The sequence below is a fragment of the Acrocarpospora sp. B8E8 genome, assembly GCF_039871605.1.
In the GTDB taxonomy this organism is placed as follows: Bacteria; Actinomycetota; Actinomycetes; order Streptosporangiales; family Streptosporangiaceae; genus Acrocarpospora; species Acrocarpospora macrocephala.
In genome coordinates this window covers 57,672-112,775 of the sequence record NZ_JBDPLV010000009.1, presented here as the reverse complement: position 1 = coordinate 112,775, position 55,104 = coordinate 57,672, and the positions used below count along the sequence as shown (strand labels likewise).

Below are 55,104 nucleotides of genomic sequence, written 5' to 3'. Positions count from 1 at the left end.
GGAGGAGCACAGCGCTCACGGCGTCCTGCGGGGGCTGCTGATGCTGGCGCTGCTGTGGGGGACCTGGTCGGGCTACACATGGCTGGGAAACCATTCGCGAGCCGACGAGGGTTTCGTGCGGGCGGGGATGGTCGTCGCGATGGCGGCGATATTCGTGGTCGCCTTGACCATTCCCGAGGCGTGGCGCGACGGACCCGGGGGCCTGGACGGCCCCCTCGTGCTGGTGTGCGCCTACCTGCTGGTCCGCTGCGTGCACCTCGCGGTGTACGCCGTGGCCGCCACCGGTGACACCGGGCTGCGGCACCAGATCGTGATCACCTGGCTGCCGATGACGGCGGGCGCGGCTCTGCTCGTGTCCGGGGCGCTGCTGGGTGGCTGGACCCAGACGCTGCTGTTCACCGTGGCCCTCCTGGTGGACTGGCTCGGCATCTACCTCACCGCCAGACGCGGCGGCTGGCGGCTGCACAGCCCGGCACACCTGACCGAACGGCACGGCCTGTTCATCATCCTGGCCATCGGCGAATCGGTCGTCGCCATCGGCGTCGGCGCCGCCGACCGTCCCATCAGCACGCCGCTGTTGTTCGCGGCCATTCTCGGCGTCGCCGTCGCCGTTTGCCTGTGGTGGCTGTACTTCGACGTGGTATCACTCGCGGCCGAGCACCGGCTCGTCGAGGCACGAGGCCGAGCCAGAGTCGACCTGGCAGTCGAGGCGTACACGTACGGGCATTTCCCCGTCGTCGCCGGCATCGTCCTGGCCGCCCTCGGCGTCGAGGGCGTGCTGGCCCACGCCAGCGAGGGCAAGCCGTTAGGCGCCTTCTACGCACTTCCGCTCTTCGGCGGCCTCGCACTGTACCTGGCCGGGCACCTGCTGTTCGAGCGCCGCATGCACGGCGCGCTGAGCCTTCCGCGGCTGGTAGCGACCGGCGTGCTGCTCGCCGCCATGCCGGCCGCCGTCGTCCTCCCGCCACTTGCCGGGCTGACCGGCTCGGTGGCCGTCCTGACCGCCCTCATCGTCGTCGAAACCACGCGCAATGCGCAGGCCCGACGTACCCTCCGCGGCACGCTGCGGCATGACGAACAGCAGTGACCGCCTGATCCACTCCGCCTTGGCCTGCCACCGGCCCTCCTATGATCTGGAACCCCTGAACGGCCGGAGGCGTGTGGGCCGTAACTCGCTGGGATCAGAAGAAAATCGCAGTCCTTTGTTGGGGAAGAACTTCCCGAGCGCACTGCACACGGGGGGCGCCTAGCCGGCGACGTAGCGTCCGCCCCGCCATGATCGCCGCCGCCTGGTCGTACTGGTTCTCGGTCAGTCGCGCATGCCGAACAGGAACCGGGTCGGCCGGGTGCGGCGGACCAGCAGGTCGTACGCGGCGACGGTCAGGGTGAGCGAGGCCGCGACGATCGCGAGGTACTTGAGCACCATCGGGGCGTCCCAGCGGATCACGCCGTACGCGACGCTGACGACGATCGGCTGGTGCAGGATGTACAGCGGCAGTACGGCGGGGGCGAGGTAGCCGTACAGCCGCTTTCTCAGACCTAGCGGATGCGGTTCAACGTCCGGCGTGGAATTCCGTGCCGATCGGCGGCGGTCGAGCAGGCCCAGGATCGCGACCACGCAGCACCAGCCTGCCGCGCCGAACAGGACGCGGCTGCCGATCGCGAGCGCGGTCATGTCGGCGAGGGGATCCGCGCCCGGCGTCCCGCTCATGGCGAGGAAGCCTGGCGTGCCGATGGAGAAGAAGACCAGGCCGGCCACGAGGGCGAGGGTCGCGTCGCGGCGCATCGCCGTCCGGAATCGGTCGTCGGCGGCGAGCACGAATCCGTACAGGAAGAAGAGCAGGTACGCCCAGCGGCTCCAGCCCGCGAAGGCCTCCTCCATGCCGTGCAGGGCGGTGATCAGCGCGATCGGGATGGCCGGGAGCAGCAGCACCGCGCCGCGCCGCCGCATGCTGACGGCCAGCCCGTCGCGGATCCGGTGGCCGAGGTCGCGGGGGAGCCAGCGGAGCGCCAGGGCGAGCAGCAGCGCGTACGCGAGCAGCATCTCCACGAACCACAGGTGCCCGGTCTCGAAGTGCTCGCCCGCCACGATGAACGGGAAGTCGGATAAATCCAGATGAATGTCGAAGAATCGCGGCAGGAACTGCAGGTACGACTCGTGGTACGCGGGGTCGGCCCGCAGCCGGAGCCACTGCGGCACCGGGATGATCGTGAGTGTCGCGAAGATCAGCGGGACGCCGAGCCGCAGCAGCCGTTCCGTCGCGAACCCGGCGGCGCCGCGCCGGCGCAGCGAGTGCCACGAGCCGAGCCCGGCGACGAGGAAGAGCGTCGGCATCGCCCACACCATGCCAAGACCCGCCACGATCATGGTCGCGTCGGTGGTCTCGGCGTTCTTCACGTAGTAGTCGTCGCGTGTGTCGAACACCAGCGCCGAATGGAAGAACACCAGCCCGACCACGACGAGCGCGCGAATCGCGTCCAGTTCGGTCCGCCGCTCGGGCTGCGGCACGTGAGCCACCTCGATGTGCGCCTCCGCCATCCTGCCTCCCCCGTCGTGCCTGACAAGCTCAGTCTGGGGTTTCCCGGCGCCCTGGGCCAGATCCAGGACGCCGTTGCATTCCCTCCGTGATCTTAGGCGGGCGGATTCGCACGCGATCAGGTGGCGATCTCCGCCAGGGCCCGGTCGCGGGTGCGTACGCCGAGGCGGATGATTGCGGCTGCGATCAGCAGCAGGGCCACCATCACGAACGACGCCGGGCGGGCGCCGTAGGTGGTCAGGATCGGCAGGACCACGAACGGGGTCACGGCGCCGCCGAGGTGGCCGACGCCGTCGGCGATGGCGGAGGCGGTGCCGCGAGCGCGGGTGGGGAAGATCTCGGCGGTGTAGGTGTACGCCGGAGTCGCCATGAACGCGATGCCGAAGGAGCTGAACAGCGCGCCGATCGTCGCCACGGTCTCGCCGAGGTCGAGGCTGATCAGCAGGAGCGCGGCGGCGAACACCAGGGTGCCGATGACGACCATGGTCCGGCGTTCCATGCGCTCCACCAGGAGCACGGCCGCGACCCCCGAGATGAGCGGCATCGCCCGGGTCAGCACGCTGACCAGGACCGCGTCGGAGGTGGAGATGCCGATGCCTTCCAGAATCAGCGGGAGGTAGCTGGCATAGCCGTACATGGCGAGATAGAAGATGAACCAGAAGCCCAGCACGATGAGCATGCGCGACAGGTACGGCGCCTTGAACAGCGCGCGGGCCGGGACGCGTTCCTCGTCCGCCGTGGTCGCCTGCTCGACGGGAGCCTCGGCCGGCACGGCGGCTCCGCCCGGCGGCAGGCCGACGCGGGACTCCATGTCGCGCACGATCTGATCGGCCTCCCCGGCTCGGCCCACCGTGACCAGCCAGCGCGGCGACTCGACCAGGGCCCGGCGATTGACCAGCGGCAGCACCAGCAGCACCAGCGCGCCGAAGGCCAGCAGCCAGCGCCAGCCGCCGGCGAAGGCCGACAGCACCGGCAGGGAGGCGAAGCCGACCAGCAGGAGCAGGACGGTGCCGACGGTGTAGAGGCGGGACAGGTAGCCGCCGCGCTGGTGCTTCGGCGCCATCTCGCCGATGTACGCCGAGCACAGCGCCAGCACCGCCCCCATCCCGCAGCCGGTGAGGAACCGGAAGAACGTCAGCGACCACACGTCCCACGAGAACGCGGTGAGCAGGCCGCCGGCGCCGAGCGCGGCGATGGTCAGCAGGAGCCCCCGCTGGCGGCCGTGCCGGTCGGCGATGTGGCCGAACAGGTAGGCCCCGACGCAGTAGCCGACGAGGTTCCAGGTGATGGGGTAGCCCAGCTCGGCGCCGGCCAGGCCGAACTCGTCCCGCATCGCGGGCAGGGTGATGGTGAGGACGGAGATGTCGTAGTTGGCGAAGAAGAAGCAGAGCATGAGCGCGAACCAGGCGGCGCGGCTGAGGCCGACCTTCGGCATGGCGTCGATGCGGGCGTTGATGGAAGCGGCCGAGACGGACGAGTCAAGGGGGGTGTGAGACATCATCGGCTCCTTGCACAGGATGAGCCGGCTCGCGGGACCTCACGAGGCTCAGGCTGAGGTGGTGCGCTGAACGTAGGCGGCCCGCGCCGATGTTGACCATCGCGCATCGGCACATGTGCACGTGCGCGGAAACGCAACGTGTCAGAGCGTGAGCGGGTGCCCGGCCCACTCCTGCCGTACGGTCCCCACCAGCTCGCCGACGACGTCGTCATGGCCGGCCCGGTGGCGCGACCAGGCCACGCCTAGCAGGAACTCCAGGTCGTCGCGCAGCGGCACGACCGCGAAGGCCGGGTCGTCGAAGACGCGGGAGGAGCCGCCCTGGCGGGGGTGCAAGGTCAGGGTGAGGCCGTGGCTGCGGCGGATGTGGGCGGCCAGCAGGGCCGAGTCGTGGTCGGGCATGCGGTGGATCGAGGTGATCCCGGCGTTCTTCAGCCGTTCTATGTGGCGGTTCATCGCGGTCGGCTGCACGCCGGACGGGCCGATCGTCATGGTGCGGTCGGTGAGGTCGCGCAGGCTCAGCTCGTCCCGGCCGGCCAGCGGGTCGTCGGCGCGGGTGACCACGCAGAACGTGTAGCGGGCCACGACCAGGCTGTCCAGGTCGGGGCGGTCGAGCGGCAGGTGCACGAGGGCCAGGTCGAGCTCGCCGCGTTCGAGGCCGGGCAGCAGCTCGGCGGACGGCGCCGTGGTCACCTCGATGTCATGGCCGGGGAAACGCTGCTCGGTGACCGCCAGGAGGCGGTCCATCACCGCGGGCGGAGACAGGTGGGTGCCGCCCACGTGGACGACGCGGCGGGCCGTCGGCGGGGCGGTGACCAGGGCTTTGAGGCCGTCGACGCGGAGCAGGACGTCGCGGACGGGGTCGAGCAGAGCCCGGCCGTCGGTGGTCAGCTCGACCTGGTGGTAGCGGCGCACGAACAGGGCGACGCCGAATTCGCGTTCGAGGTCGCGGACGGCGCGGCTGACCGGTGAGGGCGTGAGGTGCAGCCGTTCGGCGGCGCGGCCGAAATGCAGTTCCTCGGCGACGGCGACGAAACACCGGAGTTGCTGCACGTCCATAGCGGGGAGTCTGGGACGGGCGTCGCCGCACGTCAAGGCGGACGTTGCCGATCCGGCAACGACTACGTTGCGGATTCGGACGTGTTCAGAGCGAAATCAGCGTGACATTCTCTCGTCATCCACCTGGAAATCTCCCGCATTGGGGTGATCAACCATGCTTCCCCTCACCGGTGTCCGGGTCGTCGACCTGGCCGACGGCAAGGCCGAGATGTGCGGCCGGTTCCTCGCCGACCTGGGGGCCGACGTGATCAGGGTCGAGCCGCCCGGAGGGGCGCCGACCCGGAAGCGGGCGCCTCTGCACGGCGGAGTGAGCCTGTATTTCGCGACCCACAACGCCGGCAAGCGCGGCGTCACCCTGGCGCTGGACGATCCCCGGCTGCTCGATTTGGCGGCCGGGGCGGACATCCTGATCGAGACCGAACGGCCGGGCGTCCTCGACGTGCCGGCGCTGCTCGACCGCAACCCGGCCCTGGTCGTGGTGTCGATCACTGATTTCGGCCAGACCGGGCCGTACCGGGATTGGGCCGGCACCGACGGGGTCCATCTGGCCCTGGGCGGGGTGCTGTCCCGATCGGGCATCCCGGGGCGGGCGCCGGTCCTGCCGCCGGGGCCGCTGGCGTACGAGTCGGCGGCCGTGCAGGCCGCGTGGGCGGCGCTGGTGGCGTACTACAACCGGCTCGATACGGGGGCGGGCGACCACGTCGACTGCTCGGTGTACGAGATGACCGCGCAGGTCATCGACCCCGGCTTCGGCATCGGCGGCTCGGCCACCGGCGGAGTGCCGGCCACCGCCCTGCCGCGCGGCCGCCCCGCGGCGGGCAACCTGTACCCGATCTTCCCCTGCGCCGATGGGTACGTCCGGATCTGCGTGCTGGCCAGACGCCAATGGCGCGGCATGTTCGGCTGGCTCGGCGAGCCCGCGGAGTTCGCCGACCCGAAATACGACAACCTGGCCGCCAGGTTCGGCGCCTCCGAACGGCTGCACGTGCTGATCGGCGAGCTGTTCCGGGACCAGGCGCGCGAGGAGCTCATCGCCCAGGGCCAGGAGCGCGGGGTGCCGATCGCGGCCCTGCTCGACCCGGGCGAGGTGCTGACCAGCCCGCATTTCCTGGCGCGCGGCGGTTTCGTCGACATGGCGGTCGCCCCGGGGCTGGCCGGGCGGCTGCCGTCCGGGTACGTCGAGGTCAACGGGGTACGCGCCGGGCCCAGGCGCCCGGCCCCGGAGGTGGGGGAACACAACGCGGAGGTGTTCGCGGAGACCCGCCCCGCCCCGCCCGCCAAGCGGCCGGCCCCGTCTAAGCGGCGGCCCCTCGACGGGCTGCGGGTGCTCGACCTGGGCGTGATCGTGGTCGGCGCCGAACTCGGGCGGCTCCTGGCCGACCAGGGCGCCGAGGTCATAAAGATCGAGAGCCGGGCCTACCCCGACGGCAGCCGCCAGTCGCTCACCGGGGAGACCATCAGCGTCAGCTTCACCTGGGGGCACCGCAACAAGCTCAGCGCCGGGATCAACCTGCGATCCCCCGAAGGGCTGGCCCTCTTCAAACGGCTGGCCGCCGAGTCCGACGTCGTCCTGTCCAACTTCAAGCCGGGCACGCTGGAGTCCCTCGGCATCGGCTACGACGTCCTCAGCGCGCTGAACCCGCGCATCGTCATGGCCGACAGCAGCGCCCTCGGCTCGACCGGGCCGTGGAGCAGGAGAATGGGGTACGGCCCGCTCGTCCGCGCGTCGACCGGGCTGACCATGTTGTGGCGGGACCACGAGGTCGAGGCGGGGTTCTGCGACGCCATCACGATCTACCCCGACCATGTCGCCGCCCGGGTGGGCGCGGTGGGCGTGCTGGCGGCGCTGATCGAGCGGCGCCGTACCGGGAAGGGCGGCACGGTCAGCGTCGCGCAGGCCGAGACGATCCTCACCCAGTTCTCCACGAACTTCCTGCACGAGTCCCTGGCGCCCGGCTCGTTCACCGACCCGGGGGACCTGTTCCAGGGGATCTTCCCGTGCGCCGGTGACGACGAGTGGATCGTCGTCGCGGCCGAGACCGACGAGCAGCGGCGCCGGTTGCGCGAGGTCGTCGGGTCCGCGGACGTCGCCGCGTGGACGGCGGCCCGGCCGCCGCGCGAGTGCATGGCGGTCCTGCAGGCCGCCGGGGTGCCCGCCGGGATGATGCAGCGGGTCATCGAGTACCTGGACGATCCCCAACTCGTCGCGCGCGGGTTCTTGCGGGAGATGCGCCAGCCGTACGTCGACCACGTGGTGCGCACCGAGAACGGGCCCGCCACATTCCGCGGGGTGGCCGACCCCGAACTACGCCCGGCTCCCCTGGCGGGGGAGCACACCCGGGCGGTGGCCGCCAGGCTGCTCGGCCTGGCGGAACCGGAGATCCAGGCCTTGATCGAGGCCGGTGTACTGGAAGGAGCCGACCATGACTGAGCCCGCCGCGCTCGCCGAGCGCCGTGACCACGTCATGCTGATCACGTTGAATCGCCCTGAGGTCCGCAACGCCGTCAACGCGGCGTTGACCCGGACCGTCGGAACGGCCCTCGACGAGGCCGACGCGGATCCCTCGATCCGGGCGGTCGTGCTGACCGGGGCGGGGGACAAGGCCTTCTGCGCCGGAGCGGATCTGAAGGCGGTGGCCCGGGGCGAGTTCACGACCGAAGGGATGAAACCCCACTGGGGATTCGCCGGATGTGTCACGCATCCGATCAGCAAGCCCGTCGTCGCCGCCGTCAACGGGTTCGCCCTCGGCGGCGGCACCGAGATCGCCCTGTGGGCCGACCTGGTGGTGGCCGCCGAGACGGCCAGCTTCGGGTTGCCGGAGGTGAAACGCGGCATCATCGCCGGCGCGGGCGGCGCGTTCCGGCTGGTACGGCAGCTGCCGGCCAAGGTCGCCATGGAGATCCTGCTCACCGGCGATCCCGTCCCCGCCGCCGAGGCGCTCCGGCTCGGCCTGATCAACCGCGTCGTGCCGCCGGCTCAGGTGGTGCCGGCGGCGCTTGAGCTGGCCGCGCGCATCTGCGCCAACGCGCCGCTGTCGGTGCAGGCCAGCAAGCGGATCGCGCGCGGCTTCTCCGAGGAGGCCGCCTGGGCCCGCTCGACCGCCGAGGCGGAGCTGATCATGAAGTCGGCCGACGCGAAGGAGGGGCCGCGCGCGTTCGCCGAGAAACGCGCCCCCGTGTGGGAGGGCCGATGAGCGCGGTCATCGCCGGTCTCGGCATCACCGAGATGGGCAAGGTCTACGGCCGTACCGCGGCGGAGTTCGCCGCTGACGCGGTCCGGCTGGCCGCCGCCGACGCGGGCCTGGCCGTGCCCGACATCGACGGGATGCTGACCAACACCGGCATCAGCGGCGACGTCGGCCTGGGCCTCCAGCGTGACCTGGGCCTGCGCGACCTGCGGCTGCTGTCGGAGATCCAGGCGTACGGCTCCTCCGCCGGCGCCATGGTCCAGTACGCCGCCATGGCCGTCGGCTCCGGCATGGCCGATGTGGTGGCCTGCGTCTTCGCCGACGCACCCCTGAAGGATCCGTCGTCCGGAGCGGGGGCCGCCTACGCGGGCGCCGGCAGTAGGCCCACCGGCTGGCGGGGCCTGGCCGCCGCCTCCGGCATCTACAGCGCGAACACGATGTACGCCCTCGCCGCCCGCCGCCACATGCGGACATACGGCACCACCAGCGAGCAGTTCGGCCACATCGCGGTCGCCCAGCGGGCCTGGGCGGCGAGGAACCCGCTGGCGCAGATGCGTGACCCGATCACGCTGGCCGACCACCAGAACTCCCGGTGGATCGCCGAGCCCTTCCACCTGCTGGACTGCTGCCTGGTCAGCAACGGCGGCGTCGCGGTCATCGTCACCTCCGCCGACCGCGCCGCCGACCTGCCCCAGCCGGCCGTGCACATTCTCGGCTGGGGTCAGGCCCACCCCGGTTACGTCATGGGTCCCGGCAGCGAGCTCGGCCTGGTCAGCGGCGCGGCGATCTCCGGCCCGACGGCGCTGAAGATGGCCGGCGTGACCATCGCCGACATCGACGTCGCCGAGCTGTACGACTGCTACACCTTCACCGCGCTCCTCTCCCTGGAGGATTACGGCTTCTGCGCCAAGGGCGAAGGCGGGCCCTTCGCGGCCAGCGGGGCGCTCGGCCCGGAGGGACGGCTGGCGGTCAACACCGGCGGCGGCCAGCTGTCCTCCTACTACATGTGGGGGATGACGCCGCTGTCCGAGGCCGTCATCCAGGCCCGCGGCCAGGGTGGCGAGCGCCAGGCCCCGCGCCACGATCTGGTGCTGGTCAGCGGCAACGGCGGCCTGCTGGATCACCACTCGACCCTCGTCCTCAGCCCGAATCCGCGATAGGAGCCCGCCGATGCCCGTGGGAATCGTTCAGCGCGACGCGGCCACCGCCGAGTTCTTCGACGGCGCCGCGCGTGGTGATCTGCTGATCCGCCGTTGCGACGGCTGTGGCGGCTGGGCCGCGCCGCAGGCTCGTACCTGCCCGCACTGTGCCTCGCCCGAGTTGTCGTGGGCTCCGGCCGCCGGGACGGGGACGGTGGTGACCTGGGCCGTCGTGCACACCAAGGGCCTGCCGACCGTCACGGTCGGGATCGTCGAGCTCGACGAGGGCCCCTGGATGCAGCTCCAGCTCACCGGGGACCTGCCGGAGGATCTGTCCGACCTGCGCGTGCGCGTCGCCTTCGAACAGCCAGAGGGAGGCGAGGCCGTCCCCGTCTTCACCCCCGCAAGTACTCAGTAGGGGCTCGGCGGTGTCTGCTGCGGGTACTGCTCGCCGGGGTACTGCTGGCCAGGGTACTGCTGGGCGGGGTACTGCGATCCGGGATACTGCTGGCCGGGATACTGCGGACCGGGGTACTGCGGGTTGGGGTACACCGGGGCGGGGCGCGGCTGGGCCTGCAGGGCGGTGATCTTGTTGACCACCACGATGGCCAGCACGCCCGCCACCAGCGTCAGCGGGAACAGCACGACCTCCAGCTGGGCGGCGGTCCGCAGCTCTTCCAGCTCCTCACCCCTGAGCAGCAGCCGGCCCACCAGGTTCGACCCGAAGACCGACAGCAGCCAGACGATCCACCACGACATCGCCAGGCCGCCGGGCCGGCGCTGCTGCGGGTCGGAGGCCGTCCAGATGTCGTCGATGATCTGCTTGGGGAACCAGAACGACACGATCGGCACGAACCATCCGAAGATCAGCCAGGGCCGGGCGCGCCGTTGCGGCACCATCGGGGCCAGCACCTCGGCGTTGGCGCGGACCCGGAACAGCCAGATCCAGTAGCAGACTCCGGCGATCAGGAAGGTGGCCGTCTGGAGCAGGCCGGTGGTGCCGTACAGGGTGTCGTTGTCCTCAACGGCCTGCAGGTCGATGCTCAGCGGGTTCTCGATCACGTCAGTGATGATCGAGACGCGCTGCAGGCTGACCAGGGTGGCGATCGCCTCGACGATCAGGTTGATCACGATCACGACGGTCACGGTCACCGCGAGGCCGCGTGCGGGCCTGATCGGTGCCGGGGGAGGGGGAAACATGTGAAACCTCGGGATTCCGGAGATAAAGAGCGCATAAAACTACCATCGGAATCCCCGGCCGCCGGAACATTTATTTAGAAAGCCAACCAAGTGGGATGGAACCCGGCACGGGCGGCCGGTGTAAGTGGAGCATGAGCACCAAGAAGATCCAGGCCGTGATCGCAGCCGTCGTCCTGTCCGCGACCGGGTGTACGAGCTCCGCCGCGCAAGAGCCGACCACCGCCACCGCCGCCGCCGCGCAGGTGCGCCCCGGCCCGGAGAACTGCCCGGTGACGCTCCCCGCCAAGGGACCCGCGTCGATCCCCGAGGAGGCACTTTTCGGCTGGCACAGCTCGCACGGCGACGGCACGCTCGCGGTGGGCGGTCTCTGGCCGAAGGGCGTGATCGAGGCCGGTCCGGACTTCGTCGAGCAGGACGGCTCGATCCGGATGAAGTTCGGCTGGTGGCGCGGCATCCCCGGCAAGTTGGACATCACCGGCCGCCGTCTCGACGGCCCGGCCCCGAACCTGCGCGCGGACGTACCCGTCGGCTACGAGCCGACCGGTTTCCAGGCCAGCGGCCTCTACTTCCCGACGGAAGGCTGCTGGGAGGTCACCGGCCGGCTCGGCACAACCAGCCTGATCTTCGTCACTTATGTGACCAAGACCGCCGCTTCCACCGGCTGAGCACCGCGTCACTCGATCGGATCGGTGACGTTCACCTCGTACGTGGCCGAAGCCGTCTGCCCCGGCGCGGTCGCGATGATGGTGATCGTGAACCAGCCGGTGAACGCTTGCGGGCCGGCCGTCAGGGTAAGCGTGGACGCGCCCCCGCTCATCAGCACGCTCGGGTTGAACGTCGCGGTCACCCCGTACGGCAGGCCGGTGACGGACATCTGGATCTTGGTGGAACTGTTGATCGCCGTCGTTCCCACGTTGACGGTCAGCGAGCCGCCGACGGGCAGACTCCCGCCTTCCGCGTCGAGGTCGATCTGGACCTGGGGCGGGGCCGGCGGCGGCACGGCCCGGATGGCGAGCGCATGGCTGGACGCGGCACTGGCGGCGATGTCCAGGGCGCTGTCCAGCCCGAACACCCGGACAGGTCCGGCACGGTCGATCTGGGTGCCGTCGCCCAGCTGGCCGAGCCCGTTGGCACCCCAGGCCCACACTCTGCCAGGTTCCTGCCGGGCGAGGCTGAAGGCTCCACCGGCGTCAATCCGGCTGACACCGCCGATGTGCGCCCGGTCCAGGTAGGGGCGGTCGATCAGGTCGCCGGTCCCCAGCTGCCCGGCCCAGTTGGCCCCCCAGGACCACACCGAGCTGTCCCAGCGCAGCGCGAGGCTGTGATCCGCACCCGCGGCCACCTGGGTGAACCCGCTGGATCCCGGCACGAGCACCGGCCGCAGGCGCCTGGTCGTGGTGTGATCGCCCAGCTGCCCGGCCACATTGTCCCCCCAGGCCCAGATCGTGCCGTCAGAGCGCAGCGCCAGGCTGTGCCCCTCGCCGCCGGCGGCGCCGATGATCCCCTTCAATCCGGGCACCGGCCGCGGAGCCGGCATGAAATCTCCGTACGAGCCGTTGCCGAGCTGGCCGAGGTCGTTCTCACCCCAGACCCAGAGCGTGCCGTCGGACTTGACCGCCAGGTTGTGCGCCATACCGGCCTCGATGTCCACGATGTTCGACAGCCCGGGCACCATCGCCGGTGTCAGCTGGTCGTTCCCGGTGTTGAGCTGACCCACCTGCCCCCTGTCGTTGTCGCCCCAGGCCCACACCGAGCCGTCGGCGCGCAGCGCCAGGCTGTAGCCCGCGCCCGCCTCGACCTCGCGGATGTCCGACAGCCCCGGCACCTGTCCCGGGGTCAGCCGCGGGGACGTCGAGCCGTCGCCGAGCTGGCCGGAGCTGTTGCGCCCCCAGGCCCAGACGGTACGGTCGGCCGCGATGGCCAGGCTGTGCGTCTGCCCCGCGGCGGCCCTGGTGAACCGCTGGGGAAGCGCCCCCACCTCCACGAACGTGGTCTGCGCGATCGTGGTCGTGCCGTCGCCGAGCCGGCCGTGCTTGTTCCAGCCCCAGGCCACCGCATGCGATGACGTGACCGCGGAGCCGCTCGCCTCCGCCGTCGCCGCCACCGGCACGAACGCCGACATCGCCACTATGGCGAATCCAAAACGCCGTATTGATCCCATCTCAACTATTCCCCTATGCAGGTACGAAGGACCTCCATAAGGCGTGACATCCCGTTCCATGCAGTGTCACAGTCCGCTGGCACCGACAATTCACATTCGGCCGGTCACATAGCGGGCGGGGCTGACACCGAGGATTCGTTTGAAATGCCGGGTCAGATGCGGCTGGTCGTAGAAACCGGCCTCCACCGCCACGGTGCTCGCCGGCAGGCCCTGAAGCAGCAGGTGACGGGCCCGATCCACGCGGCGTGAGATCAGGTACTGATGGGGGGCCATCGCGAATTCCCGGCTGAACGCACGAATGAGGTGCGTCGGGTGGCGGCCCAGCAGCAGGGCGGCCTCGTCGAGGGAAATGCCGTCGCGCACCCGCGAATCCAGTAGTTCGCGTAGCTGACGCGCGAGCCGGGGATCAGGCGGATCATCGCACCGCACGCGCGAGAGGTGATGGAGCAATCGTTCGCGAATGAGGACCAGCCTGCTTTCGGCCTCCATTTCGTCACCGGGAGAGATCAGCGCGCCGTGCAGCCGATCGATGGAGCTGCGCAGCTCCGGATCCACGACAGCCGGATGGTCGACCGCGGGACCGATCAGCTCCTCGCCGAGTTCGGCTCGGTCGAGGTAGAGCACCCGCTTCCGGAAGCCGTGCGCATCGGCGGCCCGCCCGTTGTGCGGCACGTACGGCGGAAGCAGCGTCACCAGCTTGCTCAGCGCGGCATGCTCATGCCGGTCCAGGTCGTAGCGGACCGCGCCGTCGTCGATGATCAGCACCGTCCAGGAGTCATGGACGTGCATGGGATAGGCGTGCTCGGTGAATCGTGCGTGGAGGACTTCCGCGATCCCGCTGACCGCCGGCCGCCACGCTTTGACGAGCTCGCGTTCGGCCGCCATGCCAGGATCGTACAAGACCGGTCGCGGGCGAGTCCGGCAGCGTCCACCCATGGAACAACGACCTGAGACCGTCCGCTTCGACACCAAGATCGCCGTCCTGCTCCGGGACGACCTTCTGGTGTGGCAGCGGCTGAACGTGGCGACCTTCCTGGTCAGCGGGCTGGGCTCCGCCGTACCCGAGGTGATCGGCGAGCCCTATCGCGATGCCGACGACAGCACCTACCTGCCGATGTTCCGGCAGCCGGTGCTCGTGTTCGAGGCATCCAAGGAACAGCTGTCCATAGCCCACGGCAGGGCCCTCACCCGCGAACTCCCGCTGGCCGTCTTCACCTCCGACCTGTTCGCCACCGGCCATGACCGCGACAACCGCGCAGCGGTCCGCGCGGTCAGGACAAGCGCCCTCGATCTGGTCGGGATCGCCGTGTACGGCCCTCGCAACGCGGTGGACCGCGTGAGCAAAGGCGCGCAGATGCATCCTTGATCTCTCCCCCTCAGCTGGGGCGGCCGAGCCAGAACCACATGCGGAAGTCGCCGCATCGGCTTCACGGTAATCGCGTGACCGCAGGTCAGAAAGGTCACGCTCCGGCTACCTGTCAGGCGCCGGCGTGGAGGTAGGCGGCCCACAGGGATGGGCTGAGCGGCAGTCGGCGGCGCAGGTCCTGGACAGCGTGATGCAGGGCGTAGGCGGCCCGGCCGGTGTCCAGGGCCGCTGCCCCGTCGGCGAGGTTGGTGTAGAAGGCGTCGGCCAGGGCGGGGGCGCACTCGTCGGAGATCGTCCAGAGCGTGGCGACGACGTGCGGGAATCCGGCCATCTGGAAGGCCGCGGCCAGGTGGATGGCCTCATCCAGCAACTGGAACTGCTGGTTGAGGGCGGTGGAGCAGGCCGACAGGTAGGCCAGGCGGGCATGTTCCAGGTTGAGGGCGGTCAGGCTGGCCACAGTCAACGGGTTGTGCCGGTGGTCTTGGAGCAGCAGGCGGCTGCGGGACGGGTCGGTTGGATCGCTGGCGCCGTGGCAGGCGAAATGCGCGGTCGCGCAGCCGGCCAGGTGTGCCAGGACGCTGGCCTTGGTCGGTGCCGCCTGGGCCGTGCCATCGGCGGCACGAGGCCCGGTGGCCGCCGAGACAGTGGTGTCGCCTGGCCGCCGGATGAGCTGGATCGCGCCGGGCAGGTGGGCGGCCACCAGGGTGGCTTCGGCGCGTGCTTGCGGCAGATAGCCCACTCCCGGCATGACGGGCATGGCCACGATCAGCGCCCGCTCATCTCCGGCAGGAGGCTGCCCCCGGTCGCTGTGCTGGCGGGTGTGGCGCAGGGTGGTGATCGTGGGGGTGTAGGAGGACACCACCCGGTCCATGACGGCGCGATGGAGCGAATCGGGCGAATCGGCGTGGTGGCCCGAGGTGTGAATGGGCAACATGCTCAGCGGCCCAGCTGCCGCGGGCTGACCTGCGGCAACAGCAGGACCGCCGCCTCCAGCAACCTGGCCGCCCCGATCGGATCCGAGTCGGCCGACAACCCCGCGGCCCGCCATGCCGCGCGCACCCGCGATGTCGGTGGCGCGGCCGCGATGCCTGCACATCACTTCAGGGATCGGGGTGAGGTCGCGTCGTTGCTCAGAAGGGCTGCGGTTATGTCGAGGAAAGTTTCGCAGTGTGGCCGGATGATGTTCGATACCCGTATGTGCGGAAGAACCCCAGCTTGAAGTGGGTTTTCTGGCTTGAATGGCGATCGGGGGACGGGGACGACGATGTCATCTTGGTCAGGTGCGGAGTGGAAAGTTGCGAAACTGTTGACGACCTGTGTTCGTAACACCTACCGTTGCAGCGATTGAGTTCGGAGCCCATGTAAAGGCCCTCGACGAGCGTGGAAGTGGCTTGTCCGGGGCTGGTGGGCGGTAGCGGGAGAACGGGGTCGGATGAGGGCTGCGCTGCTGGAACGGTTCGGGGCGCCCCTCGTGGTGCGGGGGCTGGATCTCGATGCGCCGGGGCCGGAAGAGGTGCTGGTCAGGGTCGAGGCGGCTGGGGTTTGTCACAGTGACCAGCACTATCTCGTGGGGGATCTGCGGTGCCCGCTGCCGGTAGTGCCGGGGCACGAAGGGGCCGGCGTGGTGGAGGCCGTGGGGCCGGGGGTGACGCGGTTCGCGGTGGGCGATCGGGTCTGCTTGATGTGGCGGCCGCGGTGCGGGCACTGCCGGAACTGCCTCGTGGGGCGGCCCGCGCTGTGCGAGGCCGCGGGGATCATGGTCGGGTCCGGCGGGTTGCTGGACGGGACCACGCGGCTGCACGCGGACGGGGCGCGGGTGCATCACCTGCTCGGCGTGTCCTGCTTCGCGGAGTATTGCGTGGTGTCGGAGCGGGCGGTGGTGCCGGTGCCGGAGGGGGTGCCTTCGAAGATCGCGGCCATCGCGGGGTGCGCGGTCATCACGGGGGTGGGGGCCGTGCTCAACGCCATCGGGCGGTGCGCCGGAGAGGCCATCGTGATCTTCGGTGCGGGTGGGGTCGGGCTGTCGGCGGTGCTGGGGGCGGTGCTCGCGGGCGCCAATCCGATCGTCGTCGTGGACGTGGTCGCGGAGCGGCTCGACATGGCGGAGCGGCTCGGGGCCACGCACACCATCGACGCGTCGCGGGCGGACGCCGCCGCGGCGATCCAGGACATCCGCCCCGGCGGCGTCGAGTGGGCCATCGAGGCCATCGGACGGCCCGCCACGCTGGAGACGGCGATCGAGGTGCTGCGACCGGGCGGCACGCTGGTCGCGGTCGGTCTCGGCAAGGTCGGGCAGACCTTCAACGTGCCCCTGAACATGCTGGTGCAGCGGGAGAAGAAGGTGATCGGCAGCCTGTACGGCTCGGCCAATCCCCTCATCGACCTGCCCCGCCTGTTCGAGCTGTACCTCGCGGGACGGCTGCCACTCGACACGCTCATCGGCCAGCGGTACTCGCTGGATCGCATCAACACCGCGTTCACCGATCTGACCGGCGGCTCCGTCGGCCGGGGCGTGGTCATGCCGTGGGAGACACCATGACAGCGGATGTCCCGGACACCGCCCGATACGCCGTCTACCCGAGCCTGCGGGGAAAGGTCGCCTTCATCACCGGCGGCTCGACCGGCCTGGGCGCGGAGTTCGTCGCCTCGCTGGCGGCGCAGGGCGCGCGGGTCGGCTTCGCCGACATCGACGACGCGGGCGCCGAACGGCTCCTGGAACAGCTGACCGGCACCGGTTGCCCGCAGCCGCTGTACGTCCACGCCGACGTCTGCGACATCGACCAGTTGCGTACGGCGATCGCGGCGGTGGAGGACGGGCTCGGACCGATCTCGATCCTGGTCAACAACGCCGCCAACGACGTGCGTACGGACATCGAGACCGTGGACACGCCCGACTGGGATCACGGCATCGCGGTGAACCTGCGCCACCACTTCTTCGCCATCCAGGCCGTGATGGCGGGCATGCGTAGACTCGGCGGCGGCTCCATCATCAACCTCGGCTCGATCAGCGCGCACGTGGACTTCGTCGGCCTGCCGATGTACATCGCCGCCAAGGCCGCCATCGAGGGCCTGACCAGAACCCTGGCCAGGGAGCTCGGGCCGGACCGCATCCGGGTCAACTGCGTGATCCCGGGCTGGGTCTTCACCGAACGGCAGCTCACCCACTGGGTCACGCCCGAGGTGCGGGAGAAACTCGCACAGGTGCAGTCGTTGCCGGACAACCTCATGCCGGCCGACGTGGCGCGGCTGGTGCTGTGGCTGGCGGCCGACGACAGCGCCCTGTGCACCGGCCAGAAGTGGATCGTCGACGGCGGATGGATGTGAACGGAGACCCCATGGCGCACAACGAGCACGACAGGACTAGCGGGACTAGAAGGCGCAGCTCGCACTGGTTCGCGGCCGAGGGCCGCTCCGGCATGCTGTACCGCTCCTGGATGCGCAACCAGGGATTCGGCGCGGAGGTCTTCGACGGCCGCCCGGTCATCGGCATCGCGAGCACGTGGTCGGAGCTGGCCCCGTGCAACGCGCACCTGGACCGGGTGGCCGAGGCGGTCAAGCGCGGCGTCTGGATGGCGGGCGGCTTCCCGCTGGAGTTCCCAGTGATGGCGACCGGGGAGACGCTGCTGCGGCCGACCGCGATGTTGTACCGCAACATGCTCGCCATGCAGGCCGAGGAGCTGATCCGCGCCAACCCGCTGGACGGCGTGGTGCTGCTGTCCGGCTGCGACAAGACGACACCCGGCCTGCTCATGGGCGCGGCCAGCGTGGACCTGCCGGCCGTGATGGTGACCGGCGGCCCGATGCTGAACGGCAAATACCGGGGGCAGGACGTCGGCTCGGGCACCCACGTGTGGAAGTTCGAGGCCGAGATCAAGGCCGGCCGCATGACCGCGGCCGAGGGCCACGTCGCCGAGGGCTGCATGGCCCGGTCGAACGGCCACTGCATGACGATGGGCACGGCCTCGACGATGGCGTGCGTGGCCGAGGCGCTCGGCATGCAGCTGCCCGGCTCGGCGGCCTGGCCCGCCGTGGACTCGCGCCGCATGGAGGTCGCGCAGGAGGCGGGCCAGCGCATCGTGGCCATGGTCGAGGAGGACCTGCGGCCGAGCGCGATCCTCACCCGCGCGGCGTTCGAGAACGCCATCCGCGCCAACGCCGCCATCGGCGGCTCCACCAACGCCATCATCCACCTGACCGCGCTGGCCGGACGGCTCGGCGTCGACCTGCCCCTGGACGACTTCGACGCCCTGGCCCGCGCCGTGCCGACCATCGTCGACCTGATGCCCTCGGGCCGGTTCCTGATGGAGGACTTCTGCTACGCCGGCGGCCTGCCGGTGGTGCTGCGCCAGCTGGACGAGGCGGGCCTGCTGAACTCCGGCGCCCTGACGGTGACCGGCCGCGGCATGGGGGAGAACGTCGCGGACGCGGTCTGCTGGAACACCGAGGTGATCCGCCCGCTGGCCGAGCCGCTGCAGCCGGCGGGCACCGGCACCGCGGTCCTGCGCGGCAACCTCGCCCCGGACGGCGCGGTGATCAAACAGTCGGCCGCCTCGCCCGCGCTGATGCGCCACGTCGGCCAGGCCCTGGTGTTCGACTCGCCCGAGGACTACCACGCGGTCTGCGACGACGACGACCTCGACGTGAGCCCCGACGACGTCCTGGTCATCCGGGGCGCCGGGCCGAAGGGCTACCCGGGCATGCCCGAGGTGGGCAACGTGCCGCTGCCCGCCAAGCTGCTCCGCGCCGGGGTGACCGACATGGTGCGGATCAGCGACGGGCGGATGAGCGGCACCGGTTTCGGCACGGTGGTGCTGCACGTCGCGCCCGAGGCGGCCGTCGGCGGCCCGCTCGCGCTGGTGCGCACCGGGGACCGCGTCGAACTGGACGTGCCGGCCCGGCGGCTGACGCTGCTGGTGCCGGACGACGAGCTGGCCCGCAGGCGGGCCGAGTGGCTGCCGCCCAAGTCCGAGGACGACAGCGGCTACCGGTGGCTCTACCGGGAGCACGTGCTGCAGGCGGATGGCGGCGCCGACTTCGGGTTCCTGCGGGGCGGTCGCGGGAGCGAGGTGCCACGCGACTCGCACTGACCGCGAGCACTGACCGTGAGCATTGATCGCGAGCACCGACCGCGAGCACCGACCGTGAGTATTGACCGCGAGCACTGACCCGCGAGCGCTGACATCGCCGGCCTGGTTCGGTGACGTCAAATCGGGGCAAACGACCAAGCATTAGGTTCGAATGACCGCTGCCCCGTACGATGGTGACTAGACAAAGAAGCCAAGTTTCGGTGATGGAGCAACGGTTGGTGTCCGACTCGATCGAACGGCGCGTCACGGTCGCCGACATCGCTGCCCAGGCCGGGGTGTCCCGCGCGACCGTGTCGAAGGTGCTCAACGGCCGTTCGGACGTGGCGCCCGCGACCCGGGTGCAGATCGAGGCCGTGCTCGTCACGCAAGGCTACATCCCCACCAAGCGCACCAAGCGGCCCGTGATCGCCGAACGCCGCGGCGGCCTGATGGAGATGCTGTTCAACGACCCGAGCACGCCGTGGGCCGCCGAGATGATCCGCGGCGCCGAGGAGGCCGCCCGGGGCGCCCGGGTCGGCATCGTGGTGTCCGTGCTGGACAGCGGCCCAGGGCGCGGGCAGCAGTGGCTGGAGGACATCGCCGAACGCTCCCCGCGCGGCATCATCCTCGCGCTGTCGGAGCTGACGGCGGCCGATCACAAGCGTATCGCCAAGCTCGGCGTTCCTGCCCTCCTCGTCGACCCGGTCGGCGACTCCGACACCGGTATCCCGTCCATCGGCGCGGGTAACTGGGGCGGCGGCATGGCCGCCACCCAGCACCTCATCGACCTCGGTCATCGGCGCATCGGCATGATCACCGGGCCGATGCGCTTCCTGTGCAGCCAGGCGCGGCTGGCCGGGTACCGCGCCACGCTGGAGCGGGCCGGGATCACAGCCGACGACGGGCTCGTGGAACACGGCGACTTTCATTACTCCTCCGGCCTCAAGCTGGCGCTGGCCCTGCTGGACCGGCCGGAGCCGCCCACGGCCATCTTCGCGGCCAACGACGAGCAGGCGCTCGGCGTCTACGCCGCGATCCAGCAGCGGGGCCTGCGGGTGCCCGACGACCTGAGCGTCGTGGGTTTCGACGACGTGCCGATGTCGCAGTGGGTGACCCCGCCGCTGACCACGGTGCGGCAGCCCATCGCGGAACTGGCCGCCCTGGCCGTCCGCACGCTGCTCGCGCACCAGGACGGCACCGAGATGCCCGAGGGCCGGGTCGAACTGTCCACCAAGCTGGTGGTGCGCGGCAGCACGGCGCCGCTGGCCCGGCGCCGGGCGCGCTGACCGGAGTTTCGATACACCCGAGCGATGTTTCGATGGTGTGGCCTGGACGTCGCCCGGAAAGCGCGAGGACGCTACCATTGCGTCGGCTACTGTTTCCGAAATTCCCTCGAAACTCCGCTAGCCGAGGATCTCCGGGTGAAAGAGAGACCGACGTGATCGAGACGCACGACATCGTCCGCCCGGCGGGCGAGCTCGTCGCCGGTTTGCAGGCCATCGGCAGCGCCACCGCGAGCAGCGAGCTCAACCGCCTCGGGGTCCGCAGCGCGCACATCCGCGGCCCGGTCTCGCACACGCCCGGCCGCTGCGTCGCCGGTCCGGCGCTCACCCTGCAGTTCATGCCGAAACGCGAGGACCTGTACCCGGTCGACGAGTACGCCGACCCGGAGAAGCAGCTGCACCGGCACGTGCTCTACCACACCCGGCCGGGCGACATCGTGGTGGTGGACGCGCGCGGCGACATGAGCAGCGGCGTGTTCGGCGAGATGATGCTGCTCTACTTCAAGCGCCGCGGCGGCCTCGGCGTCGTCGTGGACGGCTGTGTGCGCGACATCGGCAAGGTGCGGGACCTCGGCCTCGGCCTGTGGGTGCGCGGCGCCACGCCGAACTTCCACTCCCAGACCGACATCTTCCCCACCGCCGTCAACGTGCCGGTGGCGTGCGGCAACACCGTCGTGATGCCGGGCGACATCATCGTCGCCGACGACGACGGCGCGGTGGTCGTCCCGATCAAGCTGGCCCCGGCCCTGCTGGCCGAGGCGAGCCGGCACGCCGAATGGGAGGAGTTCTCCCGCCAGCGGCTGTCCCAGGGCGGCGACCTGAGGACGTACTATCCGCTGTCGGAGGAGGCCACGCCCGAGTACGAGCGGTGGCGGCGCGCCCGGCACGGAGCCGGCGCGTGACCCGCTTGAAGATCGTCGAGCTGGTGCCGTGGCTGGTGCGGTCCGGGGGCTCCTACTGGGGTGAGTTCCTGTTCCTGCAGGTGCGCACCGATCAGGGTGTGGACGGCTGGGGTGAGGTCACCACCACGACCCGCGCGGCCAACCGCGGCGTCGCGGCCATGCTGCGGCAGGCGGGTGAGCTGCTCGCCGGGCACGACCTGGCCAGGATCGAGGACATCTGGCACAAGCTGTTCCGGGCGTTCACCTACATGGGCAGCCGCGGCGCCGCCACCAACGTGATCAGCGCCGTCGACATCGCGTTGTGGGACATCCGCGGCAAGGTGCTCGGCGTGCCGGTGTACGACCTGCTCGGTGGCGCCGTCCGCGACGACCTGCTCCTCTACACCCACCCGGACCAGTCCAGGTTCGGCAGCAGGGACGGGGTCGCTGAGGAGATCGGGAAGATTGTCGACTCCGGGCACACCGCGATCAAGTTCGACCCGTTCCCGCACGAACCCGGCCAGCCGGAGGCCAACGACCGCTACCTCGACGGCCGGCTCAGCCGGGCGCTGGAGCGCGAGGCGATCGAGCTAACCGCGCTCATCCGCGAGCTCGCCGGGCCCGACGTCGAGCTGCTCGTCGACGCGCACGGCCGGTTCGACGTCCCCACCGCCATCCGGCTGGGACAGGCCCTGGACGAGGTGGGCGGCATCCACTGGTACGAGGAGCCGGTGCCGCCGGAGAGCCGCCACGCCCTCCAGCAGGTACGGGACCGGGTGCGGGTGCCCATCTCAGTGGGCGAACGGCTGCACACCCGCTGGGACTTCGTCCCGGTGTTGGAGAACCGGCTCGCCGACTTCGTGATGCCGGATGTCACCTGGACCGGCGGGATCAGCGAGCTGAAGAAGATCGCCACGATGGCCGAGGCGTACTACGTTCCGGTCTCCCCGCACGACGCGAGCGGCCCGGTCAACCTCGTCGCGGGCGGCCACGTGATGCTGACCGTGCCGAACTTCTACCGTCTCGAGTCGAGCGGCCACGATCTCAGCGCGTACAACCGGTTCCTGCGCACCCCGCTGGACAACCACGATGGCCGCCTGAAGCTTCCGCCGGGTCCCGGGCTCGGGCTCGACTTCGATATGGACTACCTGCGTGCCCACGCGCTAGAAGGAGTCAGGTGAACATCGTCAGGTATCGCGCGCGGCAATCCGCCGAGCCCCGGATCGGCCTGCACGACGACGGCTACGTCGCCGAGCTGACCGGTGTCGCGTCCCTCGCGCAGCTGTGGACGTTGCCGCTGGAGGAACTGCGCGCCAGGCTGGCTGGCGGCCCGCGAGGTGAGCGGGTGCCGCTGGCGGAGGTCGGGTTGCTGGCCCCGGTGGACGGCCGTACCGAGGTGTGGGGGGCGGGCGTCACGTACGAGACGTCCCGGGAGGCCAGGGTCGAGGAGAGCGAGCGCTCCGCGACCGTCTACGAGCAGGTCTACGACGCCGAGCGGCCCGAGCTGTTCTTCAAGTCGGTCGGCTGGCGGGCCGTGGGCACCGGGGGAGACCTCTCCATCCGCCCCGATTCGGAGGTGGACGTGCCCGAGCCCGAGCTGGCCCTGGTGGTGAACAGTCTCGGCGAGATCGTCGGGTACACGGTGTGCAATGACATGTCCTCGCGCAGCATCGAAGGCGAGAACCCGCTCTACCTGCCCCAGGCCAAGATCTTCTACGGCGCCTGCGGCCTCGGCCCGTGGGTCACCCCGGCGTGGGAGGTCGAGGACCCGTACGACCTGCCCATCCGGATGACGATCCACCGCGAAGGCGCACAAGTGTGGCACGGCGCGGCGAACACCGGGCGGCTGCGCAGGCGGCTGGACGGCCTGGTGGCCTACCTGATGTTCGGCGACGTGCACCCCGACGGCGTCGTGCTGTCCACCGGCACCTGCCTGGTGCCGCCGGCGCCGTTCACGCTCGCCCCCGGCGACGTGGTCGAGATCGGCATCGGCGGCGTGGGCGTGCTGCGCAACCCCATCGTGCGCGGCAAGCCCGGCGAATTCACCCCTACCCTGGAGACATCGCTGCGATGACCACCCCGACCCCCGAACCGCTGCGCTGGGCCATCATCGGCACCGGCGGCATCGCCGCGGCCTTCGCCGCGGACCTGCGGCTGTCCGACGCCGGTGAGCTGGTGGCGGTCGGCTCGCGCACCGCGGCCCGCGCCGAGGCGTTCGCCGCCCAGGTGGGCGCGCCCCGCTCCTACGGCGACCAGGCCGAACTGCTCGCCGCCGCGGACATCGACGCGGTGTACGTCGCGACCCCGCACACCGCGCACCGGGACGCCGCCATGGCCGCCATCGAAGCGGGCAAGGCCGTACTGGTCGAGAAGCCGTTCACCATCAACCGCGCCGAGGCCGAGGAACTGGTCAAGGCGGCCAGGGCCCGCGGGGTGTTCCTGATGGAGGCGATGTGGACGCGCTTCCTGCCGCACATGGTCCGCATCCGCGAGCTGCTCGCCGAGGGCCGCCTCGGCGACGTGCGGCTGGTGACCGCCGAGCACGGCGTCTGGTTCCGCCGCGACCCCGCGCACCGCATGTTCGACCCGCACCTCGGCGGCGGCGCCCTGCTCGACCTCGGGGTCTACCCGGTGTCGTTCCTGTCCATGGTCCTCGGCGCCCCCGCCACGGTGCTCGCCGCCACGCAGTTCGGCGACACCGGCGTGGACGGGCAGACCGCGGTGATCACCGGGTACGCGGGCGGCCGCCAGGGCGTGGCGACGAGCAGCATGGAGGCGTTCCTGCCGAACCGGGCGTCCATCGCCGGGACGGACGCGCGCATCGACATCGACGCCTGGTGGTATCGCCCGACGTCCTTCACGCTGACCGCGCGCACCGGCGCGGTGGAGCGCTACGAGTTCGCCGTGCCGGGCAACGGGCTGCGCTTCCAGACCGAGGAGGTCGCGCGCTGCGTGCGCGCGGGCCTGCTGGAGAGCCCGATCCTCACTCTCGGCGAGTCCTGCGAGATCATGGGCACGATGGACGAGGTCCGGGCCCAGGTCGGCTTGCGCTACCCGGGCGAGTGACGAAAGAAGGGGCGGTCCCGCTGCGATGCGGGGCCACCCCTTCTCGATTCGGGTGGCCCGCCGCCGCGCGGGGCCACCCTCTTTCCCGCCGTCACACGGTGGTGACGGTCGCCTCCATGACGCGGTCGAAGCCGACGTGGCGCCGCGGGCCGGTCATCGTGACGGCGATGGTCTCCCGGATGTCGGCGCTGGACGCTCCCACCCGCAGCTCCACCTCGCCCGGGTCGACCTGCCGCCGCCAGGACGCCCCGGTGTAGGAGGTCTGGTCGGCGTGCAGCGTGAGGGTGACCTCGCGCGTCTGGCCGGGGGCCAGGTCGACGCGGTGCGCGGCGAGCAGCGACTGCACGGGACGGGCGACCTCGGCGACCGGGTCGTGGAGGTACACCTGCACCACTTCGGACACCTCCCGGTCCGCCTCATTCCGCAGCGTGACCCGCACGTCGAACGTGCCGTCGGTGGTCCAGGACGCGTCCCCGGCGATCCCCGCCCAGGTGACCGGGGCGTACGACAACCCGTGGCCGAAGGCGAACAACTCTGTGGGGTCCACGTCGCTGACCTCGCTCCGCAGGGCGAGGGGCGCGCCCAGGTAGGTCGCGGGCTGGTTGCCGCCGTCCCGGGGGAAGCTCACCGGCAGCCGGCCCGCCGGGTTGGCTCGCCCGGACAGCACGTCGGCCAGCGCCGCCGCGCCCTCCTCGCCGGGGAAGAACCCGCACACCACGGCGGCCAGCCGGTCGATCTGCCGGCCGAGCTCGTACGGACGGCCGACCAGCAGCACCAGCACGACCGGAGTGCCGGTGGCGAGCACGGCCTCCAGCAGCTCCTCCTGGCGGCCGGGCAGGCGCAGGCCGCTCGCGTCGCAGCCCTCGCCGGAGGTGCCGCGCCCGAACAGTCCCGCCTGGTCGCCGAGCACCGCCACGCAGACATCGGCGTCGGCCGCGGCCGCCACCGCCGCGGCGATGCCCTCGTCGTCGCCGCCGAGTACCGGGACGCCCTGCGCGTACCGCACGTCGTAACCGGCGGGGTCGGCGCGCAGCGCGTCCACCAGCGTGGGCACCTCGATGCCCATCCCGACGCCCGGGTGGTGCACGCCGACGTGCATCGGGAAGGAGTAGCAGCCCAGCATGGCCTGCGGGGTGTCGGCGCGCGGCCCCACCACGGCCAGCTTCAGGCCCCCCGCCAGCGGCAGCGTGCCCGCGGTGTTGTGCAGCAGCACGACGGACCGGCGGGCCAGCTCACCGGCCAGCTCTCGCACCTCGGCGTCGTCCAGCACGACCTCGCCGTCCTCGTCCAGCACCGGCGGCTCCGGCGCCCAGCCCTCGTCGAGCAGGCCGAGCTCGCACTTCTGCAGCAGCACCCGCCGCAGCGCGCGGTCGATCAGCGCGATATCCACCTCGCCGCGCTCGATCGCGTCCACCAGCGGCGGCCCGAAACAGTTCACCGTGGGCAACTCGACATCGATCCCGGCGGTGAGCGCCAGCCGGGCCGCGTCCGCCGGAGACGCCGCCACGTGATGCAGGGTCTGCAGGAACGCGACGGAGAAATAGTCGGCCACCACCGTTCCGGTGAAACCGTACCTGTCGCGCAGCTGGTCGGTGAGCAGCGCGGGGTCGGCCGCCACCGGGGTGCCGTCGATGTCGGCGTAGGAGTTCATCACCGAGCCGGCGCCCGCGCGCAGCGCCATCTCGAACGGCGGCAGCAGCACGTCGGCGATCTCGCGGCGGCCCGCCGACACCGGGGCCAGGTTCCGGCCGCCCTTGGACGCCGAATACCCCACGAAATGCTTGAGCGTGGCGATGACGCCCGCGGACTGCACGCCGCGCACGTAGGCGCTTCCGATCGTGCCCACCAGCACCGGATCCTCGCCGATGGTCTCCTCGACCCGGCCCCACCGCAGGTCGCGCGCGACGTCCAGCACCGGGGCGAGGCCCTGGTGGATGCCCAGGCGCCGCATGGTGGCGCCGATCTGCGCGCCCATCCGCTCGATCAGCTCGGGGTCGAAGGTGGCGCCCCAGCACAGCGGCGAGGGGTAGACACCCGCCTGCCACGCGGCCAGGCCGGTCAGGATCTCCTCGTGCACCACCGCGGGGATGCCCCATCGCCCGGCCGCCATGATGGACCGCTGCGCGGCGGCGAGGGTGGCCGCGCCCTTGGCGACGTCGACCGGCGCGGTGCCGAACGGCCGGGTCAGCTGCCCCATGCCGTCCTTGACCAGCTCGTCCCACGGGAGGGGCAGCGAGGTGAACTCGTGCTGGTGCGGGGCCATCTCGCCGTCGGTGTTGTCGATGCCCACCCAGACGCCGTACAGCTGGGCGACCTTCTCGGGCAGGCTCATCAGCGCCATCAGCGCCTCGACCCGCTCCGCCGGTGACCGGCGGGCGTCCTTCCATACGTCTGTGCTCACGAGGGTCATATGTCACTCCGTTTAGTACGGCGGGTCATTCCAGCCACCCGCCAGGCGGGGGCGTCAGCCGGTCGAGCTCGTCCCACAGCTCGGCGGGGATCGGGGTGGTCGCGAGCTCCAGGGTCGCGGTGATCCGCTCGGGCTCGGAGACGCCGACGATGGTCGACGTCACCCGGGGATCGCGCAGCGAGAACTGCAGGGCGGCGGCGGCCAGGGGCACGTCGTGGGCGGCGCACGCGTTCCACATCGCGCGGACCGCTTCCCGCACCGACTCATCGGTGTCGCGGTAGGCGTAGCGGGGTTGCGCGTCGGGGCCTTTGACGAGCATTCCCCCGCCGTACGGCGCGCCGTTGACGAACGCGACCCCGCGCGCGACCGCGTCCTCGATCAGCGGGTCCGCGGCGCGGTCGACCAGGGTCCAGCGGTTGTGGTTGATCACGGCCTCGAACACGCCGGTCCCCACGAACCGGCGCATCAGCTCCACCGGCCCGCCCGCGATGCCGAGATGGCCGACCACGCCCTCCGCGCGCAGCGCGACCAGCGCCTCGACCGGGCCGCCCGGGGCCATGGCCTCCTCGAAGGTGACGTGGAACTCGGGGTCGTGCAGGTACATGACCGGCACGCGGTCCACCCCGAGGCGGTCCAGGCTCTCCGCCACCGAACGGCGCACCCGGTCGCCGGAGAAGTCGCCGGTGCCGGGGTCGGCGTCGGCCTTGGTGGCCAGCACGAAACCGCCGGGCAGGCCGCGGCGGCGCACCACGGCGCCGATGCGGCGCTCGGCGGTGCCGCCGCCGTAGTTGTTGGAGGTGTCCAGGAAGTTGAACGGCCCGTCCAGCACGGCGTCCACCGTGGCCTCGGCGCGGGCGTCGTCCACCTCGTAGCCGTACAGGGCGGGCATGCTGGCCAGCGGGCTGGTGCCGATGCAGATGGGCGTCACGCTGAGCCCGGTGCGGCCGAACGGGCGGCGCACCGCCGGGTCGTACGCCATGTCAGATCACGAACCTGTTCACGGGTCGGCCGCGGCGGCCGGGCTCGGCCCGGAAGATCGCGCCGGCGGCGGGCTGGTCACGGAGCTGGTCGGGGGTGAGGTCCTCGGTGGAGGTGGAGATGTACAGCTGGTCCAGGTCAGGACCGCCGAACGCGCACGAGGTGACCTGCGTGACGGGCAGGCGGACGGTCTGCTCGGCCCGGCCGCCGGTGTCGTAGCGGACCACGCGCGAGCCGCCCCAGAACGCCACCCACACCCCTCCGTCGGCGTCGACGGTCAGGCCGTCGGGAATGCCGGGCAGGTCGGAGGTGTCGGCGAACGTCCGGCGTCCGGACAGGGCGCCGGTGGTCACGTCGTAGTCGAACACGTCGACGCGGCGGGTCGGGCTGTCCACGAAATAGCACAGGGTGCCGTCGGGGGACCAGTCCAGGCCATTACTGATGGTGACGCCGGTCAGCACCGTGTGCAGCGAGCGGTCGGTGTCCAGGCGGTACAGGGCGCCCGCGCCCGGCGTGACGTCGTAGGCCATGCTCCCGGCGAGGTAGCGACCGGCGGGGTCGACGTTGCCGTCGTTCATGCGGATCTCCGGCCGCCCGGCGAGCGGCGCGGCGAGCCGCTCGGTCAGCGCGCCGCCCGAGGTCAGCGCCATGCCGTCGCCGTCCGCGACCAGCAGCGTCGCGGGGTCGGTGGTCGGGTGCACGGCGGTGACCGGGGCGGGCAGGTCGAACCAGCCGGCCCCGGCCTCGAAGATCCGCCCCCGGGGGATGTCGACGAACCGCAGGCGGCCCGCGACGTCGTCCCACACCACGCCCTCCAGGTGCACGCCGGAGACGTCCAGCCACACCTCGGCGGTCAGGTCACCCGGCATCACGGAGCCAGTGGCGTGAGCGCGGCGACGGCGGTCCGGTGCGCCTCGACCAGCCGGGCCAGCACCGCGTCGGTGGCCGGGTCCCGGCGGGTTTGCTCGAGGTGCGCGGACCGCCAGTCGTGCAGCCGGCGGGCACCCTCCGACCAGGTGGTCGTGGGCCGGAACGCGGGGACGAACCGCTTGATCTTGCTGTTGTCGAACACCGCGCTGTGCGCCAGGTCGCCGACGATCAGGTCGGACCAGAACCAGTCCGGCGCCACCTTCGGCAGGAACTCCGACGACAGGTGGAGCAACCGGGCCGGCGTGCCGGACGTGCGGGCGATGATGCCGTAGATCTCGTTCCAGGTCAGCGCCTCGTCGGAGGTGATGTGGAAGTCCTCGCCGATGGCCTGCCAGTTCCCGATCAGGCCGGCCAGGCCGACGGCGAAGTCCCGGGCGTGCGTCAGGGTCCACAGGCTGGTGCCGTCACCGGGCACGACCAGCTCGTCGCCGCGCGCGACGCGGTCCCAGGCGGTCCAGTCGCCGGGCAGCGGCGGGTGGGCGTCGTCGTAGGTGTGCGACGGGCGCACGACGGTGACCGGGAAGTCACGCTCCTCGTACGCGCGATGCAGCACGTCCTCGGCGGCGATCTTGTCCCGGGCGTAGGCCAGGTAGGGGTTGCGCCGGGTGGTCGACTCCGTGATCGGCCACTGCCGCACCGGCTTGTGGTAGATGGAGGCGGAGCTGATGTGCACGTACTGGCCGATCCGGCCGTCCAGCAGGTCGACCGCCGCCTCGGCGTCCTTGGCGCCGAAACTGAGGAAGTTGACCACGCTGTCGAACGCCGTGCCGGCCAGCGCCGCGCGGACGGACTCGGGGTCCTGGACGTCGCCGGTGATGGGGGTGACGCCGTCGGGGAGGGGGCGGCGGCCCGAGGTGCGGCCGCGGTTCAGGACGTACACGTCATGGCCCTGGCGGACGGACTCGGCCACGCACGACGAGCTGATCGTGCCGGTGCCGCCGATATAGAGAACCTTCATTGGGTGGACTCCAGCTCTGTGTGGATCGACGATTTCGAGGACTGGTGGTCAGCTGCGTGATTTGCCGGCGTACCAGTCCTCGAAGCCGTTCTCCACGATGCTGATCAGCAGGTCGTCGTTGCGGACGCCGATCTCCTCCAGCCGCTTGGCGATCTGGTCGAACATCGCCCACTTGGTGGTGACGTCGTACATGTGGACCATCTGGATCTGGACGCTGACCAGCTGGCGGCGGTCGACGCCGTTGTACGCCGGGTCGAAGACGATCTCGCCGGGCGCGTGCGTGCGGAAGATCTGGAACTTATCGGTCGGGTCCATCCCGAGCGCGTCCACCAGCGCTTGATGGATCCCTTCGCTGATCTGCTCGCCCAGCCGTTCGGCGAGGGAACGCTCTAGGTCGATCTGCACCAGAGGCACCGGTGGCTCCTTTACGGAAAATCGGCACAGAAAGTTTCGGAAATTATCCGAAACTTCAGGGGTATGTTGACAAAGTAGAACCACCGCCCCCGTACGTCAAGGCGGAGGACCGAACGACCTGGCCTGATGACCGCATTTTTGCCTGTCAGAGCGGTCTGGCCGCTGAATTCGAGGGCTCGATAGTTTCGACGAACTTTCGGTACCCGATCTACTACCGTAGGTCTCTGCGATTCCGGAACGAAAGCGAGGCCTGCCGTGAAGATCGCGGTTACAGGAGCGAGTGGCAAGGCCGGGCGGGCCGTGCTCCAGGACCTGCTCGCCCACGGGCACGAGGTGCGGGCCGTCGACGTGGCCGGCGCGCCCGGCGACCGCGGTGAGCTGTGGGAACAGCTCGGCACGCCGCTGCTGCGCGCGGACCTGACCGACTTCGGGGACACCGTCGACGCGCTGACCGGCGTGGACGGCGTCGTCCACCTGGCGGCGATCCCCGCGCCCGGCTACTTCACCGACGCCCGGACGCTCAACACCAACAACGCCATGAACGCCAACGTCTTCCTGGCAGGGGCCAAGCTCGGCGTCGGGCGGATCGTGTGGGCGTCCAGCGAGACCGCGCTGGGGTTCCCGTTCGGCCCGGACGCCCCGCCGCGCTACCTGCCCGTGGACGAGGACCACTACCCGTACCCGCTGTCGACCTACGCCCTGTCGAAGGTGGTCGGCGAGACGATGGCCGGGCACATCTCGGCGTGGTCGGGCATCCCGATCATCTCGCTGCGGCTGTCCAACATTCACGTCGCCGCCGACTACCCCAAGCTGCCCACCTACTGGGCCGACCCGCTGACCAGGGTGTTCGACCTGTGGGGCTACATCGACGACCGCGACGTCGCGCAGGCGTGCCGCCTCGGCCTGCTCGCCGACGTGACCGGCGCCCCGTCGTACGTGATCGCCGCGCGGGACACGCTGATGGACCGGCCCACGGCCGAACTGGCGGCGGAGGTGTTCCCCGGCGTGCCGGTGCGGCGCCCGCTGGACGGCTACGAGAGCGCGCTCGACATCACCCGGGCCCGGCAGGAGCTGGGGTTCGAGCCGGCCCACTCCTGGCGCGACATGCTCCCGTCCTGAGGGCCTTTCACCTGCGGCGACGCGGCGGGCTCGTGCTCTCCCTGACGACCAGGCTGGTGGACAGCTCCAGGCGCAGGGCCGGATGCGCGGGCTCCAGCACGTTGCGCACCGCCAGCACGGCCATCTGGGCGAGGGGCTGGCGGACGGTGGTCAGCCGGGGGAACATCCACTCGCAGACCTCGGTGTCGTCGAAGCCGACCACGCTGAGGTCGTCGGGCACCCGCAGGCCCCGCCCGCGCATCTCCTCGTACACCCCCGCCGCCTGCTGGTCGGAGCCGGCGAACACGGCGGTGGGCGGGTCCGGCAGGTCGAGCAGCGCGGCCGCGCCGCGCCGGCCGCCCTCGGCGTAGAAGTCGCCCTGCCGCACCAGGCGCTCGTCGACCGGCAGGCCCGCGCGGCGCAGCGCGGCGCGGTAGCCGTCGAGGCGCTCCAGGCTGCACCGCACGTCGTCGGGCCCGGTGATCACGCCGATCCGGCGGTGGCCGAGGCCGATCAGGTGCTCGGTGGCCGCGAAACCGCCGGCCCAGTTGGTGGCGCCGATGGTGGGGATGTCGTGGTCGTACCCGCCGAACTGGTCGATGACCACGAACGGCGCCTCGATCGTGCGCAGCCGCGTCGCGGCCACGTGCCGGGTGCTCGACGCCACCAGGACCACGCCGTCGGTCGGCCGGGAGGCGAGGGCGCTCAGCCACTCGCGCGGGTTGGCCTGCCGGTCGTGCGTGACGGTCAGCACCAGCCGGGTGCCCAGCCGGTACGCCTCCTGCTCGGCGCCGCGCAGCAGCTCGCAGGCCCAGGCGGTGTCCAGCTCGGTGATCACGAAGTCCACCAGGCCCACCTTGCGTGGCTCTGACCTGGCCCGACGCTGGTAACCTGTCGAGCTCAGCGCGTCCTGCACGCGCCGGCGGGTCTCCGGGCCGACGGCGTCACGGCCGTTGAGCACCTTGCTCACGGTCGGCACGGACACGCCCGCCTCCCGGGCGACCATCGCGATGGTCACCCGGTTGGCCCGCTTGCTGGTGGCCCGCTTCCGTGTGCTCGGTTCGATCGCCACGACACCTCTTCATGCTTCGGTTCGGTCTGTCGAAACTTTCTACAACCGTAGCATCGGCGCGGCTGGAGTGGTCCAGGCTGCCTGGAACAGCGGAAACTCGCTGTCAGGGCCTAGCGTGACGCCTAGGTCAAGCCGCGATGACCCCGCTGTGAAGATCAGGAGTTTCGAAACTCAACGGAAACAATTCAGCTCAAATTCTTGACACTGTGAGGTGGCCGATGTTTCGCTCTCCCGAGACCACTTTTCGAAACTTTCGGAAGTTTCGGCTCTCGTCGTTCGGCCGAACCGTCGGCAGCTCGCAGGGCGGCGTCATACCACGGTGCGTGCCTATCACGTGCAAGGAGAGATCACATGCTGGGATCCTCGCGAACCAGGAAGCGTAGTCCCTTTGGAACCGTCGCCGCGCTCATGGCCGTAGGGTTGACGCTGGCCGGATGCGCCGGCGGCGCACCGGCCGAGACCGCGGACAAGGGATCCGCCGACTCGGGGAACATCACCTGGTGGGGGTGGACGCCCGACGCGACGCCCGCCGAGGCCTACATCAAGGCCTTCAACAAGGTCTACCCGAACATCAAGGTCACCTTCAAGAAACTCACCATCGACGGCTACGACGCGGCCATCCGTCCCGCGCTGGCCTCCTCGGTGGGCCCGGACGTCTTCGACGTCGCGCCGGGCGCCGCCAACGGTTCGGTCGACATCTACGGCGTCAACGCCGTGGACCTCACGCCCGCCGTCGAGAAGGCGCTGGGCGCGGACTGGAAGTCGAAACTGGCCCCGATCGGGGTGACCAGCCTGATGAACGGCGGCAAGCTCGCCGCCCTGTCGGTCGGTTCGGTGTTCTCCGGAACGGTCTGGGTGAACAAGGACCTGTTCGACAAGTACCAGCTGACCCCGCCGAAGACGTACGACGAGTGGAAGAAGGTCTGCGAGACCTTCAAGTCCAACAACGTCGGCTGCTTCGTGCAGGGCGCCGCGCAGACCGCGTTCAACGAGGACACCCTCCAGGCCATCACCGACAACGTCGCGCCGGGCGTCTGGGAGAAGGCGCTCAAGGGCGAGGTCCCGTGGACCGACCCGGCGATCGTCAAGGCGCTGGGCCTCTGGAAGAAGCTCTTCGACGACGGGATCATGCAGGAGGGCGCCCTCGGCATGCAGCAGTACCCCGACGCCAACAACGGCTTCATGTCCGGCAAGTACGCCATGGTGATGATGGGCACCTGGTACATGCAGTACTCCACCGTCGAGGGCAGCACGGCGGCCATCTCCGGCGCCGGCGTCGCCGACCCCAAGCCGTTCACCCAGCTCCCCATCCCGTTCCCGGACGTGGCGGGCACCGGCAACGTCGGCGCGCTCTACGGTGACGCGGACTTCGGGCTTGCCGTGAACCAGAGGTCCAAGTCCATCGCCGCCGCCACGACCTTCGCGACCTGGCTCGGCACCTCGGCGGCGGGCCAGCAGGTGGTGGCCGATATCCTCAACGACATCCCCGCCCTGACCAGCGCGCAGCCCAACTGGGACACCGTCAAGCTGGTCAACCCCGAGGTGCAGCGGCCGGCGCTGGAGAAGCTGATCACCGACGCCGGCAAGTCCACCGAGCCGCGCCTGGCGACCGTGGTCGCCGACCTGCAGACCGCGATCGGCGTCGCGTCGACCACGGTGGCGGCGGGCCAGGCCACCCCCGAGCAGGCCGCCGCCACGCTGCAGGCCACCGCCTCGAAGATCAAGTAAACCAGCGGACGGCCGTCCCATTCACTACGTACGTGCAGGGAGAACCATGACCTCCACGACCTCGCGGAAGACCGGGGCGCGCCGTCCGTCGTCCACCGCGCCTCCCTCCCCGGGACGCTCCCGGGGAGGGGTGCTGCGACCCTCCGGCATTCCGTGGATCATGCCGGCGTTCATCCTCGTCGTCGGCATCCTCTACTTCTGCATCGGCGAGACCGGCTACCTGTCGACCCTGGACTGGGACGGCACCAGCCCGACGCCGACCCCGGTGGGCCTGGACAACTACCAGCGGATCCTGCAGGACCCGATCTTCTGGCAGGCCATCTGGCACACCGTGATCTTCTTCATCGTGACCTTCACCGCGCAGACCGCCATCGGGTTCGTGTTCGCGGCGCTGCTGCACTCGAAGGTCAAGCTGGGCGCCGTCTACAAGGTGATCGTCTTCACCCCGGTGGTCATCGCGCCGGCGACGATGGCGCCGGTGTTCCGGCAGATGTTCGCCGCCGACGGCCAGCTCAACTGGACCCTGGACCACATCGGCCTGGGGTTCCTGTCCCAGCCGTGGCTGGCCCAGTCGAGCACGGCGATGCCGGTCATCATGTTCATCACCGTCTGGAATTTCACCGGCCTGACGTTCGTGCTCTACTACGCGGCGATGGGGCAGATCGACCCCGAGACGCTGGAGGCCGCCCGTACCGACGGGGCCAGCAACATCCGCACGCTGGTCAGCATCGTGTGGCCCGGGGTGCGCGGCACCACCGTGGCGCTCGGCATGCTCAGCGTGATCGGGGCGCTGAAGACCTTCGACGTCCCCTACCTGGTGACCATCGGCGGCCCCAACTACGCCACCGAGTTCCTCGGCACCTACATCTACCGGATCAGCATCCCCAGCGCCCACGTCGGGTACGGGGCGGCCCTGTCGATCATGTTGCTCATCCTGGCCCTGGCCGGCGCCATCGCCATCGCCGTCCGGGCCAACAGAAAGGACAGTGAGACCGGTGTTTGAGGCACGCCGCCTGCCGGCCAAGCTCGTGCTGCAGGCCCTGGTCACCCTGATGATCATCCCGTACCTGTTCCCCCTGGTCGTCATGGTGCAGGGCTCGCTGGCGGGGGAGGGCGCCGGCAACTACCGCGCGGTGTTCGAGGTCGGCGCCATCGGGACGTTCTTCAAGAGCAGCGTCATCATCTCCGTCTCGACGATCCTGATCGTGTACGTCCTGACGATGCTCGCCGCCTTCGGATTCTCCAAGCTGCACATCCGCCGCAAGGAGGTCTACTTCTGGATGATCCTGGCCGCGCTCACCCTGCCCGAGGTCGTGCTGCTCACCCCGCTGTTCGCGACCACCCTCGCGCTCGGCGTGTACGACACGTACTGGGCGGTGGTCCTGCCGCTGGCCGCCCTGCAGATCCCGTTCACCATCCTGATCGCGCGCAGGTTCATCGACGGCGTGCCGGACGCGCTGTTCGACGCGGCCAGGATCGACGGCGCCGGCACGTTCACGGCCTTCCGCTACATCGTCGTGCCGATGACGCGGCCGATCGCCGCCGCGATCGTCGTGCTGACGCTGATCGGCTCGTGGAACGCCTACCTGCTGCCGCTGGTGCTCATCCAGGACCCGGCCCAGCAGACCGTCACGCTGCTGCCGCAGTTCTTCGTCAGCCAGTTCAGCAACGACCAGACCAAGGTGCTGGCCAGCGCGGTCATCACCGCGATCCCCGAGATCGTGGCCTACCTGTGCCTGCAAGGCCTCTTCGAGCGCGGCCTGTCGGCCGGCGCGATCAAGTAACTATTAATCAGAAACCCGTCCCATAGCCAGCCGCATAGCCGCCGACCAGGCGATTCACCGCTGCGGCTGTCCAGATCACGACTTTCTAATTAACAGAATGAGGAACAGACCCCATGACGTTTCTTCGTACCGTGGGACGCCAGTTCATGGACGAGACGGACACCCCCGTCCGTCTGCGCGGCGTCGCGGTGGGCGGCTGGCTGAACATGGAGAACTTCATCACCGGCTACTCCGGTAACGAGTCCCTCATGCGCGGCACGGTCCGTGCGGTCCTGGGCGAGGACCGCTACGAGCTCTTCTTCGAGCGCCTGCTGACCGCGTTCTTCGGCGAGGACGACGCGAAGCTGCTGGCCGACGCGGGCATGAACTGCGTGCGCTTCCCGGTCAACTACCGCCACTTCGAGGACGACAGCAAGCCGTTCGAGTTCAAGAAGGACGGGTTCCGGCACCTGGACCGGGCCATCGAGGCGTGCGCGCGGCACGGCATCTACTCGGTCATCGACCTGCACGCGCTGCCCGGCTCGCAGAACCACCACTGGCACTCCGACAACCCCACGCACCGCCCCGCGTTCTGGGACCACCCGCACTTCCAGGACCGCGTGGTGGCGATGTGGGAGCACATCGCCGAGCACTACAAGGACAACCCCTGGGTGGCCGGATACAACCCAATCAACGAGCCCGCCGACGAGTCACGGCTGGTGGTCGGCCCGTTCTACACCCGCCTGGTGGAGGCCATCCGCGCGATCGACGACCGGCACATCCTGTTCCTGGACGGCAACACCTACTCCACCGAGTTCGACGTCTTCGACGAGCCGTGGGAGAACACCGTCTACGTCTGCCACGACTACGCCGCCCCGGGCCTCGGCGGCGGTGGCGACTACCCCGGCACGACCGACGGCAGGTTCTTCGACAAGGCGGCCCTGGAAGCCAAGTACGCCGAGCGCACCGAATACTGCCGCCGCACCGGTACCCCCGTCTGGGTCGGCGAGTTCGGCCCCATCTACACCGGCGACGAGCGCACCGACGCCATGCGCCGCCAGCTGCTGACCGACCAGCTCGACATCTACCGCCGCGACGACGCCGGCTGGTCCATCTGGATGTACAAGGACCTGGGCCGCCAGGGCCTGGTCATGGTCCGCCCCGACTCCCCCTACCTGAAGCGCTTCGGCGATTTCGTCGCCAAGAAGAACCGCCTCGGCGCCGACCAGTGGGGCAGCGACGGCTACGGCATCCCCGAAATCATCAAGCCCTTCCAGGACATGATCGCCGACGAGTTCCCCGGCTTCGACCCGTACCCCTGGGGCCGCTTCGACTGGGTCCGCACCTTGATCCTCAACCTCACCGTGGCCCAGCCCCTGGCGTACGAATACGCCGAACTCTTCCGCGACCTCACCGACGACGACCTCATCGCCCTGGCCGACTCCTTCGCCCTCGCCAACTGCGACGTCCGCACCACCCTCCGGGACCAGCTGACCGCCGGCTGATCAGTCCGGGCCTTCGGGGTGCATTCCGGTTGCGGTGACTTGCGGCTTAGGCGAGACTCGTCGGCGATCGCGAGGAGGGGACGATGAGCGCCGCCGACAAAGGCAGCAATGCCTATCTGCAACAGGTCGTCGCGCAGCAGGCGGTGCTTGAGGATGATCTCAGGGCCCGCCGCGGCGCCGCCGCGGCCGGAGCGGCGCCCGCGGCTCCGGCGGCCAGGCGGGCGAGCCCGCTGGCCAAACGCGAGGGGGCACTCGGCGGGGGCATGGGCGAGAAGCTGACGCCAGGGCCGGTGGACGTGCGGATCACCGGCTTCTGGCGCTGGAAGAACGTGCTCGTGCCGCCCAACGCGTTCGTGGTGCACACCCGGCGGGGCCGGGCGACGCCGCTGCACATCGGGCTCGGGGTGTCGTTCCGCTTCAATCCCGCCATCGACTCCTTCCTGGTGGTGCCGGGGGCCACCCAGACCATCCTGATCAACGCGTACTGCGTCTGCCGGGAGCTCCAGGGTGTGCTGGTGCAGGGCTACGTGCAGTGGATCATCCAGGACTTCGGCACCGCCTACCGCAAGCTGGACTTCAGCGACCTGGACGACCCGATGCGGCTGGTCAACCTCCAGCTGCGCGAGCAGGCGGAGGCGGCGATCAAGGACAAGGTCGCGACCATGGGCGTCCTCGACGTGCTCAGCGACAAGCAGCCCATCATCGAGGAGCTGACCGCCCGGCTGCGCGCCGTGGCCGAGGGCGAGGACAACAGCGACCAGGGACTCGGCCTGCGCATCGTCACCGTGCAGATCAAGGAGGCCGTGGTCAGCTCGTCGCGGCTCTGGGAGAACCTGCAGAAGCCGTACCGGTCCGAGCAGGGTCAGATCGCCCGGCTGGCCGAACTGCAGGCCGAGGAGGCCATCGCCCAGCGGGAGATGGCGACCGAGCGGCTCAAGGAGACCCAGCGCCTGGAGTACGAGCGGGAGCTCGCCGAGCTGCGCGCCCGTAACGAGGCCCGGCTGTTCGACACCCAGGCGGCCGAGCGGCTGCGGCGCACCCAGCGGGAGCACGACGACGCCAGGGCGGTGTCGGAGCTGGAGACCGAGACCACCCTGCACGCGCTGCGGATGGAGCGCGAACGGCACGCCGAGGAGGCCGAGACCGGCAGGCTCAGGATCGAGCGGGAGCAGGAGCTCAAGCGCCTGGAGCTCGACGGCGAGCTGGAGCTGGCCCGCTCCCAGGCGCAGTCCGAACACGAGCGGGCCCTGCTCGACGTGGAGCGCGCGCGGCTGCGGGCCGACATCGAGAACCAGCAGACCCCGGCCAGCCTGCAGGCGTTGCTGATCGGCTCGCTGCCCGAGATCATGGCGAAGCTGCCCAAGCCCGCGGAAGTGCGCACGGTGTCGATCAACGGCACCGACCGGACCACCGTGTCCGGCCTCCTGGCCGAGATCGCCACCGTGGTCGGCGCCCTGCGCCCCGACCAGCCGGAATCCTGAAGCTCAACCCTCGAGGAGACTGCTGCAGATCGAGCACCGCGACCGCCGCGTCGTGGCTGATCTCGCCCAAGGGGAGGTTGTCATGGACACCATCGCACCGAACGTCGGGGCGGCATTCCGGGCGGGAAAGCTCGGCCACTTCCATGACGCCGCCGCCTACGCCCGGTATCGGCGGGCCTACGACCGCGCGATGGCAGCCCTGCCCGCGCCGAGCGCGACCCTGGACGTGCCGACCGGCTTCGGCAGCGTTCGCGTCTACCGGTTCGGACCCGCCGACGGAGTGCCGCTGCTACTGCTGCCCGGTCGCACCGCGGCCGCGCCCATGTGGGAAGCCAACCTGGCCGGCCTGGCGAGAACCCGCCCGGTGTACGCGATGGATCTCATCGGAGAGCCAGGCCTCTCCGTGCAGACCCGCCGCCTGACCTCCGCCGAAGACCAGGCGGCCTGGCTCGCGTCCCTGCTCGACGGCCTGCCCGAACCTGTGCTCGACGTGTTGGGCCTGTCGATCGGCGGCTGGTCCGCGTTCAACCTCGCCGTACACCGGCCGGCCGGAGTACGCTCCCTCATCCTGCTCGAACCAGCCGCCACCTTCGGCGCCATCACCTGGAAGGTCGTCATCATCTCCCTTGGGTCCGTCCTCCCCATGCCCAGGGCCATACGGCGCCGCCTGCTGAGCTGGATCTCCGGCGGCGCCGACGCCTCCGAAGACGACCCAGTCGCCGCCCTGATCGCCGCCGGCATGCGCGACTTCACCACCAGCCTTCCCCGCCCCGCCTACCCCACCGACGACCAGATCGCCCGAATCGACCTCCCCACCTTGGTGATCATCGGCGGCCGCAGCATCATCCACGACCCCAGCAAGGCCGCGGCCCGCGCCCGCCGCCTCCTACGCCACGGCACCGTCGAGCTCTGGCCGGAGGCATCACACGCCATCAACGGCGAATTCCCCGAGCGCATCGAAACAACGGTCAACGACTTCCTGGCCAAGCACGAATCCGGGTGAGAAGACGTTAATGCACGCCTCACCGAGCCCTCACCGCTTGTCGAAATCCTTCGTATGGCCAGGCAGCCCTGGCCGAAGCCGACGAAGGGCACGACATGAACAAGATCAAGCTGACTCTGGCCGGAACCGTCCTCGGCACTGTTGTCGGCGGCCTGGCCGTGGCCACCCCGGCATTCGCGGAGGAACGCGCCTGCCGGGGGACCATCCGCGCCGCGACCCTTGACAACGTCCGCGTCCCGGCGGGCGCGACCTGCACCCTCCTCGGCACCCGGGTGAAAGGCACCATCAAGGTAGAGCGAAACGCGATCCTGGTAGCCCGCAAGGTGAACGTCGAAGGCAACGTCCAGGGCGAGGGCGCCCGCGCCGTCTCCGTGGTCGGCGGCTCGATCGTACGCGGCGGCGTCCAGGTGAAGCAGGGCGGCGCCGCCACCGTGACCTCGTCCCGGATCAACGCCGACATCCAACTCGACGCCAACCGCCGCTATCTACGGGTCAACAACAACCGAGTCGGCGGCAGCATCCAGGTGATCGGCAATCACCATGGCGCCCAGATCCACCGCAACTCAGTCAAGGGCAACCTCCAGTGCAAGGAAAACCACCCGAAGCCAACCGGAAGCAGAAACTCCGTCGGCGGCAACAAGGAAGACCAGTGCCGCGGCTTCTGACCTGATTTCGGGACGTCAGGTGCTCGTCTCTTTCTCCGGCGGGGATGCGAGTTCCACCGGGGTTCCCCAGGAGGAGAAGCGAATGTCGCTCTTCTTCTCCATGGGGCCGAGTGTGTATTCAGGGTCGGAGTAGCTCGTGACCAGTCGTGTCGGCAGCCCGTCCGGGCCCACCGACATCCGCCATGACATCACCAGTCCGGCCTCTCGGGTGTCGGTCAGGTCCTCGGCCTGGAATGACGGCGATACGGCGTGGAGAGCCCCCAGCGTGATCGTTCCTTCGTACCCGCCGCCGGACTGCTTCGCCGTCGACGTGGGTCTCCTGAATCTCGCTGACCTTGACCCCGCGCTTGGCCACAAGCTGCGCTTCCAGCGCCGCAATCGGGCTGACCGTCGGACTGGCCGTCGGGTCGGCCGGTGGGTCAGCTGATGGGTCGGCCGAACCTCCGCATCCTGCGATGAGCACAACCAGCGCAGCACCGACGTAAGCAATGAAACGCCTTAAAAGGTTCTCCAGCCACTCAAACGCTCAGTAGTCGGCGAGTGCTATCGACATTCGTCCGATAGCCCCGGTTTGGGTAGGGGGGTACTCTCTCGCTTCGGTCGTGATCGGGTGAGCATGGAGCCGTTCTTCGCGTGAGCGTGAAGGTGAGGGCGACATGGGAAAGCAGCACGTAGGGGAGATCCGGATCAGTAAGCGGGTCGTCCGGATCGGGCATGAGGTGTATCCGCTGGCGAACATCTCGCGGGTGCAGAGCCTGCGGCTGGTGTGGGGCGGGCGGCTGGCGACGTTCTATCCCTTGAAAGGGATCGCGGTCGCGCTGGCGGTGGTCGGGGCGGTCGCGGGGGTGGCGTTCGGGGTGCTGCCGGGGCTGGATGTGGACGCCGGGTACAACCTGGAGGAGGCGGCGGCGCAGTTCGCGATGGCGGCGGTGGTGGTGGGCGGGCTGCGGGTCGCGTACCTGCTGGTGGTGCTGGTCTACCGGCTGCTGTTCCGGCGGCCCAGGTACGCGCTGACGATCGAGACGGCGGGCACGCAGTTCACCGCGCTGTCGGGAACCGACAGGGACGAGATCCACCGGATCAAGGGCGAGATCGTGGACGCCATCGAGGATCCGCCGACGCAGGAGCGGATCGTCCAGGTCCGGGGCGATCTGGTGATGGGCGACAAGGTGGGCCGCGACAAGTACGAGCAGAGCGGCGCCGGTAGCCGGACGACCGTCAACAACTGAGGGGTGTACGGCATGTCGGATTACGTATACGGCAACAAGATCGGCCGGGACAGCTACGTGCAGACCGGCGCCGGGAGCAGCTTCACGGTCAACAACACGGGGGAGGGGATGTCGCGGGCCGAGGTGGACGCCGCGGTGGCGGAACTGCGGGCCTTCATCGCCACGCTGACCCGCGCCGGTCTGGTGACCCCGGAGGGCGCGGTGAGCGATCCGGGCGCGGTGGTGGCGGCGGTGGAGTCCGAGCCGGGCCGCCTGCGCGCGCTGGGCACGGCGATCGCGGGCGGCGCCAAGGAAGCGGTGCTGTCGGCGGTGCAGAGCGGGGTCGCGGCACTCATCGTGGCCCTGGTCGGGAGGATGTGATCCGGGGGCGTCATGGAGGGCTGATCTCGTAACCGCAGGCGCGGGCGATCGAACGGATCTCGGGGGAGACGAGGTCGCGCAAAGGTGTCGGGAAGCTCGTCCCATGGGCATACGGCACGCGGGATGGAGGGTAGTGGTAGGGCAGCACCATCCCGTTGGACAGGTAGGAGCCGTACCGGAACTCATCGACCAGGAGGTTGACCGCCTTCTCGGTTACCTTTCTGGAGGTGTTCGGGGCCCCCTTGGCCAGCAGCGGACCCCTGCCGATGCCGCGCCCGGGCTGTCCGTAGACGTTCTTGCGCTGCACCACCCGGGTGGGCAGGTCGGGGTTCACCTTCACCGTGCACAGGAAGGTCGGGCACTTGGCGGCAATCACCGTCCAGCCCGCGTTCTGCTCGGGGTCGAGCTCGACGATGACGTAGCGGCCCGGCACCGAGCGGTGGTCGGCCCGCTTTGGTCTGCGACTCTTCGGGCCGGCCGGGAGGCTTCGGCGTTCGGCGACGGGATGAGCACGGAGCCTCTCGGTAGGGTCAGCCGAGCGACTCTACGGTGCGGGACGGTGCGACGGATTCACGGCTGCGGACGGGCATCGACACCCGGTGCACCTCGCCCACCCGGTCGGTGTCTGAGGGGTCGCGGTCGATCTCGGTGAACAGCACGTCCACAGCCTTGCGGCCCAGTTCGTAGTGGGGCAGCGCCACGGTGGTCAGCTGGGGCCGCATCCACGAGGCGATGGGATGGTCGTCGAAGGACACGACGGAGACATCTGCGGGCACCTTGAGCCCGAAGTCGTCGAGCGCCTGGTAGGCGCCCATCGCGATCCGGTCGTTGAAGCAGATCAGCGCACGCGGCTGAGCGGTTCGCAGGAGGTCCCGCGTCGCCGCGAGGCCGTACTCCGGCTGCCAGTCGGGGCAGGTGCGAGCGCCCGCCACCTTGACTCCCGCCTCGCCGAGCGCCTCCCGGATGCCGACGAGCCGCTCCACCGCCGCGAGGCTTTCCGAGGGCACGTTGCGCAGGCCCGGACCGGCGCCGATCAGGTAGATACCGTCCCGGTGGCCGGCGTCGAGCAGGACGCGGGCCACGCAGCGGCCGGCCTCGACCTCGTCGGGCAGGACGGCGGGCAGGGGAGATGGCTGCTTGGGCAGCGCGTTGAGCAGCACGACGGGCGCGGCCGTGATGGCCTTGGGCACCTTGATGGTGCGGGTGAACATCGAGGCCAGGATGAGCCCGTCAACCTGGCGGTCGTGCATGGCCTGCAGCAGCAGGCGTTCGAGTTCGGCGTCGCCTTCGGTCTCACCGATGAACAGCATGAAGCCGCGGTCGCGGGCGGCCTCGAGCGCTCCCTTGATCATGTCACCGGCCAGTCGTGAGGTGGCGACGGTGTCGGAGACGAAGCCGATCGTCCGGGAGGTGCCCGTACGCAGGCCCACGGACACGATGTTGGGCCGGTACTGCAACTCCTCGGCGGCTCGCAGGACACGCTGCTCGACGTCCTGAGAGATGCGCAGTTCCCGGCCGCGGCCTGACAGCACCAGCGAGGCTGTCGTGCGGGAGACACCCGCGGCCTTGGCCACATCGGCCAGCGTGACCCGTCGTGGGCTCACCCAAAATCTCCGATCGTCAAGAGTGTGTTACGGGGGGTTGACATCGCGCGACGCGCATGGTGAGACTATCGGGCGCTAACCCGATTTAGCAATGGACGCGGGACGTCAGCCGATGCGATTGTCCCAGGCAGCAGAGGAGATGCACATGGCTCGTCGAGTCCGCCCCGGCAGGTCCGGAACCGCGCTTGTGATCGCCATGGGAGTGCTGGCCGCCGCCTGTGCCGCTCCCGGCGCCAACAGCCCGCAACCCACGGCCGCCAGCGCGCCGTCCCAGTCCACAGCGCTCACGTGCGGTACGGCGCCGATCAAGCTGAACGGCTACTTCGAGACCGGCTTCCCGCTGCCCAAGGAGCTGACCACCGAGTTCACGAAGCAGCACCCGAACGTCACGTGGGACATCCGCGAGGACCAGTTCGCGGTCATCACGCAGAACGCCCCGCGGGTGCTGGCCGACAACCCGCCCGACCTGATGCGCCTGCCTCAGGTCTCCGAGCTGGTCAAGGACAACCTGCTGAAGAACCTCGACGGCTACGCGCAGGCCTTCGGCTGGGACAAGTGGCCGGCCTCGCAACTCGAGCAGCTGCGCCTGGGGCCGGGCGGCCGGCCGCGCGGTGAGGGCTCCCTGTACGCCCTCGGGCTCAATTCCAGCATGACCGGCGTCTTCTACAACAAGAAGCTCGCCGCCCAGATCGGCATGACCACGCCGCCCACCACGCTGGCGGAGCTCGACCAGGCGCTGGACAAGGCCAAGAGCGCGGGCGTCACGCCCATCCTGCAGTTCAACGGCGGCGCCACCGGCGGTCTGGCGTTCCCGCTGCAGAACCTCATGGCCTCCTACGGCCCGGCCGGGCCCGTCAACGACTGGATCTTCCAAAAGCCCGGCGCCACGATCGACACCCCCTCGAACCTGCAGGCCGCCCAGCACCTGGAGAAATGGATCAAGGCCGGATACTTCCAGAAAGACGTGAACGCGGTCGACTACGCGACGATGATGAGCCGCTTCATCGACGGCCAGGGCCTGTTCATGTTCAACGGTGACTGGGAGTCGGGCAACCTCGACAAGCAGATGCCGGGCAACGTCGGCTTCACGCTGATGCCACCCGCTCAGCAGGGCGGCAAGCTGGCCGCCATGTCGGCACCTCTCACCTTCGGCATCGCCGCGAACGCCAAGAACGCCGACTGCGCCGCCTTCTTCCTCAACTGGGTGGCCACCGACAAGCAGGCCCGCGAGATCGGCGTCGAGGTCGGCGGATCGCGTCCGATGGGTCCCGCGGACGCGTACATGCCTGAGGTCGCCGCGGACACGGTCACCGCCAGCACGCTCGCCGCCGGGGCGGACATCGCCAAGGACAACGGCGCGATGGACTTCATCGCCAACGCCACCGGTGCCATCTACGCCAAGAGCTGGACGCCCCAGCTGCAGAAGCTGGTGGCCGGAGAGCAGACCCCGCAAGAGCTGCTGAAGACGGTCCAGGCCGACTACGCCAGCCAGATCGAAGGGAACTGAGGCAGTTGCTGACCCGCTCCGCCGGCGCCCGATCCTCGCACCGGCGGCCGGTGGCGACCAAGCTGCGCGACGCGCGCGGCTTGGTCGGCTGGCTGTTCGTGGCCCCGGCGCTCCTCTTCTACGCGGTGTTCGTCCTGCGCCCGATCGTCTTGACGTTCCAGTACTCGCTGTATGAGTGGAACGGCATCGGCGCCTCCACCTGGGTGGGGCTGTCCAACTACGGCAAGGTCTTCACCGATCCGGACCTGTCCGACTCGCTGGTCAACGCCTTCCAGCTGATCGTGTTCTTCAGCGCGATTCCGGTCGTGCTGGGCTTGGCGATCGCCGCGACGATCCGGCGCATCGCCGCCAGCAGGCTCGCCCTCGTGGCGCGCACCGTGTTGTTCCTGCCGCAGGTCATCCCGCTGGTGGCGGCCGGCATCGCGTGGAGCTGGCTGCTGGCCTCCACCGGAGTGATCAACCAACTGCTCACGCTCATCGGCCTCGGCGGGGTGACCCGGGCCTGGCTGGGCGACTTCGCCACCGCCCTGCCGGCGGTCGGCATGATCGGCGCATGGGTACTGCTCGGCCTGTGCACGCTGCTGCTCCTGGCCGGCATGAGCAAGATCGATCCGGCGCTCTATGAGGCCGCCCGGCTCGACGGCGCCGGCGCGTGGCGGGAGTTCATCTCCATCACGGTCCCCAGCCTGCGCCAAGAGATCGCCGTCTGCGTCACCGTGACCGTGATCGCGGCCCTGGCCAGCTTCGACATCATCTACATCTCCACCCAGGGCGGCCCCGGCAACACCACCATGGTTCCCGGCCTGCAGATTTTCTACCTGGCCTTCTCCGAACGCGAGGTGGGCATGGCCTCAGCCTTGGCCGTGGTGCTCATGGTCCTCGTGATCGCCTGCGCCCTTCCCATCCAGTGGTTCGCAAAGGACGGCAACCGATGATCACCGCAGGGCGGGAGGCCTGGATCGGCCGGCTGCTGCTCATCCTCATGATGGCGGTCACGCTCCTGCCGTTCCTCAGCCTGTTCGTCACCGCCCTGCATCCCTCGGGCACCTACCCGGCCGGGCTGGCCTGGCCCGACGAACCGCAGTGGGGCAACTTCCTGCGGGCCTTCGAGGCCGCGAACATGGGCGTACTGCTGTGGTCCAGCGTTCTCATCGTGCTGGGCGTGGTACCCATCTCGATCCTGCTGGGCACCATGGCCGGCTTCGCCATCGGTCACCTGCGCATAGTCGGCGGCCGCGTCATCTTCCTGCTGTTCGTGCTCGGCCTGACCCTCCCCTTCGAGGGCATCATCACGCCGCTGTACTACCAGATTCGCGACATGGGGCTGCTGAACACGCGCTGGGCCATCATTCTGCCGCTCATCGGCTTGTTCATGCCGTTCAGCGTCTTCTGGATGCGCGCCCACTTCGTCAACATGCCCGGCGAGCTGTCCGAGAGCGCGCGGATGGACGGCGCCAACGTGTGGCAACTGTTCCGGCGCATCCACATTCCCCTGGCCATGCCGGCGATCTCGTCCCTGGGCATCCTGCTGTTCCTGTGGACCTGGAACCAGTTCCTGCTGGCCATCGTCCTGGTGGATGACCCTGCCAACCGCACCATGTCCGGCGCCCTGGGCGCCTTCCAGGGCCAGTGGGGTACCGACATCCCGCTGCTGTGCGCCGGATCGCTGCTGATCCTGACGCCCACGCTTGTGATCTTCCTCATCTTCCAGCGCCACTTCGTCAAGGCCCTGCTCCAGGGCTCCCTGAAGGGCTGACGGCGATGAGCTCAACACCGCCGCTCTACGGCGGGATCGAGGCGGGCGGGACCAAATGGGTGCGCGCGGTCGCCGACAGCTAAACAGGTGGCCACCCAGGTGGAGGAGATGCTCGATGCGCACCCTCTCGCCAAGGTCCTGATCACCATGCCCGGGATCCGGCTGGGCGAGGGGCGGGCGGTTCCGGCCAACAGCATGTTGTCGGTGCTGACCCTGGGCGCCACCCACGGCAGCGAGGTGACCCTCCAGGCCGACGGGCCGGGCGCGGAGCGGCGCTGGACGAGCTCGCCACCCTGCTGGCCACCGACCTGGACGCGTAAGGGCGTTACAGCATCCGGCCGCGCGCGGCCAGGCGCAGGCCGAACTGGGCGTGCACGCCGATCAGCCAGACGGCGCTGACCCAGACCGAGAGGGTGGAGCCGCCGAGGATCTGGGCCAGAACGGTGACCGGGAACCACATCCCGGCCAGCGGCGGGAGCCAGCGCATCGCCCCGGCGGCGTGCTTGGCGACCGCCACGGTGATGCCGAGGATCAGGGTGCCGAGCTGGCTGAGCGGCCAGCAGCCGTCCAGGATGGCCAGCCAGAGCGGGAAGTCGTCGTGCGAGGCGTAGCCGAAGGACAGCACGTTGAGCAGGAACGCACCCGGGAGGATGGCCAGCAGGGCCAGCGCGACCAGGCGGCCGAAGCCGTCGCCGCTCGCCCGGCTGGCCAGAATCACCCAGACCATGGCGATCATGCCGACCACGTAGATCATTCCGGTGACGGTGTCCAGGGTCTGGATGCCCTCCTGGATCTTGTCGCCGACGATCACCTGGCCGACGCCCCAGGCGGCGGCGCCGGCGGCGAGCGCGACTCCGGCCAGCCGGACCCGTTCGGGGGCGGCGGCGCCGGGGCTGGAGCCGGGGTCGCCGGGATTGACGTTGCTGGGCTGGATGTGAACGGACACATGGTTCTCCTTGGAATGTCTGGGATGCCCACACCCTCCCGGCGTACCGTCCCGGGCGGCCAGGGAGCGGCGTGCCCGGCGCAGTCCCCGATGTGCCCGCGCGCGTGAGGGACCGTTGTCCCGGGTGAGACGGGACAACGCTCCCGTGCCAGGGGAACAGGGCATATGGCACCCTGATCGGGTGTCACCCGCCAGGATCGATCGCGCGCTCACCGCGCTGGCCGTGACCGTGGCCGCGCTCTGCGCGACGGGCGCCGCCGCCGCGGGCTGGCTGGAGATCGTCACGCCCGTCGCCGCCCGCCCCGCCCCGCTCGCCTGGGCGCCGTGGTCGTCCACCGTGCCGGGACTCGCGCTGGCCGCCGCGGGGGCGGTGCTGGCGATCCGGCTCCCCCGCCATGCGATGACCTGGATCCTGACCGCCGGTGGGTTCGTGAGCTGCCTGAACGGGGTGGCGGCGGCGTATGCGGTGTGGTCGCTGGACCGGCACGGGGGCGGGCTGGCGCTGACCGCGCTATCGCTCTACGCGGGGGCCCGGCTGGGGCCGTTCCTGAACCTGGTGCCGCCGCTTGTGCTGCTGTTCTTCCCCGATGGACGGCTGCCGTCCCGCCGCTGGCGGTGGGCGGCGGCGCTCTCGCTGGGCGGCACCGCGCTGTCGGTGCTGGTCTTCCTCACCGCGCCCTGGCGCATCCTGGACACCACCGATCCGTGGCCGCAGCTGGACCTGGGCTTCCCGCAGCTGCCCGATGCGGTCTGGCGCGCCGCCCTCGCCGCGATGCCCGCCCTGCTGACCTTCACCCTGATCGTCGCCGTGGCCGCGTTCGTCGCCCGGTTCCGCGGCTCCGATCCGGTGCGCCGGGCCCAGCTGCGCTGGATGTTGCTGGCCGGGCTGCTCAACGTGGCCCTGCTGCTGGTCCCGGCCGTCTTCGACGGCCTGCCGCCGGACGCCGCCTTCGTCGCCGCCAACGTCGCGCTGGCCGCCGCGGTCCTGGTCGCCGTCGGCCGCTACCGCCTCTACGACGTCGACCCGCTGCTCGGCGGCACCCTCCTGTACGGCGGCCTGGCCACCTCCCGGCCGTCCCGGGAGGTGCCGTTCCCGCAGCTCACGGCCCGGGAGCGGGAGGCGCTCGATCTGATCGCGGCGGGCCTGTCGAACCGGCAGATCGCCGAGCGCCTGGTGCTGGCGCCGAAGACCGTGCGCAACAACGTGTCCGCGGTGTTCGCGAAGCTGCAGGTGGCCGATCGAGCGCAGGCGATCATTCAGGCGCGGGAGGCGGGGTTGGGGCGTTAATGAGAAAGTCGTGATCTGGACAGCCGCGGCGGTTCGTCGCATGGTCGGCGGCTACGCCGCCGTGAGCTTGACACCCGCTTCCAGCGAAGCTGCGATGAGGCACACCGGGCGCGATGCCGTGTTGCTCAGGGCCTAGCGTCACGTCCTGCCGGTGTCCGTCGCGAGGCGCAGCCCGGCCGGTGCCTGCAGCACCCGTCTCCGCCCGCTTACAGGCGCCCGGACGCACCGTCACCCACACCATTTCCACCCTCGCCGCACGCGTCGCCATGACATCGACCGCGCTCTTCGTCGCGATCCTCGCCGTCCTGCACCTCGCAAAGCCCGAGCTGGCCCCGTCCTGGCGGCTCATCAGCGAATACGAGCTCGGCCAGCACGGCTGGCTGATGCGGGTGGCGTTCTTCTCCCTGGCGCTCGGGACGGCCGGCGTCGCCGTAGCCGTCGCGTCGCGGCTGCGTTCGGCCGCCGGGTACATCGGGCTCCTCTTCGTGCTCCTGGCCGCCGCCGGTCTCACCATCGCCGGCGTCTTCCAGACCGCGGCGGTGACCGTCGCCAAGGAGGCCTGGTCGATGTCTGGCGCGATGCACGGTGTCGGCGCGATCCTGGCGATCCAGTCCGCGCCCATCGCCGCCACGCTGGTGAGCTGGGTGCTGCCACGCCGGCACGCGGCCTGGCTCGCCTCGCGGCGGCCGCTGTGGCTGACCACCGCCGCGATCTGGCTCAGCTTCGCGGCGTTCCTGATCGCCGGCGGCACGCGGGTCGACGGCTCCCAAGGCCCAGGCGACTGGTACGGGTGGGCCAACCGCGCGTTCATCCTGGCGTTCAGCGCCTGGCTGCTCGTCGTTGCCCGGACGGCGGCACGGATCGAGCGGCGAGCGTAGGCAGCCCCGCCGAGAAGCCGCCTGCCAGGAAGAAGCGCCCCTCGTCCCGGTCGGTCTGTGTGGCGGCCACCCGATGCCGAGGCAGGGATCGCATAGCTCGGTGAACGGCACGAGCCGCCGTCGGCCGTACCGACCTTCCCGGACTGGCTGAGCAGCTCATCCAGCGATGGCGCTAGCCGCGGTAGCCGCAGGCGTCCATCAGCGACCGCACCTGAGGCGGGCCGAGCAGCCGGTGCAGCGACTCGGGCAGGTCACGCCAGGCGCGGATGTCGCGCGGCAGGTGGGCGAGGTCCTCGCCGGCGTGCACCCGGGTGGCTAGGACCTTCGGGTCGAAGGCGTCGGCGTCCAGGCCCGTGTGGCGCGCGATGACTTCGCACGAGGCGGCGGGATCGGCGACGAAGTCCTCGTATCGCAGCCGGAGCACGGGTATCCCGTCCTTCTCCGGCGTCGCGACGAAGTCCTCGGCCACCCGCCGCCAGCTGACGATGGCGGCCTCGGTCAGTTCCCGCGTCCAGCGGCCCTCCGTCTTGCGCTCCCATTCATCCAGGCTGCGCAGGATGTCCCGTGGATCGCGGATAAGCATGATGACGGATAAATCGGGATAAAGGCCGTGGAAGCGGCGGGCGTCCGTCAGGGTGTAGCTCACCTCCTTGAAACCCCAGAGCGGGCGGCCGAGGCGGGTCGCGGGTTCGACGTAGAGAATCTCGACGAAACGCCGGAGGGCGTGAGTGATCAGGTCCTCGTCAGGCATGAGATTGGCCATCCAGCCCTGGTACGAGCGCTGCGAGAACTCCTCCCGCCCCTGCCCGCCGAGCTCCCGCGACCAGGACATCATGCCGTCGGCGGCTTCCAGGACACGGCCCAGCTGCCCGCCACTCTCACCCCAGATGAGCACCCCGGGATGGGAGGTAAGCAGGCGTTGCAGGAGCGTGCTCCCGCAGCGTTGCCCGGCGGAGAGGATGAGCAGCGGCGTATGCGGTGTGGTCATCGCCTGTCCCAGGGGTCCGGATGCTCACGACTACACCAAAATCCGCGTTTCCGATCAATAATCAGCCGAGGATGCCCCGCTCGTACGCGACCACCGCCGCCGCGCGGTCCTTGACGCCGAACTTGCCGTAGCTGTGGGTGAGGTGGCTCTTGACCGCGGCCTCGCTGATGAACAGCACCACCGCGACCTGGCGGTTCGAGGTGCCCTTGGCGATCAGGCGCAGGATCTCGCGCTCCCAGCCGGTCAGGGCGGCGTTCCCGGGGGAAAGCACGGTCCGATAGCGGCGGCGGCGCGCACGAACCGTGAACAGTTCATCGCGGGGGAGTGCTCCGGCCGCAGCCAGACGGCGACACGCTGTGTCCCGTCATCGACCCGTGTGGCCGTACGAGAGGACGGCTTGGGTGGTGAGGGGGCCGGCTGCCTGACGCGGCCCCAATCGCCGGAACCCACCAGCGGAGCGGGAGCTGCAAGCTCGATCCTTCTTGAGGGCCGAGAAGCTGACTCCCTGTCACATGAAGAGCCAAGTATCGATCTCGACCAGGCGTGTCACGCTTCGGAATGACATGATCACGATAAGTTGCCGATATTCGGGTTCGCTTCGATCCGTCGCGTGCTGTCGCCGGGGTCACGGCTTGCCAGGGCGGACCCTCGGTTCACGACATTCGGGAGAGTAATGATCGAGATCTTGAAGTCCGGCGTGGTCGCGGGGATGGCGGTGCTCGGGCTGGCCGGTGCGTCCGGCGTCGCGGTGGCCGATGGCGTTGCGGCCGAGGCGCCGTACGCGCAGGTGGCCGCGGAGGTCCAGCCCGACGGGACGATCGTGATGCAGCGGGGTGTGAAATACGTCACCCGGACCGCTGTCGGCCGGTACTGCGTGGCCGTCGAGGACCCCGGCCTGAACCTCGCGGCGACGATCCCGTTCGCGGCGCTGGCGGAGGGGGAGGGCTTCGCCCGCATCCTCCGCCCGTCGGGTCCGAACTGCAACGGGGACCTGCGGTCCTACTCGGTGTCCACCTACGACGAGAACGGGGTCCTGCTTGACGGCCGGTTCCGTGTCTTCGTCCCGTGACCGCCGCTCATCTTTCGAACAAAGGAGGCATGTGATGTTCAGCAGCAAGCAGAGCCGTACATTGATCGCGATGATGGGGCTGGCGGCCGGTCTCTGGGGTGCCACTCCCGCGGCCGCGCAGGACAGGCCGTTGCGGGCCGACCCGCCCGGCCGGACGGTCGGACCTTACGCTCAGGCGTCGGCGAAGGTGGCCGCCGACGGCACGCTGGTGCAGTCCAAGGGCGTCAAGTCCCTCACCAAGCCCGCGGCCGGCGTGTACTGCGTGAGCTTCTTGAACCCGTCCCTGAAGGTGGACCGGCTCACGCCGGTGGCGACGCTGGTGGCCACCGGTGCCACGCCCTGGGGCATCGTGATGGCGCGCACCACGCCGAGCGTGGAGTGCGGTAACAGGGTCGGCACCCTGACCGTCTACACCGGCACCGCCGCGGTCGGTCGCTCCGACCTGCCGTTCTACCTGGTCATTCCCTGATCTGTCCGCCGCGCCGGCCCGGCCGCGCCCGCGCGCGGCCGGGCGTGGCGGCCGCGACGGTATTGGCCAGCAGCATCGCGATGGTCATCGGCCCGACGCCGCCCGGAACGGGCGTGATGGCGCCGGCCACCGCGCTGACGGGGTCGAAGTCGACGTCGCCCCGCAGGCCGTCCGGGGTGCGGTGGATGCCGACGTCGACCACGGTCGCGCCGGGTTTCACCGCCTCGGCGGTGATCAGGCCCGGGATGCCGGCCGCGGCGATGAGGACGTCCGCCCGCCGGCAGACCGCCGTGAGGTCACGCGTGCGGGAATGGCAGACGGTCACCGTCGCGTGGCGCCGCAGCAGCAGCTGCGCCATGGGCTTGCCGACCAGGTTGGACCGCCCGACGACGACGGCTTCGGCGCCGGCCAGCGCGATCCCGTGGGCGTCGAGGAGCTCCAGGACGCCGAGCGGGGTGCAGGGGATCAGCCCGGGCCGGCCGAGCGCGAGCCGCCCGGCGTTGGTCTCGGTCAGCCCGTCCACGTCCTTGTCCGGCGGGATCAGCGACACCAGCGCGTCGGCGTCCAGGTGCGGCGGCAGCGGCAGCTGGAGCAGGATGCCGGTGACGCCGGGGTCGCCGCCGAGCGCGCGGATCGCGGCGGCGAGCTCGTCCTGCGTGACGTCCGCGCCGAACCGGCGATGCAGGTCGCGGATGCCCGCCGCCACGCAGCGCCGCCGCTTGTTCCGCACGTAGATCTCGGAGGCGGGGTCGTCCCCGACGAGCACGGTGGCGAGCCCGGGCGCGCGAGCGAGCGCGGCGATGTCGGCGGCGGCCGCCGCGACGACCTTCTCGGCGACGCGCCGGCCGTCCAGAGTGGTCATGCGAGCACGGCCCGCAGGTAGGGCCCGATGGCCGCCGCGGAGGCGGGGCCGTACGCGTCGGACAGCCGTTCCTCCCCGTTCCGCGCGGTCAGCTCCCATTCCTGGCTGCCGACGCTCTCCAGCACGGCCGTGGCGATCAGCGAGGCCAGCTGGGCCGCATGTTCGACGGGGAGCCCGCTGTCGACCCCGGCGAGGAACCCGGCCCGGAAGGCGTCGCCCACGCCGGTCGGATCGAGGATCTCCCGGGCCGGTACGGCGTCCACCCGGATCTCGGCGCCATCGCGCCCCATGATGCGCGCGCCCTTGGCGCCGAGCGTGGTGATCCGCAGCCCCACCCGCTCGGTGATCTCGCGTTCCGACCAGCCGGTACGGCGGACGAGCAGCTCCCACTCGTACTCGTTCGTGAACAGGTACGCCGCCCCCTCCACCAGCGCCCGGCAGTCGTCGCGATCGAGGCGGGGCAGCTGCTGCGACGGGTCCGCGGCGACCGCCACGCCGAGCCGGTGGGCCTGGGCGGTGTGCGCCAGCATGGCCTCCGGCGCGCTGGCCCCGACCAGCACCAGGGCGACCCCGCGGGAGGCGAGGATCGGCGCCAGGTCGATGGAGCCGGACGAGGCCATCGCGCCCGGATAGAACGACGCGATCTGGCACTGGTCGTCGTCGGTCGTGCAGGTGAACCGCGGGGTGTGCGCGCCGCCGACGGTCAGCACGCCGCCGCAGTCGACGCCGTGCCGTTCCAGCCAGGAGCGGTAGTCGGCGAAGTCGGCGCCCACGGCCCCGACGAGCACGGGGCGCTTGCCCAGGACGCCCAGGGAGAAGGCGATGTTGGCGGCGACGCCGCCGCGCCGGATCTCCAGGTCGTCGACGAGGAAGCTCAGCGAGAGCCGGTCGAGCTGCTCGGCGATGAGGTGGTCTCGGAACCGGCCGGGGAAGTGCATGAGGTGGTCGGTCGCGATCGAACCGGTGACCGCGATGGGGCCGATGGCCATGGCTGATCCTCCTGGAGGCGGTCAGAAGACGATGGTGGTGGATCCGTCGACGAACACGCGGTCGGCGCAGTGCCAGTCGACCGCCCGGGCGAGCACGGCCCTTTCGATGTCGGCGCCGCGGCGGACCAGGTCGCCCACGCCGGTCCGGTGCGACACGCGGACGACGTCCTGCTCGATGATCGGGCCCTCGTCCAGGTCCTCGGTGGCGTAGTGGGCCGTCGCGCCGATGAGCTTGACCCCGCGCTCCTTGGCCCGTTCGTACGGGCTGGCGCCGGCGAACGCGGGCAGGAACGAGTGGTGGATGTTGATCACCGGGACGCCGGCCTCGTCGAGGAAGTCCGCGGACAGGATCTGCATGTACCGGGCGAGCACCACCAGGTCGACCTTCCCCGCGATCGCGTCGAGCTGGGCCTGCTCGGCTTCCGGCTTCGTCCGCGGCGTGACCGGGATGTGCGTGAACGGCGTGCCGAAACCGGCCACGTCCCGCGCCAGGTCGGGATGGTTGGAGACCACGGTGACGACCTCGATCGGCAGCTCGCCGCGGCGGGCCCGCCACAGCAGGTCGAGCAGGCAGTGGTCGTGCCGGGAGACGAAGATCGCGACCCGGGTGGGCGTCGCCGCCGAGCGCACCCGGAACCTGGCGCGCAGGCGCCGGGCCACCTCGAACTCGAACTGGCGCTCCAGCAGGGGCAGGCGCTCGCTGACGCGCTCCA

At 70.3% G+C, this 55,104-nt stretch carries 53 protein-coding genes and 2 pseudogenes (2 of these 55 running past the window's edge); 32 read left to right on the top strand and 23 right to left on the bottom strand.

Annotated elements, in window-relative coordinates; genetic code table 11:
- Positions 1–1,087: the 3' portion of a low temperature requirement protein A gene (locus tag ABGB08_RS10890; RefSeq protein ID WP_347589001.1), read on the top strand. It extends 146 nt beyond the left edge of the window; the window shows 1,087 of its 1,233 coding nt (coding positions 147–1,233); its start codon lies beyond the left edge, outside the window; it ends in the stop codon at positions 1,085–1,087.
- A 222-nt stretch (positions 1,088–1,309) separates the two neighbouring features.
- Here the strand turns inward: ABGB08_RS10890 and ABGB08_RS10885 are convergent, their stop codons facing one another.
- The 3 genes from ABGB08_RS10885 to ABGB08_RS10875 form a co-directional block, all read right to left on the bottom strand.
- Complete coding sequence (locus ABGB08_RS10885; RefSeq protein WP_347588999.1) at positions 1,310–2,539, bottom strand: acyltransferase; 1,230 nt, start codon at positions 2,537–2,539, stop codon at positions 1,310–1,312.
- 116 nt (positions 2,540–2,655) lie between these two features.
- The gene (locus ABGB08_RS10880; protein ID WP_347588997.1) at positions 2,656–4,038 is read right to left on the bottom strand and encodes an MFS transporter; all 1,383 of its coding nucleotides are present in this window, start codon (positions 4,036–4,038) and stop codon (positions 2,656–2,658) included.
- A gap of 138 nt (positions 4,039–4,176) precedes the next feature.
- On the bottom strand, positions 4,177–5,091 hold the full coding sequence (locus ABGB08_RS10875; protein ID WP_347588995.1) for a LysR family transcriptional regulator: 915 nt from the start codon (positions 5,089–5,091) through the stop codon (positions 4,177–4,179).
- A 154-nt stretch (positions 5,092–5,245) separates the two neighbouring features.
- Between ABGB08_RS10875 and ABGB08_RS10870 the strand changes: the two genes are divergently transcribed.
- From ABGB08_RS10870 to ABGB08_RS10855, 4 genes are read left to right on the top strand one after another with little or no spacing between them, the layout of a single operon-like run.
- Positions 5,246–7,522: a CoA transferase gene (locus ABGB08_RS10870; RefSeq protein ID WP_347588993.1), complete on the top strand. Its 2,277-nt coding sequence runs from the start codon at positions 5,246–5,248 to the stop codon at positions 7,520–7,522.
- Positions 7,515–8,285: a crotonase/enoyl-CoA hydratase family protein gene (locus tag ABGB08_RS10865; RefSeq protein WP_347588991.1), complete on the top strand. Its 771-nt coding sequence runs from the start codon at positions 7,515–7,517 to the stop codon at positions 8,283–8,285. The genes ABGB08_RS10870 and ABGB08_RS10865 overlap by 8 nt, the downstream gene beginning before the upstream one ends.
- Positions 8,282–9,439: a thiolase family protein gene (locus tag ABGB08_RS10860; protein ID WP_347588989.1), complete on the top strand. Its 1,158-nt coding sequence runs from the start codon at positions 8,282–8,284 to the stop codon at positions 9,437–9,439. Before ABGB08_RS10865 ends, ABGB08_RS10860 begins: the two co-directional genes overlap by 4 nt.
- A gap of 10 nt (positions 9,440–9,449) precedes the next feature.
- Positions 9,450–9,836 carry an OB-fold domain-containing protein gene (locus ABGB08_RS10855; RefSeq protein ID WP_347588987.1) on the top strand — a complete coding sequence of 129 codons (387 nt, stop codon included), beginning with the start codon at positions 9,450–9,452 and terminating at the stop codon, positions 9,834–9,836.
- Here the strand turns inward: ABGB08_RS10855 and ABGB08_RS10850 are convergent.
- Positions 9,830–10,618: a DUF4328 domain-containing protein gene (locus ABGB08_RS10850; RefSeq protein WP_347588985.1), complete on the bottom strand. Its 789-nt coding sequence runs from the start codon at positions 10,616–10,618 to the stop codon at positions 9,830–9,832. The genes ABGB08_RS10855 and ABGB08_RS10850 overlap by 7 nt on opposite strands.
- Before the next feature lie 131 nt (positions 10,619–10,749).
- Here ABGB08_RS10850 and ABGB08_RS10845 point away from each other — a divergent pair, with 131 nt between their 5' ends.
- Positions 10,750–11,283 carry a hypothetical protein gene (locus tag ABGB08_RS10845; protein WP_347588983.1) on the top strand — a complete coding sequence of 178 codons (534 nt, stop codon included), beginning with the start codon at positions 10,750–10,752 and terminating at the stop codon, positions 11,281–11,283.
- An 8-nt stretch (positions 11,284–11,291) separates the two neighbouring features.
- On the opposite strand, the gene ABGB08_RS10840 is transcribed toward ABGB08_RS10845, so the two are convergent.
- Positions 11,292–12,740: a hypothetical protein gene (locus tag ABGB08_RS10840; protein ID WP_347588981.1), complete on the bottom strand. Its 1,449-nt coding sequence runs from the start codon at positions 12,738–12,740 to the stop codon at positions 11,292–11,294.
- 129 nt (positions 12,741–12,869) lie between these two features.
- Positions 12,870–13,664, bottom strand: a complete 795-nt coding sequence (locus ABGB08_RS10835; RefSeq protein WP_347588979.1) for an AraC family transcriptional regulator — start codon at positions 13,662–13,664, stop codon at positions 12,870–12,872.
- A 49-nt stretch (positions 13,665–13,713) separates the two neighbouring features.
- On the opposite strand from ABGB08_RS10835, the gene ABGB08_RS10830 reads away from it, so the two are divergent.
- On the top strand, positions 13,714–14,145 hold the full coding sequence (locus ABGB08_RS10830; RefSeq protein WP_347588977.1) for a DUF2000 domain-containing protein: 432 nt from the start codon (positions 13,714–13,716) through the stop codon (positions 14,143–14,145).
- Positions 14,146–14,257: 112 nt separating this feature from the next.
- Here the strand turns inward: ABGB08_RS10830 and ABGB08_RS10825 are convergent, their stop codons facing one another.
- Together ABGB08_RS10825 and ABGB08_RS10820 are read right to left on the bottom strand one after the other, a co-directional pair.
- Positions 14,258–15,079, bottom strand: a complete 822-nt coding sequence (locus tag ABGB08_RS10825) for a CHAT domain-containing protein (protein WP_347588975.1) — start codon at positions 15,077–15,079, stop codon at positions 14,258–14,260.
- 2 nt (positions 15,080–15,081) lie between these two features.
- Positions 15,082–15,204 carry a hypothetical protein gene (locus ABGB08_RS10820; protein ID WP_347588973.1) on the bottom strand — a complete coding sequence of 41 codons (123 nt, stop codon included), beginning with the start codon at positions 15,202–15,204 and terminating at the stop codon, positions 15,082–15,084.
- A 373-nt stretch (positions 15,205–15,577) separates the two neighbouring features.
- On the opposite strand from ABGB08_RS10820, the gene ABGB08_RS10815 reads away from it, so the two are divergent.
- From ABGB08_RS10815 to ABGB08_RS10780, 8 genes are all read left to right on the top strand, one after another.
- Positions 15,578–16,684, top strand: coding sequence for a Zn-dependent alcohol dehydrogenase (locus ABGB08_RS10815; RefSeq protein WP_347588971.1), 1,107 nt, complete (start codon positions 15,578–15,580; stop codon positions 16,682–16,684).
- A complete protein-coding gene (locus ABGB08_RS10810; protein WP_347588969.1) occupies positions 16,681–17,469 on the top strand; it encodes an SDR family oxidoreductase in 789 nt (262 codons plus the stop codon). The genes ABGB08_RS10815 and ABGB08_RS10810 overlap by 4 nt, the downstream gene beginning before the upstream one ends.
- An 11-nt stretch (positions 17,470–17,480) precedes the next feature.
- A complete protein-coding gene (locus ABGB08_RS10805; RefSeq protein WP_347588967.1) occupies positions 17,481–19,232 on the top strand; it encodes an IlvD/Edd family dehydratase in 1,752 nt (583 codons plus the stop codon).
- A gap of 218 nt (positions 19,233–19,450) precedes the next feature.
- Positions 19,451–20,497, top strand: coding sequence for a LacI family DNA-binding transcriptional regulator (locus ABGB08_RS10800; RefSeq protein ID WP_347588965.1), 1,047 nt, complete (start codon positions 19,451–19,453; stop codon positions 20,495–20,497).
- A 152-nt stretch (positions 20,498–20,649) separates the two neighbouring features.
- Entirely contained in the window at positions 20,650–21,396 is a 747-nt protein-coding gene (locus tag ABGB08_RS10795; RefSeq protein WP_347588963.1) for a ribonuclease activity regulator RraA, read from the top strand.
- Entirely contained in the window at positions 21,393–22,556 is a 1,164-nt protein-coding gene (locus ABGB08_RS10790; RefSeq protein WP_347588961.1) for a mandelate racemase/muconate lactonizing enzyme family protein, read from the top strand. The genes ABGB08_RS10795 and ABGB08_RS10790 overlap by 4 nt, the downstream gene beginning before the upstream one ends.
- Positions 22,553–23,449 carry a fumarylacetoacetate hydrolase family protein gene (locus ABGB08_RS10785; RefSeq protein ID WP_347588959.1) on the top strand — a complete coding sequence of 299 codons (897 nt, stop codon included), beginning with the start codon at positions 22,553–22,555 and terminating at the stop codon, positions 23,447–23,449. The genes ABGB08_RS10790 and ABGB08_RS10785 overlap by 4 nt, the downstream gene beginning before the upstream one ends.
- Positions 23,446–24,441, top strand: coding sequence for a Gfo/Idh/MocA family oxidoreductase (locus ABGB08_RS10780; RefSeq protein ID WP_347588957.1), 996 nt, complete (start codon positions 23,446–23,448; stop codon positions 24,439–24,441). Before ABGB08_RS10785 ends, ABGB08_RS10780 begins: the two co-directional genes overlap by 4 nt.
- Positions 24,442–24,532: 91 nt before the next feature.
- Here the strand turns inward: ABGB08_RS10780 and ABGB08_RS10775 are convergent, their stop codons facing one another.
- From ABGB08_RS10775 to ABGB08_RS10755, 5 genes are read right to left on the bottom strand one after another with little or no spacing between them, the layout of a single operon-like run.
- Positions 24,533–26,842, bottom strand: coding sequence for a glycoside hydrolase family 3 N-terminal domain-containing protein (locus tag ABGB08_RS10775; RefSeq protein WP_347588955.1), 2,310 nt, complete (start codon positions 26,840–26,842; stop codon positions 24,533–24,535).
- Between the two features lie 34 nt (positions 26,843–26,876).
- A complete protein-coding gene (locus tag ABGB08_RS10770) occupies positions 26,877–27,830 on the bottom strand; it encodes an aldo/keto reductase (RefSeq protein WP_347588952.1) in 954 nt (317 codons plus the stop codon).
- A gap of 1 nt (position 27,831) precedes the next feature.
- On the bottom strand, positions 27,832–28,698 hold the full coding sequence (locus tag ABGB08_RS10765) for an SMP-30/gluconolactonase/LRE family protein (protein ID WP_347589191.1): 867 nt from the start codon (positions 28,696–28,698) through the stop codon (positions 27,832–27,834).
- Positions 28,698–29,717: an NAD-dependent epimerase/dehydratase family protein gene (locus ABGB08_RS10760; RefSeq protein ID WP_347588950.1), complete on the bottom strand. Its 1,020-nt coding sequence runs from the start codon at positions 29,715–29,717 to the stop codon at positions 28,698–28,700. The genes ABGB08_RS10765 and ABGB08_RS10760 overlap by 1 nt, the downstream gene beginning before the upstream one ends.
- Positions 29,718–29,765: 48 nt before the next feature.
- Positions 29,766–30,131, bottom strand: a complete 366-nt coding sequence (locus ABGB08_RS10755) for a tautomerase family protein (RefSeq protein WP_347588948.1) — start codon at positions 30,129–30,131, stop codon at positions 29,766–29,768.
- Between the two features lie 255 nt (positions 30,132–30,386).
- Here ABGB08_RS10755 and ABGB08_RS10750 point away from each other — a divergent pair, with 255 nt between their 5' ends.
- On the top strand, positions 30,387–31,250 hold the full coding sequence (locus ABGB08_RS10750; RefSeq protein ID WP_347588946.1) for an NAD(P)-dependent oxidoreductase: 864 nt from the start codon (positions 30,387–30,389) through the stop codon (positions 31,248–31,250).
- A 7-nt stretch (positions 31,251–31,257) separates the two neighbouring features.
- Here the strand turns inward: ABGB08_RS10750 and ABGB08_RS10745 are convergent, their stop codons facing one another.
- Positions 31,258–32,301, bottom strand: coding sequence for a LacI family DNA-binding transcriptional regulator (locus tag ABGB08_RS10745; protein ID WP_347588944.1), 1,044 nt, complete (start codon positions 32,299–32,301; stop codon positions 31,258–31,260).
- Positions 32,302–32,709: 408 nt separating this feature from the next.
- On the opposite strand from ABGB08_RS10745, the gene ABGB08_RS10740 reads away from it, so the two are divergent.
- The 7 genes from ABGB08_RS10740 (at position 32,710) to ABGB08_RS10710 (ending at position 40,446) form a co-directional block, all read left to right on the top strand.
- Entirely contained in the window at positions 32,710–34,029 is a 1,320-nt protein-coding gene (locus ABGB08_RS10740; RefSeq protein WP_347588942.1) for an ABC transporter substrate-binding protein, read from the top strand.
- 46 nt (positions 34,030–34,075) lie between these two features.
- Complete coding sequence (locus ABGB08_RS10735; RefSeq protein ID WP_347588940.1) at positions 34,076–35,032, top strand: sugar ABC transporter permease; 957 nt, start codon at positions 34,076–34,078, stop codon at positions 35,030–35,032.
- Positions 35,025–35,813 carry a carbohydrate ABC transporter permease gene (locus tag ABGB08_RS10730; RefSeq protein ID WP_347588938.1) on the top strand — a complete coding sequence of 263 codons (789 nt, stop codon included), beginning with the start codon at positions 35,025–35,027 and terminating at the stop codon, positions 35,811–35,813. The genes ABGB08_RS10735 and ABGB08_RS10730 overlap by 8 nt, the downstream gene beginning before the upstream one ends.
- Before the next feature lie 113 nt (positions 35,814–35,926).
- Positions 35,927–37,297: a cellulase family glycosylhydrolase gene (locus ABGB08_RS10725; protein WP_347588936.1), complete on the top strand. Its 1,371-nt coding sequence runs from the start codon at positions 35,927–35,929 to the stop codon at positions 37,295–37,297.
- Positions 37,298–37,380: 83 nt separating this feature from the next.
- Complete coding sequence (locus tag ABGB08_RS10720) at positions 37,381–38,778, top strand: SPFH domain-containing protein (RefSeq protein WP_347588934.1); 1,398 nt, start codon at positions 37,381–37,383, stop codon at positions 38,776–38,778.
- An 82-nt stretch (positions 38,779–38,860) separates the two neighbouring features.
- Positions 38,861–39,781: an alpha/beta hydrolase gene (locus ABGB08_RS10715; RefSeq protein ID WP_347588932.1), complete on the top strand. Its 921-nt coding sequence runs from the start codon at positions 38,861–38,863 to the stop codon at positions 39,779–39,781.
- 95 nt (positions 39,782–39,876) lie between these two features.
- Positions 39,877–40,446: a hypothetical protein gene (locus tag ABGB08_RS10710; RefSeq protein ID WP_347588930.1), complete on the top strand. Its 570-nt coding sequence runs from the start codon at positions 39,877–39,879 to the stop codon at positions 40,444–40,446.
- Between the two features lie 15 nt (positions 40,447–40,461).
- Here ABGB08_RS10710 and ABGB08_RS10705 read toward each other — a convergent pair whose 3' ends face one another.
- Positions 40,462–40,623 (bottom strand): hypothetical protein, encoded by a 162-nt coding sequence (locus ABGB08_RS10705; protein WP_347588928.1) that lies wholly within the window; start codon positions 40,621–40,623, stop codon positions 40,462–40,464.
- Positions 40,624–41,102: 479 nt separating this feature from the next.
- Here ABGB08_RS10705 and ABGB08_RS10700 point away from each other — a divergent pair, with 479 nt between their 5' ends.
- Together ABGB08_RS10700 and ABGB08_RS10695 are read left to right on the top strand one after the other, a co-directional pair.
- Positions 41,103–41,675 (top strand): DUF6232 family protein, encoded by a 573-nt coding sequence (locus ABGB08_RS10700; RefSeq protein WP_347588926.1) that lies wholly within the window; start codon positions 41,103–41,105, stop codon positions 41,673–41,675.
- Positions 41,676–41,687: 12 nt separating this feature from the next.
- Positions 41,688–42,035 carry a hypothetical protein gene (locus ABGB08_RS10695; protein ID WP_347588924.1) on the top strand — a complete coding sequence of 116 codons (348 nt, stop codon included), beginning with the start codon at positions 41,688–41,690 and terminating at the stop codon, positions 42,033–42,035.
- 10 nt (positions 42,036–42,045) lie between these two features.
- Here the strand turns inward: ABGB08_RS10695 and ABGB08_RS10690 are convergent.
- A pseudogene (locus tag ABGB08_RS10690) lies at positions 42,046–42,486 on the bottom strand (hypothetical protein); the annotation flags it as partial.
- Positions 42,487–42,565: 79 nt separating this feature from the next.
- Positions 42,566–43,639, bottom strand: coding sequence for a LacI family DNA-binding transcriptional regulator (locus ABGB08_RS10685; RefSeq protein ID WP_347588922.1), 1,074 nt, complete (start codon positions 43,637–43,639; stop codon positions 42,566–42,568).
- A 145-nt stretch (positions 43,640–43,784) separates the two neighbouring features.
- Here ABGB08_RS10685 and ABGB08_RS10680 point away from each other — a divergent pair, with 145 nt between their 5' ends.
- Genes ABGB08_RS10680 through ABGB08_RS10670 form a run of 3 tightly spaced genes read left to right on the top strand, consistent with a single transcriptional unit; the run spans position 43,785 to position 46,902 of the window.
- Complete coding sequence (locus tag ABGB08_RS10680) at positions 43,785–45,146, top strand: hypothetical protein (RefSeq protein WP_347588920.1); 1,362 nt, start codon at positions 43,785–43,787, stop codon at positions 45,144–45,146.
- 5 nt (positions 45,147–45,151) lie between these two features.
- Positions 45,152–46,081, top strand: coding sequence for a sugar ABC transporter permease (locus tag ABGB08_RS10675; RefSeq protein ID WP_347588918.1), 930 nt, complete (start codon positions 45,152–45,154; stop codon positions 46,079–46,081).
- Positions 46,078–46,902: a carbohydrate ABC transporter permease gene (locus ABGB08_RS10670; RefSeq protein ID WP_347588916.1), complete on the top strand. Its 825-nt coding sequence runs from the start codon at positions 46,078–46,080 to the stop codon at positions 46,900–46,902. The genes ABGB08_RS10675 and ABGB08_RS10670 overlap by 4 nt, the downstream gene beginning before the upstream one ends.
- Positions 46,903–47,227: 325 nt before the next feature.
- On the opposite strand, the gene ABGB08_RS10665 is transcribed toward ABGB08_RS10670, so the two are convergent.
- Positions 47,228–47,848 (bottom strand): hypothetical protein, encoded by a 621-nt coding sequence (locus ABGB08_RS10665; RefSeq protein WP_347588914.1) that lies wholly within the window; start codon positions 47,846–47,848, stop codon positions 47,228–47,230.
- A gap of 1,087 nt (positions 47,849–48,935) precedes the next feature.
- On the opposite strand from ABGB08_RS10665, the pseudogene ABGB08_RS10660 reads away from it, so the two are divergent.
- Together ABGB08_RS10660 and ABGB08_RS10655 are read left to right on the top strand one after the other, a co-directional pair.
- Positions 48,936–49,136, top strand: a pseudogene (locus ABGB08_RS10660) (LuxR C-terminal-related transcriptional regulator); the annotation flags it as partial.
- Positions 49,137–49,315: 179 nt separating this feature from the next.
- Positions 49,316–50,014 (top strand): DUF998 domain-containing protein, encoded by a 699-nt coding sequence (locus ABGB08_RS10655; protein ID WP_347588912.1) that lies wholly within the window; start codon positions 49,316–49,318, stop codon positions 50,012–50,014.
- A gap of 172 nt (positions 50,015–50,186) precedes the next feature.
- Here the strand turns inward: ABGB08_RS10655 and ABGB08_RS10650 are convergent, their stop codons facing one another.
- Positions 50,187–51,002 (bottom strand): sulfotransferase, encoded by an 816-nt coding sequence (locus tag ABGB08_RS10650; protein ID WP_347588910.1) that lies wholly within the window; start codon positions 51,000–51,002, stop codon positions 50,187–50,189.
- Positions 51,003–51,063: 61 nt separating this feature from the next.
- Positions 51,064–51,273, bottom strand: coding sequence for a LuxR C-terminal-related transcriptional regulator (locus ABGB08_RS10645; protein ID WP_347588908.1), 210 nt, complete (start codon positions 51,271–51,273; stop codon positions 51,064–51,066).
- A gap of 402 nt (positions 51,274–51,675) precedes the next feature.
- On the opposite strand from ABGB08_RS10645, the gene ABGB08_RS10640 reads away from it, so the two are divergent.
- Together ABGB08_RS10640 and ABGB08_RS10635 are read left to right on the top strand one after the other, a co-directional pair.
- Positions 51,676–52,071 (top strand): hypothetical protein, encoded by a 396-nt coding sequence (locus tag ABGB08_RS10640; protein ID WP_347588906.1) that lies wholly within the window; start codon positions 51,676–51,678, stop codon positions 52,069–52,071.
- 34 nt (positions 52,072–52,105) lie between these two features.
- Positions 52,106–52,540, top strand: a complete 435-nt coding sequence (locus ABGB08_RS10635) for a hypothetical protein (protein WP_347588904.1) — start codon at positions 52,106–52,108, stop codon at positions 52,538–52,540.
- On the opposite strand, the gene ABGB08_RS10630 is transcribed toward ABGB08_RS10635, so the two are convergent.
- The 3 genes in view from ABGB08_RS10630 to purU are tightly spaced (at most 21 nt apart) and all read right to left on the bottom strand, a layout consistent with a single transcriptional unit that may run on beyond the window.
- Entirely contained in the window at positions 52,530–53,402 is an 873-nt protein-coding gene (locus tag ABGB08_RS10630; protein ID WP_347588902.1) for a bifunctional 5,10-methylenetetrahydrofolate dehydrogenase/5,10-methenyltetrahydrofolate cyclohydrolase, read from the bottom strand. The two genes, ABGB08_RS10635 and ABGB08_RS10630, sit on opposite strands and share 11 nt — an antisense overlap.
- Positions 53,399–54,391, bottom strand: coding sequence for a carbohydrate kinase family protein (locus ABGB08_RS10625; RefSeq protein WP_347588900.1), 993 nt, complete (start codon positions 54,389–54,391; stop codon positions 53,399–53,401). The genes ABGB08_RS10630 and ABGB08_RS10625 overlap by 4 nt, the downstream gene beginning before the upstream one ends.
- 21 nt (positions 54,392–54,412) lie before the next feature.
- On the bottom strand, positions 54,413–55,104 hold the 3' portion of the coding sequence (gene purU / locus ABGB08_RS10620) for a formyltetrahydrofolate deformylase (RefSeq protein WP_347588899.1). 214 nt of this gene lie beyond the right edge of the window; only the last 692 of its 906 coding nucleotides appear in the window; its start codon lies beyond the right edge, outside the window; the stop codon is at positions 54,413–54,415.

Excerpts from the sequence above, each read along its gene's own strand:
- ABGB08_RS10885 (WP_347588999.1), bottom strand. The coding sequence starts at position 2,539 with ATGGCGGAGGCGCACATCGAGGTGGCTCACGTGCCGCAGCCCGAGCGG.
- ABGB08_RS10880 (WP_347588997.1), bottom strand. The coding sequence starts at position 4,038 with ATGATGTCTCACACCCCCCTTGACTCGTCCGTCTCGGCCGCTTCCATC.
- ABGB08_RS10875 (WP_347588995.1), bottom strand. The coding sequence starts at position 5,091 with ATGGACGTGCAGCAACTCCGGTGTTTCGTCGCCGTCGCCGAGGAACTG.
- ABGB08_RS10870 (WP_347588993.1), top strand. The coding sequence starts at position 5,246 with ATGCTTCCCCTCACCGGTGTCCGGGTCGTCGACCTGGCCGACGGCAAG.
- ABGB08_RS10865 (WP_347588991.1), top strand. The coding sequence starts at position 7,515 with ATGACTGAGCCCGCCGCGCTCGCCGAGCGCCGTGACCACGTCATGCTG.
- ABGB08_RS10860 (WP_347588989.1), top strand. The coding sequence starts at position 8,282 with ATGAGCGCGGTCATCGCCGGTCTCGGCATCACCGAGATGGGCAAGGTC.
- ABGB08_RS10855 (WP_347588987.1), top strand. The coding sequence starts at position 9,450 with ATGCCCGTGGGAATCGTTCAGCGCGACGCGGCCACCGCCGAGTTCTTC.
- ABGB08_RS10850 (WP_347588985.1), bottom strand. The coding sequence starts at position 10,618 with ATGTTTCCCCCTCCCCCGGCACCGATCAGGCCCGCACGCGGCCTCGCG.
- ABGB08_RS10845 (WP_347588983.1), top strand. The coding sequence starts at position 10,750 with ATGAGCACCAAGAAGATCCAGGCCGTGATCGCAGCCGTCGTCCTGTCC.
- ABGB08_RS10840 (WP_347588981.1), bottom strand. The coding sequence starts at position 12,740 with ATGTCGGCGTTCGTGCCGGTGGCGGCGACGGCGGAGGCGAGCGGCTCC.
- ABGB08_RS10835 (WP_347588979.1), bottom strand. The coding sequence starts at position 13,664 with ATGGCGGCCGAACGCGAGCTCGTCAAAGCGTGGCGGCCGGCGGTCAGC.
- ABGB08_RS10830 (WP_347588977.1), top strand. The coding sequence starts at position 13,714 with ATGGAACAACGACCTGAGACCGTCCGCTTCGACACCAAGATCGCCGTC.
- ABGB08_RS10825 (WP_347588975.1), bottom strand. The coding sequence starts at position 15,079 with ATGTTGCCCATTCACACCTCGGGCCACCACGCCGATTCGCCCGATTCG.
- ABGB08_RS10815 (WP_347588971.1), top strand. The coding sequence starts at position 15,578 with ATGAGGGCTGCGCTGCTGGAACGGTTCGGGGCGCCCCTCGTGGTGCGG.
- ABGB08_RS10810 (WP_347588969.1), top strand. The coding sequence starts at position 16,681 with ATGACAGCGGATGTCCCGGACACCGCCCGATACGCCGTCTACCCGAGC.
- ABGB08_RS10805 (WP_347588967.1), top strand. The coding sequence starts at position 17,481 with ATGGCGCACAACGAGCACGACAGGACTAGCGGGACTAGAAGGCGCAGC.
- ABGB08_RS10780 (WP_347588957.1), top strand. The coding sequence starts at position 23,446 with ATGACCACCCCGACCCCCGAACCGCTGCGCTGGGCCATCATCGGCACC.
- ABGB08_RS10770 (WP_347588952.1), bottom strand. The coding sequence starts at position 27,830 with ATGGCGTACGACCCGGCGGTGCGCCGCCCGTTCGGCCGCACCGGGCTC.
- ABGB08_RS10765 (WP_347589191.1), bottom strand. The coding sequence starts at position 28,698 with ATGCCGGGTGACCTGACCGCCGAGGTGTGGCTGGACGTCTCCGGCGTG.
- ABGB08_RS10760 (WP_347588950.1), bottom strand. The coding sequence starts at position 29,717 with ATGAAGGTTCTCTATATCGGCGGCACCGGCACGATCAGCTCGTCGTGC.
- ABGB08_RS10740 (WP_347588942.1), top strand. The coding sequence starts at position 32,710 with ATGGCCGTAGGGTTGACGCTGGCCGGATGCGCCGGCGGCGCACCGGCC.
- ABGB08_RS10735 (WP_347588940.1), top strand. The coding sequence starts at position 34,076 with ATGACCTCCACGACCTCGCGGAAGACCGGGGCGCGCCGTCCGTCGTCC.
- ABGB08_RS10725 (WP_347588936.1), top strand. The coding sequence starts at position 35,927 with ATGACGTTTCTTCGTACCGTGGGACGCCAGTTCATGGACGAGACGGAC.
- ABGB08_RS10720 (WP_347588934.1), top strand. The coding sequence starts at position 37,381 with ATGAGCGCCGCCGACAAAGGCAGCAATGCCTATCTGCAACAGGTCGTC.
- ABGB08_RS10715 (WP_347588932.1), top strand. The coding sequence starts at position 38,861 with ATGGACACCATCGCACCGAACGTCGGGGCGGCATTCCGGGCGGGAAAG.
- ABGB08_RS10710 (WP_347588930.1), top strand. The coding sequence starts at position 39,877 with ATGAACAAGATCAAGCTGACTCTGGCCGGAACCGTCCTCGGCACTGTT.
- ABGB08_RS10705 (WP_347588928.1), bottom strand. The coding sequence starts at position 40,623 with ATGTCGGTGGGCCCGGACGGGCTGCCGACACGACTGGTCACGAGCTAC.
- ABGB08_RS10700 (WP_347588926.1), top strand. The coding sequence starts at position 41,103 with ATGGGAAAGCAGCACGTAGGGGAGATCCGGATCAGTAAGCGGGTCGTC.
- ABGB08_RS10695 (WP_347588924.1), top strand. The coding sequence starts at position 41,688 with ATGTCGGATTACGTATACGGCAACAAGATCGGCCGGGACAGCTACGTG.
- ABGB08_RS10680 (WP_347588920.1), top strand. The coding sequence starts at position 43,785 with ATGGCTCGTCGAGTCCGCCCCGGCAGGTCCGGAACCGCGCTTGTGATC.
- ABGB08_RS10670 (WP_347588916.1), top strand. The coding sequence starts at position 46,078 with ATGATCACCGCAGGGCGGGAGGCCTGGATCGGCCGGCTGCTGCTCATC.
- ABGB08_RS10650 (WP_347588910.1), bottom strand. The coding sequence starts at position 51,002 with ATGACCACACCGCATACGCCGCTGCTCATCCTCTCCGCCGGGCAACGC.
- ABGB08_RS10640 (WP_347588906.1), top strand. The coding sequence starts at position 51,676 with ATGATCGAGATCTTGAAGTCCGGCGTGGTCGCGGGGATGGCGGTGCTC.
- ABGB08_RS10635 (WP_347588904.1), top strand. The coding sequence starts at position 52,106 with ATGTTCAGCAGCAAGCAGAGCCGTACATTGATCGCGATGATGGGGCTG.
- ABGB08_RS10630 (WP_347588902.1), bottom strand. The coding sequence starts at position 53,402 with ATGACCACTCTGGACGGCCGGCGCGTCGCCGAGAAGGTCGTCGCGGCG.
- ABGB08_RS10625 (WP_347588900.1), bottom strand. The coding sequence starts at position 54,391 with ATGGCCATCGGCCCCATCGCGGTCACCGGTTCGATCGCGACCGACCAC.